Source organism: Nostoc foliaceum FACHB-393, from assembly GCF_014698505.1.
Lineage (GTDB): Bacteria > Cyanobacteriota > Cyanobacteriia > Cyanobacteriales > Nostocaceae > Nostoc > Nostoc foliaceum_A.
Genome location: NZ_JACJTD010000002.1, coordinates 57,672 through 115,342, shown reverse-complemented (window position 1 = coordinate 115,342; position 57,671 = coordinate 57,672). Strand labels below are relative to the sequence as shown.

Annotated in this window: 46 protein-coding genes (1 of these 46 only partly in view); 25 read left to right on the top strand and 21 right to left on the bottom strand. The window is 41.4% G+C overall.

Annotated elements, in window-relative coordinates:
• Positions 1-204, bottom strand: the 5' portion of a protein-coding gene (smc, locus tag H6G92_RS02255; RefSeq protein ID WP_190890289.1) for a chromosome segregation protein SMC. The gene continues 3,447 nt to the left of window position 1, outside the view; only the first 204 of its 3,651 coding nucleotides appear in the window; it begins with the start codon at positions 202-204; its stop codon lies beyond the left edge, outside the window.
• 204 nt (positions 205-408) lie between these two features.
• Between smc and H6G92_RS41305 the strand changes: the two genes are divergently transcribed.
• On the top strand, positions 409-2,472 hold the full coding sequence (locus H6G92_RS41305; RefSeq protein ID WP_199344656.1) for an NACHT domain-containing protein: 2,064 nt from the start codon (positions 409-411) through the stop codon (positions 2,470-2,472).
• A gap of 370 nt (positions 2,473-2,842) precedes the next feature.
• On the opposite strand, the gene H6G92_RS02245 is transcribed toward H6G92_RS41305, so the two are convergent.
• Positions 2,843-3,316, bottom strand: a complete 474-nt coding sequence (locus H6G92_RS02245; protein ID WP_190890288.1) for a BON domain-containing protein — start codon at positions 3,314-3,316, stop codon at positions 2,843-2,845.
• A 472-nt stretch (positions 3,317-3,788) separates the two neighbouring features.
• On the opposite strand from H6G92_RS02245, the gene H6G92_RS02240 reads away from it, so the two are divergent.
• Both H6G92_RS02240 and H6G92_RS02235 read left to right on the top strand, forming a co-directional pair.
• Positions 3,789-4,709: a ribonuclease D gene (locus H6G92_RS02240; RefSeq protein WP_190890287.1), complete on the top strand. Its 921-nt coding sequence runs from the start codon at positions 3,789-3,791 to the stop codon at positions 4,707-4,709.
• Positions 4,710-5,073: 364 nt separating this feature from the next.
• A complete protein-coding gene (locus H6G92_RS02235; protein ID WP_190890286.1) occupies positions 5,074-5,916 on the top strand; it encodes a tetratricopeptide repeat protein in 843 nt (280 codons plus the stop codon).
• 108 nt (positions 5,917-6,024) lie between these two features.
• On the opposite strand, the gene H6G92_RS02230 is transcribed toward H6G92_RS02235, so the two are convergent.
• Both H6G92_RS02230 and H6G92_RS02225 read right to left on the bottom strand, forming a co-directional pair.
• Positions 6,025-7,680, bottom strand: a complete 1,656-nt coding sequence (locus H6G92_RS02230) for a sodium:solute symporter family protein (protein ID WP_190890285.1) — start codon at positions 7,678-7,680, stop codon at positions 6,025-6,027.
• 9 nt (positions 7,681-7,689) lie between these two features.
• The gene (locus tag H6G92_RS02225) at positions 7,690-7,971 is read right to left on the bottom strand and encodes a DUF4212 domain-containing protein (protein WP_190890283.1); all 282 of its coding nucleotides are present in this window, start codon (positions 7,969-7,971) and stop codon (positions 7,690-7,692) included.
• Positions 7,972-8,730: 759 nt separating this feature from the next.
• Between H6G92_RS02225 and H6G92_RS02220 the strand changes: the two genes are divergently transcribed.
• Positions 8,731-9,354, top strand: a complete 624-nt coding sequence (locus H6G92_RS02220; RefSeq protein ID WP_190890281.1) for a site-2 protease family protein — start codon at positions 8,731-8,733, stop codon at positions 9,352-9,354.
• A gap of 236 nt (positions 9,355-9,590) precedes the next feature.
• On the opposite strand, the gene H6G92_RS02215 is transcribed toward H6G92_RS02220, so the two are convergent.
• Entirely contained in the window at positions 9,591-10,982 is a 1,392-nt protein-coding gene (locus H6G92_RS02215) for a hypothetical protein (protein WP_190890279.1), read from the bottom strand.
• Positions 10,983-11,707: 725 nt separating this feature from the next.
• Between H6G92_RS02215 and H6G92_RS02210 the strand changes: the two genes are divergently transcribed.
• Positions 11,708-12,097, top strand: a complete 390-nt coding sequence (locus H6G92_RS02210; RefSeq protein ID WP_190890277.1) for an agenet domain-containing protein — start codon at positions 11,708-11,710, stop codon at positions 12,095-12,097.
• Positions 12,098-12,186: 89 nt separating this feature from the next.
• Here the strand turns inward: H6G92_RS02210 and pbpC are convergent, their stop codons facing one another.
• Positions 12,187-14,547, bottom strand: coding sequence for a penicillin-binding protein 1C (gene pbpC / locus H6G92_RS02205; protein ID WP_190890275.1), 2,361 nt, complete (start codon positions 14,545-14,547; stop codon positions 12,187-12,189).
• A 507-nt stretch (positions 14,548-15,054) separates the two neighbouring features.
• Here pbpC and H6G92_RS02200 point away from each other — a divergent pair.
• A complete protein-coding gene (locus tag H6G92_RS02200) occupies positions 15,055-20,733 on the top strand; it encodes an alpha-2-macroglobulin family protein (RefSeq protein ID WP_190890740.1) in 5,679 nt (1,892 codons plus the stop codon).
• Between the two features lie 83 nt (positions 20,734-20,816).
• Here H6G92_RS02200 and H6G92_RS02195 read toward each other — a convergent pair whose 3' ends face one another.
• Positions 20,817-21,506, bottom strand: a complete 690-nt coding sequence (locus tag H6G92_RS02195) for a 5'-methylthioadenosine/S-adenosylhomocysteine nucleosidase family protein (protein WP_190890274.1) — start codon at positions 21,504-21,506, stop codon at positions 20,817-20,819.
• Between the two features lie 311 nt (positions 21,507-21,817).
• Between H6G92_RS02195 and H6G92_RS02190 the strand changes: the two genes are divergently transcribed.
• From H6G92_RS02190 to H6G92_RS02145, 10 genes are all read left to right on the top strand, one after another.
• Positions 21,818-24,532: an efflux RND transporter permease subunit gene (locus H6G92_RS02190; RefSeq protein ID WP_190890273.1), complete on the top strand. Its 2,715-nt coding sequence runs from the start codon at positions 21,818-21,820 to the stop codon at positions 24,530-24,532.
• Positions 24,532-25,515, top strand: a complete 984-nt coding sequence (gene hpnA / locus H6G92_RS02185) for a hopanoid-associated sugar epimerase (RefSeq protein WP_190890272.1) — start codon at positions 24,532-24,534, stop codon at positions 25,513-25,515. The genes H6G92_RS02190 and hpnA overlap by 1 nt, the downstream gene beginning before the upstream one ends.
• Before the next feature lie 99 nt (positions 25,516-25,614).
• Positions 25,615-26,634, top strand: a complete 1,020-nt coding sequence (hpnH, locus tag H6G92_RS02180) for an adenosyl-hopene transferase HpnH (protein WP_190890271.1) — start codon at positions 25,615-25,617, stop codon at positions 26,632-26,634.
• 770 nt (positions 26,635-27,404) lie between these two features.
• Positions 27,405-27,926 carry a phycocyanin subunit beta gene (locus H6G92_RS02175; protein WP_190890270.1) on the top strand — a complete coding sequence of 174 codons (522 nt, stop codon included), beginning with the start codon at positions 27,405-27,407 and terminating at the stop codon, positions 27,924-27,926.
• Positions 27,927-28,009: 83 nt separating this feature from the next.
• Entirely contained in the window at positions 28,010-28,498 is a 489-nt protein-coding gene (gene cpcA, locus H6G92_RS02170) for a phycocyanin subunit alpha (protein WP_190890269.1), read from the top strand.
• Between the two features lie 163 nt (positions 28,499-28,661).
• A complete protein-coding gene (locus tag H6G92_RS02165) occupies positions 28,662-29,474 on the top strand; it encodes a phycobilisome linker polypeptide (RefSeq protein WP_190890268.1) in 813 nt (270 codons plus the stop codon).
• 165 nt (positions 29,475-29,639) lie between these two features.
• Entirely contained in the window at positions 29,640-30,509 is an 870-nt protein-coding gene (locus tag H6G92_RS02160) for a phycobilisome linker polypeptide (protein WP_190890267.1), read from the top strand.
• 96 nt (positions 30,510-30,605) lie between these two features.
• The gene (locus tag H6G92_RS02155; protein WP_190890266.1) at positions 30,606-30,884 is read left to right on the top strand and encodes a phycobilisome linker polypeptide; all 279 of its coding nucleotides are present in this window, start codon (positions 30,606-30,608) and stop codon (positions 30,882-30,884) included.
• The gene (locus tag H6G92_RS02150; protein WP_190890265.1) at positions 30,859-31,704 is read left to right on the top strand and encodes a HEAT repeat domain-containing protein; all 846 of its coding nucleotides are present in this window, start codon (positions 30,859-30,861) and stop codon (positions 31,702-31,704) included. The genes H6G92_RS02155 and H6G92_RS02150 overlap by 26 nt, the downstream gene beginning before the upstream one ends.
• 170 nt (positions 31,705-31,874) lie before the next feature.
• A complete protein-coding gene (locus tag H6G92_RS02145) occupies positions 31,875-32,594 on the top strand; it encodes a HEAT repeat domain-containing protein (protein ID WP_190890264.1) in 720 nt (239 codons plus the stop codon).
• A gap of 122 nt (positions 32,595-32,716) precedes the next feature.
• On the opposite strand, the gene H6G92_RS02140 is transcribed toward H6G92_RS02145, so the two are convergent.
• Together H6G92_RS02140 and H6G92_RS02135 are read right to left on the bottom strand one after the other, a co-directional pair.
• Entirely contained in the window at positions 32,717-33,439 is a 723-nt protein-coding gene (locus H6G92_RS02140; RefSeq protein WP_190890263.1) for a nuclease-related domain-containing protein, read from the bottom strand.
• Between the two features lie 116 nt (positions 33,440-33,555).
• Positions 33,556-34,206, bottom strand: coding sequence for an HD domain-containing protein (locus tag H6G92_RS02135; RefSeq protein ID WP_190890262.1), 651 nt, complete (start codon positions 34,204-34,206; stop codon positions 33,556-33,558).
• A 287-nt stretch (positions 34,207-34,493) separates the two neighbouring features.
• On the opposite strand from H6G92_RS02135, the gene pruA reads away from it, so the two are divergent.
• Both pruA and H6G92_RS02125 read left to right on the top strand, forming a co-directional pair.
• Entirely contained in the window at positions 34,494-37,505 is a 3,012-nt protein-coding gene (gene pruA / locus H6G92_RS02130; RefSeq protein ID WP_190890260.1) for an L-glutamate gamma-semialdehyde dehydrogenase, read from the top strand.
• 63 nt (positions 37,506-37,568) lie between these two features.
• Positions 37,569-38,030, top strand: a complete 462-nt coding sequence (locus H6G92_RS02125) for a GNAT family N-acetyltransferase (RefSeq protein ID WP_190890258.1) — start codon at positions 37,569-37,571, stop codon at positions 38,028-38,030.
• A gap of 79 nt (positions 38,031-38,109) precedes the next feature.
• Here H6G92_RS02125 and H6G92_RS02120 read toward each other — a convergent pair whose 3' ends face one another.
• Positions 38,110-40,326 carry an ATP-binding protein gene (locus tag H6G92_RS02120; RefSeq protein WP_190890255.1) on the bottom strand — a complete coding sequence of 739 codons (2,217 nt, stop codon included), beginning with the start codon at positions 40,324-40,326 and terminating at the stop codon, positions 38,110-38,112.
• 547 nt (positions 40,327-40,873) lie between these two features.
• Between H6G92_RS02120 and H6G92_RS02115 the strand changes: the two genes are divergently transcribed.
• Positions 40,874-41,800, top strand: coding sequence for a cobalamin-binding protein (locus H6G92_RS02115; RefSeq protein ID WP_190890253.1), 927 nt, complete (start codon positions 40,874-40,876; stop codon positions 41,798-41,800).
• Between the two features lie 140 nt (positions 41,801-41,940).
• On the opposite strand, the gene H6G92_RS02110 is transcribed toward H6G92_RS02115, so the two are convergent.
• The 3 genes from H6G92_RS02110 to H6G92_RS02100 form a co-directional block, all read right to left on the bottom strand.
• Positions 41,941-42,243 carry a TMEM165/GDT1 family protein gene (locus H6G92_RS02110; protein WP_190890251.1) on the bottom strand — a complete coding sequence of 101 codons (303 nt, stop codon included), beginning with the start codon at positions 42,241-42,243 and terminating at the stop codon, positions 41,941-41,943.
• Positions 42,244-42,283: 40 nt separating this feature from the next.
• On the bottom strand, positions 42,284-42,715 hold the full coding sequence (locus H6G92_RS02105) for a TMEM165/GDT1 family protein (protein ID WP_190890249.1): 432 nt from the start codon (positions 42,713-42,715) through the stop codon (positions 42,284-42,286).
• A gap of 138 nt (positions 42,716-42,853) precedes the next feature.
• Positions 42,854-43,204, bottom strand: coding sequence for a YkgJ family cysteine cluster protein (locus H6G92_RS02100; RefSeq protein ID WP_190890247.1), 351 nt, complete (start codon positions 43,202-43,204; stop codon positions 42,854-42,856).
• A 205-nt stretch (positions 43,205-43,409) separates the two neighbouring features.
• Here H6G92_RS02100 and psb30 point away from each other — a divergent pair, with 205 nt between their 5' ends.
• The gene (gene psb30, locus H6G92_RS02095) at positions 43,410-43,541 is read left to right on the top strand and encodes a photosystem II reaction center protein Ycf12/Psb30 (protein WP_196510408.1); all 132 of its coding nucleotides are present in this window, start codon (positions 43,410-43,412) and stop codon (positions 43,539-43,541) included.
• Between the two features lie 78 nt (positions 43,542-43,619).
• Here psb30 and H6G92_RS02090 read toward each other — a convergent pair whose 3' ends face one another.
• From H6G92_RS02090 to H6G92_RS02060, 7 genes are all read right to left on the bottom strand, one after another.
• Positions 43,620-45,743, bottom strand: a complete 2,124-nt coding sequence (locus H6G92_RS02090) for a single-stranded-DNA-specific exonuclease RecJ (RefSeq protein ID WP_190890245.1) — start codon at positions 45,741-45,743, stop codon at positions 43,620-43,622.
• A gap of 114 nt (positions 45,744-45,857) precedes the next feature.
• Complete coding sequence (locus H6G92_RS02085; RefSeq protein ID WP_190890243.1) at positions 45,858-46,283, bottom strand: hypothetical protein; 426 nt, start codon at positions 46,281-46,283, stop codon at positions 45,858-45,860.
• A 93-nt stretch (positions 46,284-46,376) separates the two neighbouring features.
• Complete coding sequence (pstB, locus tag H6G92_RS02080) at positions 46,377-47,204, bottom strand: phosphate ABC transporter ATP-binding protein PstB (RefSeq protein WP_190890241.1); 828 nt, start codon at positions 47,202-47,204, stop codon at positions 46,377-46,379.
• 51 nt (positions 47,205-47,255) lie between these two features.
• Positions 47,256-48,155 carry a phosphate ABC transporter permease PstA gene (gene pstA, locus H6G92_RS02075; RefSeq protein WP_190890239.1) on the bottom strand — a complete coding sequence of 300 codons (900 nt, stop codon included), beginning with the start codon at positions 48,153-48,155 and terminating at the stop codon, positions 47,256-47,258.
• Between the two features lie 5 nt (positions 48,156-48,160).
• On the bottom strand, positions 48,161-49,102 hold the full coding sequence (gene pstC / locus H6G92_RS02070; RefSeq protein WP_190890237.1) for a phosphate ABC transporter permease subunit PstC: 942 nt from the start codon (positions 49,100-49,102) through the stop codon (positions 48,161-48,163).
• A 49-nt stretch (positions 49,103-49,151) separates the two neighbouring features.
• Positions 49,152-50,153, bottom strand: a complete 1,002-nt coding sequence (locus H6G92_RS02065) for a PstS family phosphate ABC transporter substrate-binding protein (protein WP_190890234.1) — start codon at positions 50,151-50,153, stop codon at positions 49,152-49,154.
• Between the two features lie 71 nt (positions 50,154-50,224).
• On the bottom strand, positions 50,225-51,382 hold the full coding sequence (locus tag H6G92_RS02060; protein WP_190890232.1) for a sulfate ABC transporter substrate-binding protein: 1,158 nt from the start codon (positions 51,380-51,382) through the stop codon (positions 50,225-50,227).
• Between the two features lie 592 nt (positions 51,383-51,974).
• Between H6G92_RS02060 and H6G92_RS02055 the strand changes: the two genes are divergently transcribed.
• The 5 genes from H6G92_RS02055 to H6G92_RS02035 all read left to right on the top strand — a co-directional run bounded on the left by H6G92_RS02055 (position 51,975) and on the right by H6G92_RS02035 (position 56,679).
• Complete coding sequence (locus tag H6G92_RS02055) at positions 51,975-52,190, top strand: antitoxin family protein (RefSeq protein WP_190890230.1); 216 nt, start codon at positions 51,975-51,977, stop codon at positions 52,188-52,190.
• Between the two features lie 7 nt (positions 52,191-52,197).
• Positions 52,198-52,623, top strand: coding sequence for a type II toxin-antitoxin system VapC family toxin (locus H6G92_RS02050; protein WP_163936993.1), 426 nt, complete (start codon positions 52,198-52,200; stop codon positions 52,621-52,623).
• A gap of 106 nt (positions 52,624-52,729) precedes the next feature.
• Positions 52,730-54,298: a metallophosphoesterase gene (locus H6G92_RS02045; RefSeq protein ID WP_190890228.1), complete on the top strand. Its 1,569-nt coding sequence runs from the start codon at positions 52,730-52,732 to the stop codon at positions 54,296-54,298.
• Positions 54,299-54,371: 73 nt separating this feature from the next.
• A complete protein-coding gene (locus tag H6G92_RS02040) occupies positions 54,372-55,130 on the top strand; it encodes a YebC/PmpR family DNA-binding transcriptional regulator (protein WP_190890225.1) in 759 nt (252 codons plus the stop codon).
• 241 nt (positions 55,131-55,371) lie between these two features.
• Positions 55,372-56,679, top strand: a complete 1,308-nt coding sequence (locus H6G92_RS02035; RefSeq protein ID WP_190890223.1) for an FAD-dependent hydroxylase — start codon at positions 55,372-55,374, stop codon at positions 56,677-56,679.
• On the opposite strand, the gene H6G92_RS02030 is transcribed toward H6G92_RS02035, so the two are convergent.
• Positions 56,642-57,262, bottom strand: coding sequence for a Uma2 family endonuclease (locus H6G92_RS02030; RefSeq protein WP_190890220.1), 621 nt, complete (start codon positions 57,260-57,262; stop codon positions 56,642-56,644). The genes H6G92_RS02035 and H6G92_RS02030 overlap by 38 nt on opposite strands.
• Positions 57,263-57,671 lie beyond the last annotated feature (409 nt).

Sequence of the window (57,671 nt, the reverse complement as noted above, 5' to 3'; positions counted from 1 at the left end):
GTTATTTACCAAATCTGGCAGGCGATCGGCTCGCATTCCCTTAGAACTAGAAAGTCCTAGACAAAACAGAAGTGCATCTAAAATATTAGATTTACCCGAACCATTTGGCCCAGATATGACGGTACACCCCGGCAGCAAAGGGACTGAGGTAGTACCGCCGAAGGATTTGAAGTTGGTAAGTTCCACGCGCTTGATATGAACCATAGGCGCTGGTTAACTGGGCTAATGAAGAACAAGTGTATCAACTAATTAAAAATTCGCAAGAGGGTAGGGGGGAAATTAGGGATTATCGTAGGTACGTAGCGGCTTGAGGCAAGCTACCACACGAGGCAACAGAGACGCAGAGGAGGGAGGAAAATGGACTGAATTAGTAATGTATAGTAATTAACTAGTACCTATGTCGTAAATATGCAGCCACGTAACCCGCAGCTAATCTGGTTATTTATCATTGCTCTTCTGACTGTACTTGTTAATAATTGTCTGAGTTTTCTCCTCAATCAATTATCAGACATCTATAAATGGAAAGATGTAATTCCAAATTATGTAATCTGGCTGCTAGCTTTGATTATGTCAGTGCTGTTTGCTTATTTTAGCTGGCTAGCTATTCATATTCAGAATAATAGCAACAGTGGGACACAAAGACCTACTAACAGAGTTGATCCCAAATTGCTTAAAGATTCACGAAGCAAGTTTTTAAAGGTTTTGAAAGTCGATATTGAGGAGCGGCTGGAAAAATCGTTGTACAACAACACAGTTTTTATTCCCCTTGATATAGAACAACAGGGTAATCAGTCACCATCTCCCCAGGCAAGGAATCAAAGCATACAAGTCAATCCCCTATTAACCGCACAAAAAAAAATCATTGAACCAATTTGGTCTTGGATAAGAAATGGACAAAATACTCCTCTACCTCCAGAAAGCAAAATTGTTGATATTTTTAATCAAGAAGACGGTAAATTATTGATTTTGGGTACACCAGGTTCAGGTAAAACGACATTGCTGCTGAAACTAGCAAAAGAATTAATAATGGGTGCTGAAGTAGATGAAAATAAACCTATTCCGGTGGTTTTTGAACTAACTAACTGGCAAAAAAAGCAAAAAATTACTGATTGGCTAGTAGAGCAACTAAAATATCAGTATAGCATCTCTGAAGATATTGCTAAAGAATGGCTCAATACGAATCAAATCTTGCCTTTTTTTGATGGTTTAGATGAATTGAAAGAAGACCTAGTAGAGTGTATTCATGCTATTAATAGTTTTATCAATCAAAACCCTCAACCGCTCCATTTAGTTGTTTGCTGCCGCTCCCAAGAATACAATAGTGGTAATACACTGCTGCGAGGGCTAAATTCAGTATTTGTCCAACCGCTAAATCAATCTCAAATTGAAGCATATTTTAGTCTTGCAAATCGTTCAGATTTGTGGAATGGAATTAAAATAAACCCTGATTTATTGGAGTTGGCACAGTCGCCTCTGCTGTTGAAGTTTATGGTAGAGGCTTATAAACAAGCTCCAGCTAGAAAATCGCAAAATTTCAGTTCTCCTGAAGTCTGTCGTCAGTCTTATCTTGATGATCTATTCGATACTTACATCAAAGTTAAGCTAGATGAAACCCAACAAAGCAAGTCATATAAACCAGGAAAAGAGCCAAGTAAGAAAGATACTAAGCTTTGGTTAGCTTGGTTGGCTAATAAGCTGAAAGATAACAAGCAGACAGAGTTTTTAATTGAAAAAATGCAGCCGTATTTGTTAGATAATTTTTTATCAAAATTGCTATATAGTCTGATTATCGGGCTGATTTTTGGGCTGATTTATGGGCTGATTTTTGGGCTGATTTTTGGGCTGGTTATTGGGCTGATTATGGGGCTGATTATGGGGCTGACTTTTGGACTTGATAAAAGTATAAAACCTGAAGAAGCCTTCCAAATATCTTGGTTAAAAATGCAAGATAATTGGAAAGAAATAATGGGATGGCTGATTTTTATTCTGATGATTGTTATTGGGCTGAGTTTTTGGCTGAGTTTTGGGTTGATTTATGGACTGATTATTGGGCTGATTAGTGGGCTGATTATTGGGCTGATTAGTGGGCTGCAAAGTGAGATAAAAAATAGAAAAGTCCCCAATCAGGGTGTTTGGAAATCTGCCAAAAATGGTTTAATTATTGCTATAATTAATTTTCCTATTTGGACAATGATTGCTATGCAGATTTGGCTAATTAGAGGAATAACGATTGAGCCAATCCAAGTGCTGATTTCTGGCCTTGGTTCAAGTTTGGTATTTGGATTTACTTTCGGAGGTAGTGCTGTCATCGAACATTGTGTTCTGCGCTTAATTCTCTGGCAGAATGGCTCTATTCCCTGGAACTATGCTCAATTCCTTGGCTATGCAACTGAAAGAGGGTTTATCATCCAATTAGGTGGGCGCTATCGCTTCAAGCACGACTTGCTACGGGAGCATTTCGCCAAACTTTGATAGTGGGTATTCCATATAGTGCAATTTTATTCTCTTTTCTCAGACGTAGGACGATCATATTTGTTTGTTTAAGATAATCGTTATTACAGTTAGTATAAGCTGTCACATCATTACTTTTATTTAACGTGAGTTTGATGGCTCATATAGTTTCTGCCTAATTATCTTCATCAAAAGACCTCTAAGAGATTTTACTACACAAATCTGTTTTTCTGAATTGGAGAGGGACAGACTTTAACTTTAGTTCAAGGCAGGGAAAGGTTTGTAGAACTCACATCACGTTTATTTAAGGAAATCAAAAACAGGACTTACATCTGCGTAAGCCCCTGTTTAGTTTTCATGCCGATATTAACTGAGAGCTTCAGTTATTCTTTTATGGCTTTTTCACAGCTTCAACTTTTGCCTCCACTTTCACCATCTTCACACCTTGAACTTCTTTAGCCAAGGTTTCAGCTTTCTGGAGTTCTTCAGCAGAAGCCGCTGTGCCTTTGAGGATAATTTCACCCTCTTTATTTTCAACTTGTAACTTGTTGTCTGGCAAGCCTTTATTCAACTTTTCACTAACTTCAGTTTTTAAATCGCTCTTAGCTTTTGTTGCTGCCGTTTTTTCAGAATCGGTTTTAACTTTAGTGCCTGTACTAGCTGCTAAAGGAGTCGTTTCTTTTGCTGGAATTTTAGCAGTAGTTTTATCAGCAGTTTGATTTATCTGAGAAGCTGGTGTTGCTGGTGCTTGAGCGGCTTGATTAGTAGTGCTAGGAGTTTCCAAACTAGCTTGAGGAGTTTCTTGGCAGCCAAAAGTACCAACTACCAAAATGCCACTAACAAGCAATAGAATTAGCTTTTTCATTATCTATCTCCGAATTGAGTAATTGAAGCGATTAATTGATGTGTGTGTCATGGTGAGGAGCAGATGTTAAAAAGCAATTAAAGGTGGAGTAACAAAAGTGCCCAAGCAATAGCTCATGCTACTGAAAATCGAAACTTGGACGATTTCTTGCAGCTAAGATTTTACTGCCAGTTTTAAGAAATGCCAATTCAATTTTTCTGACGGCTGCTAACTAGGATGCCTTTGTATACAGCCTGTAGCTCTCTATTAATTTTATGTAGATGCCCAGTAGCTCTCTCAATGGTAGACTATGCCACCCCATTATGGTGACTCGATGTTATCAGATTTAAGTTAGTTTGGCGATGTCTATAACCTACGCAACTCAAAAACTCAGCGTTTTTGCAATACTGTGCCAGCAAAATTACCAACAAAATGTTACTTTAGAAAACTATGGCTTACTTACAACGCCCTAAATATCAGGAAAGATTAGCCAATGCCCTACCTTACTTCTGCTAGCGAAATTAGTGACATTGTTGCTGAATATACCAACACTAAAACTCTGTGGATAGATACAGAAGTGGCTGACTATAAAAGTCGTAATCCCCGACTATCACTGATTCAGGTATTAGATAATCCTCAAGATATGAGTGGCGATCGCGTCTACCTTTTAGATGTCCTAGATCAGCCTGATATTATAGCTGAATTTATTGAAGAAATTATGATAAATTCTGCTATTGAAAAAGTTTTTCACAACGCCAGTTATGATCTAAAGTTTCTCGGTAACAAGAAAGCCAAAAATATTACTTGCACCTTGGAAATGGCAAAAAAAATCCCTTACTATCTTTTGCCATTACCCAACTACCAACTCAAAACTATAGCTACAGCACTTTGTAGCTTTAACAATATCGATAAACAAGAACAACAAAGCGATTGGGGAAAACGTCCCTTGACTGAAGAACAGATAGAGTATGCTTACTTAGATTGTATTTATCTTGCACAAATCCACTCAATTTTGTTAGGATTACAAGCCCAAGCTAGCCCCAACCCCGCAACGGAAGACTTAATATCACTAAGTACCAGATACTCGCAACTTGAGCAGCGATGGAAGTTGTTGAATTCAGAATTTGAGCATTTACAAGAACGCATGAAAAAAGCCATGCAGGCTCAGAATATATCTGAAACTTCTTATTACAAACTGACTAGCTATGAGCGTACTACAGTCAAAGCTACTTTTACAGAATTGGCCAGGCTAGCACAAAGTGAAGGTATTAATTTAGATTTTCCCATTACACTAACTCAAAAACTCCAAAAAGATTTAGGGCAAAATTTGGAACAACTTTCTGTAGACATTGACAAAACTACTTCTTGGCGACTAACTCCCAAAACTCAAGAGAGTGAAACAGAAGATGAGTAAATTGTTCATCAGGCTACAAATGTCAGAATTTATGGAGTTATTATTTAGAATAAATCTTAATATTTTAAATATATTTTTTCAATAAGTATTCTAAAAAACATGAACGACAGTAGTTTTATGTTCAGAAATCCCCGTCAAGAAGCTTAGAGATGACAATAGGAAAAAGCGAAATTGGCATTTTTTATACTTCATATTTTATCATCTATCCTATACATAATGATTAAATAAGTTAGTGAATATCAAGTAAAATCGTCATTTGATTTTACACTTCTATCAAAAGTTAGAATAATTATTGAGTTCAAGAATTAAAATCTAGATTTTGCTACTAATTTCGTTCAGGCGTTATGACGGTTTATATTAAATTATGAGACGGCGTTTATTTGGGCAAAAGCGAACAAGGGTAAATAAAATATTTACCATAGCTATTTTTACTACATTGACTACAATTAGCAGTATTTCTTGTAGTAAGAATGACAATGTGTTGGTGACAGAAATAGGAGTCAGCCAACCTAGCCGTCGTTCAGCTACAGCTTCCATTGGTGGGGAATTCTATCTTCAGGGAAAGAATCAGCATTTAAACGGTGATTTACAAGCTGCGATCGCTTCATATAGTAAGGCAATTGATCAAAATTCTCAATATGGCGCTGCTTACAACGGGCGGGGATTAGCCTACTTTGATTTGGGAGACAAGGAAAAAGCGATCGCAGATTACAATCAAGCCCTTCGTATCAATTCTAACGACGCGGAAGCCTATAATAACCTGGGGAATGCCCGCGCCTCACTAGGAGGTAACAGAGAAGCAGTTAAAGATTACAGTGAAGCGATTCGCCTCAATCCCAACTATGCCGAAGCCTACAATAACCGGGGGAATGCCCGCGCTACCAATGGGGACAAAAAAGGCGCACTAGATGATCTTGACCAAGCAATTCTCCTCAACCCCAAATATGCGATCGCCTACAATAACCGAGGAAATGCCCGTGCTGCCAATGGAGATCCACAGGGTGCGATCGCAGATTACAATCAAGCCATTCGCCTTAACCCTAACTTTGCCCCTGCCTACAATAACCGAGGAAATGCCCGCGCTACCAATGGAGACAAACAGGGGGCACTCAAGGACTTAGAACAAGCAGCAAGTATTTTTCAAAATCAAGGTAACAACGACTTGTACCAACAAGTGATGAAAAATATCAAAGAACTTGGACAGTAGGGAGCAGGGGGACAAGGAGGACAAGGGGGACAAGGGAGAATTATTGAACAAGTCTCTTCCTTGTCTTCCTTGTCTTTTCCCAATGCCCAATCCCCAATCCCCAATCCCCTATTCTTCAATAATCGGGCTGCGGAGGTCTTCTACCATCGCTTGAATTTCTGCTGGAGGAGGTGGTGTTAAGCGCGAAACCACTAAGGTAACAGCAAAGTTAATTAGCATACCCAAAGTACCAATTCCTTCAGGAGAAACCCCAAAAAACCAGGGTTGCATACCTCCAAACTTGACGCCAACAATGTAAATGATCGTAAAAATTAAACCCGTCAACATGCCGGCGATCGCACCTTCAGAATTGGTGCGTTTGTCGAAAATTCCCAGGAAAATCACCGGGAAGAAACTAGCAGCAGCTAAACCAAAGGCAAAAGCCACCACCTGACTAACAAATCCTGGCGGATTCACCCCAAAATAGCCGGCGAGGACGAGGGAAAAACCTACCATGATCCGCCCGACAAACACCCGTTTTTGTTCTGAGGCTGATGAATCTACGATGCGGTAGTAGATATCGTGGGCGATGGAACTGGAAATTACCAACAATAAACCTGATGCTGTAGACAAAGCAGCAGCTAAACCGCCAGCCGCTACCAAGCCAATCACCCACGGAGGGAGGTTAGCTACCTCTGGGGTGGAAAGCACGATGATATCTGGGTCAATCTTTATTTCATTAGTATCTTTATTTGGAGTTAACTGGAGACGGCCATCCTTATTTATGTCCTCAAAACCCAAAAGTTTAGTTTTTTCCCACTTCGCCGCCCAGTCTAGCTGCTGCACTTCTGCAACTGTATGATTGTGCAGGGAATCGATCAGGTTGTAGCGGGCAAACATCGACAGGGCTGGAGCCGTTGTATAAAGAATGGCAATAAATAGTAGTGCCCAACCAGCAGAAAAGCGGGCTGCACGCACACTTTTCACTGTGTAAAAACGGACAATGATATGGGGTAAGCCAGCAGTACCTACCATCAAAGCAATGGTGGTGAACAGCACATCTAGCATCGACTTGTTCACAAATGGCTCAGTATATTGCTTAAAACCCAGGTCAACCTGAATTTGATTAAGTTTTTCTCCAATATCACTGAAGGTAAATGCTAGTTGGGGAACAGGATTACCAGTGAGAAACCAGGCGATCGCGATCGCTGGAATCAGGTAAGCAAAAATCAACACACAGTACTGTGCTACTTGTGTCCAGGTAATGCCTTTCATCCCCCCCAACACAGAGAAAAAGCCGACGATCACCATACCGATGATCACACCTGTATTGATATCTACTTGTAGGAAGCGGCTAAAAACAATGCCCACGCCCCGCATTTGTCCAGCAACGTAGGTGAGGGAGATGAAAATGGCTGCCACTACCGCCACCAGACGAGCGATATTAGAGTAGTAGCGATCGCCTACGAAATCTGGCACTGTATACTTACCAAATTTCCGTAGGTAAGGAGCCAGTAATAATGCCAGCAGCACATAGCCGCCAGTCCAGCCCATTAAATAAATAGAACCGTCGTAGCCCAAAAAAGAAATCAGCCCCGCCATTGAAATAAACGAGGCTGCGGACATCCAGTCGGCGGCGGTGGCCGCACCATTAGCAATTGAAGGTATCCCTTGACCTGCTATAAAGAAGTCTTTACTATTTTCGACTCGTGATTGCCAACCTATATAAATGTAGGCAAGGAAGGAAAGTCCAACTAATACAATAGTCCAAATTTCAACTGACACGGTTTTTCCTCACTTCTTGAGATTGTATTTGTTGTCTTGCTTGCTGAGATTGTATTTGCGGTCTAGCTTATCCATTTGAAAGGCATAAATGAAAATCAAGGCCACAAATACCAGGATTGATCCTTGTTGCGCCATCCAAAAGCCAAAAGGAACGCCAAAAAACCGTATCGCATTCAAAGGTTGAACCAACAAAATACTGAAAACTAGGGAAACCAATGCCCAGACAATTAAAAGATTACGAATTAAAGCAGTATTAGCACGCCAATAAGAACGGCGCTGATCTTCATCCATTGTTGTTCATCATCATTGCGTTGGTGCATCAAAATAATACCAATAAGCCGTTAATATCCTGTCTAGTGACTGTATTAATTTTTAAATTATTTAGTAAATAATATTTAAAGTTGAGGTATCAAATATAACTAGCTAATAATTAGCTGAGAATTTGTCTATGGTCAGTTATGAACAAATGTTGGTTGATGAAGCTGAAATATCCAATAAATCATTGATACACAATAATTTTATATACAAAACTTTTAAAATATATTACGTGTTATTTACTAGAAATTTTGCAACTATAAATGCTATGAATTGACTTTTTAAAGCTATACAAGCAATTTACGCTATAAAATTGAGTAAAGTTAATTAAAAAAGATACGAATAATTACTATAGATTATTACTTAGTTATATTAGTAACATTTATGTAATGATCTTGTTATTACACACATGGCCCATTACAAAAAGATAGTAAATTATTATACTAATACTGTCTTACACAGCTTTCTGATGCATTGCAGCCGTTATAGATGAGAACTTCGATCATTATGGTGAGAAAAAGCTGATTTCAAGCAACTGATTTGCTTCATTCTCAGCAACCAACGTCTCCATAGATTTTTTAACTAGTTTTGGAAGCCTCGCAAAAATAACTTACCTAATTTATTGGTGAGCAACCTTGATTCTCAAGGTTTGCAGTTCTTAAATTGGGTAACTTTTTCGTGCGTGTCTTTGGAAAGTGCGGATTTCAGTTTTAACCATACCACAAGCCAGAATATATGTTTATCCAAACACTCATCACAGAGCCGATTCATTTTTTCAGAATCGTTGTAATTGTCATATTCTCCATCACTTTGCATGAACTTGCTCACGGCTGGGCTGCGATGAGTCAGGGAGATAACACTCCACAAAAAACTGGTCATCTCACACTTAATCCTGTAGTTCACATGGGTAAGGAATCAATCATCTTTCTCTGTCTCATGGGTATAGCTTGGGGACAAATGCCCGTCAACCCATCTAAGTTTCGCTCTCCCAAGCTAGGCAATATTTTGGTATCCGTAGCTGGGCCATTATCAAATCTGGCTTTAGGCATTCTATTTATTTTGATGCTTAAATTTCTCTCTAATCCGAGTCTCTCAGGACTTTTGAGTGGAGAATTTCTTTACTTAGCGGCTCGGATAAATTTGACCTTATTTCTGTTTAATCTGCTACCAATTCCACCACTGGATGGTTTTCATGTTTTCAGTGAAATTTTTCCTCAGCTAAAGCCACTGCAATATAACCAATTCGGAATTTTTGCAATGATGCTTCTATTTATAATTCCAGAATTTGGGACGGGACTTAGTGAGATTGCTCATTTAGTTATCCAATCGGCGCTTGGGGGAGAATCAGCAGCTTCTTAAACAAAAATAGATTATTTATATAGTAATCCTATTTTATTTATTTGTGAAAATTGAAAGCCATGCAATACTGTTCGGTTAAGGCAAGAGGCGCGATGAATTGCCGTCTCTACGAAACGACTGATTATTGTAGAGACGGCGATTTATCGCGTCTTTGTGATGATTTATCGCGTCTGTCTTTGTGAACTCAAATTTTCATCAAAAAACCTTAACCGAGCAGTATTGGGGGGTCTTGTCGATCACGAATGATTTAGGATAGCCACCTTTTTGCTATAATATTCAGTCTTGGCATAAATGCTGATAATACTATCACCAACTACAAAAAAAGTACCTTCTTGCTCATCTTTAGAAAATTGTAAATTTGGGTATTTAGCAGCAGCTTCTTCAGCAGTCATGGCTTTTGCTCCCATTTGTTGTGGCAATACTCCAGTACAACCAATGTAAAATACCAAAGGAGAAATCTTATCTTGGTAAATATTTTCTACATATTGTTCTAACTTGGTATTCGCTGCCGTTAAAGCTGCAACCATTTCCTCTTTACTGATCTGCTTACCAGCTTGTTTATCTTGCAATAACTGCGCCAAACTATCAGCACCAACTTTCTTAAGAATACTTACGACTATACCATTTTGCTCAAGCCCAAGAAAATCATCAAAAATTGGTTTCATAAACTCGTCAACTTTCGTAATTTTGGTGCGTGATGATAGCCGCCTGTGCCTAAAAGCGAGATTCTCATTCACTGCGATCGCAAAACTCGGCTTAATGATAATTTCTCCAGTCTCTTTGTCATAAAAGCGATACATTCTATTCAAAAACTTGTTAGCAGAATGAAACTTACTCAGGTTAAGAATATCTTGACTACCGATATCAATTTTATAGCTCAATCTTGAGTCAAGGGTACCATTAACTAGAGCTTCATGGATGTCTGTGTATTCATTAGTTGTAGGGAAGTTGATGTAAACATTTTTGGACAGATAGTGCTTTTTAAACTCCTCTAACTGTCCTGCTACAAATACATCTGACTCCTTTTTCAAATGAGCAGAAATAATACTAGTAAGTACTTTAATTTCTGCGAGTTCATTGAATAGTCCATCAATGCTGCTGTAACGACTATTAGTAGCTACAAGAGGCAAGTTATCTAACTGAATTGTATGTTCAGCACGGAAGTCAAATTCTTCTGCATCTAACACACCTTTTTCTTTGAGTGATTCAAAGGCTTTTTTACTACTGATTTTGATTTGTAAGGACTTGACGTTTATTTTGCCGTCACTGACAATCGTGTAATTATTAAAGCTATTAAGGTCATTTACTAGCAAACCTGCTACCTCAATAGTGGGGGTTTGGTCTTCAAATTTGGCAAGTTTGACTTTACGTTTGATAAGCATATTGATAGTAGCAGTATTCCGATTAAACTGAAACTCGCCCATACCAACATACTCAGCATTATCTATATTTTCTGTCCGCAACCAAGGCTGAAGCAGTTCTCCATTTTCGTTTCTAACACCTTGGATGCGCTTGATCCCTGTCCTTTGATAATGTTCTTGTAGGTGTTTGATATTGACGATAATATTTTTGCGGTATTGTGCAAAAATTTGGATTAGTTCTACCAGAGAAATTTTATTATTCGTCATATTGCTACCTTCCATACAAAGATCAAGAATCTTTTAAATCCACGGTTACTGAGGTTTATTACTCTTTCAAAATAAGCTATTACAACCGTGCAAAATTGAAAGAAAAACACACAATAAATTGATGCCAAAATGTTAAATTTGGCTTATATCACACAAATATTGTGTGTTCATGATTGCATTCACTAACTAGCTACTATGGCGTTCATTTACTACAAAGTTTGGGCATCGCCTGGTAAACTTCGCGTTGCATACTCACCGGATATTATTTTATAGTACAAGTGTATCACAAAAATACCAAGTTGTGTAGGCATCCCTTAATATCTCTATTTCTCAAAGAGGTGATTCAAAGTTCTTGTATAAATTTTATCGAAAGTTGCATTTAAGAAGTAATTCCTTTACTGATCTCTTTTTTTGCGTATTTTGCGGTAATCTGCGGCAAGCTGCTGCCTCCATACATCTACATTTCATAAATATTAAATGCATCTTCATTGAGAATTTATATTACCCTTTCAATTAAGTAAAGTCGATAACTACTGTTAATTTGAAATGCGTTATCTTTCGGCAGTATCTTCATAATTAGCGGTAAAAATTCATAATTTATGCTGAGGCGATCGCTAATTTAATTCCATAAAAATAGTAACAGCTAATTACAAATTTTGAATTAGATTTTCAGAAATCATAATCAAAATTCGGTTTTACTGTTTGAGGATAGAAAAGAAAAAACGATGAAAAACAAAGTATTGTTTGGTACCATCTTTATGGCAACCTGGATAGGAACATTAATCCCCAGTGCTTTTGCTGCCTCATCCTGTTCTGTGGGACAAAAGGCTGAGGTTCTTTGGAAGGAAGCATGGTATCCGGCAACGGTACTTAAGGTTAATGATGATAATTGCTATATTACTTACGATGGTTATGATAGTTCCTGGAATGAATGGGTTGATGCTGCACGCTTCCGGGTATCATTTCAAGTTGGAGATTCAGTTAGAATCTTGTGGAAAGGAAAATGGTATCAAGGGCAGGTTTTAGAAGTTAGTAACAATCTTTATAAAATTACTTATGATGGCTACGATAGCTCTTGGGATGAGTGGGTTGAACCTTCCAGAGTAAGCAGATAGGAAATATCTCACTTTTATAAATTGGGAGGGACGACTTCACCTGTAAGAGTCGTCCCTTAAATTTTTTATAATTTAATCTGGCTGCCTCCCTAAGAATTACTAATAGAAAAACCTCGACGTGTGGGTTTAATAGTAGCTAACTCTACCTGAAAACTTACTTTGTCGCTCATTTCACCGCTTCTCGCTTCCAAAGTCCACTTACCAGGACGCAGATACCAAAATAAAGAATTAGCTGACTGTGTATTTAGCTTTTCACCATTTAGCCACCACTCTACAGGCGCAGATTTATTTCCCGCTAGCTTAAATTCGAGTTTTTGCTTCGCTTCTTCACCTGGATATAGTAAGAATAAATCGCCATGATGCGGAGATAAAATTCTCAAATTGGTAGAAACAAGACTCGATTGCTGTTGTTTTGCTAACCACTCATCATACTCTGGTGGCAAAGTGAATTGATTTTGACTTTGGTAGGCAATCTTATCTTCTGGATAGAAATATTCCTGCACCACTGAGGTACATTCTGATGTTGGGCGTAACCCCGAAATAGCACAAATAGGTAATTGCACTAAACCTTCTGGAGGTGGAAAACCTGCTGGTTCTTGATGTTCGTGCAGATGTAACATAATCCGATTCCACAAGGGAGCAGCCCCTGTAACGCCTGAAACTTGGCGCATCGGTTCGCCGTTGAAATTGCCTACCCAGGTAGCGACGGTGTAATCTGTGGTGAAGCCCACCGTCCAAGTATCCCGAAAATTGGAAGAAGTGCCAGTTTTAACAGCAACCGGGAAAGGTAAATTTAGCACTGAGTCTACACCAAATGCTGTTGCACGAGCATGGCTGTCACTGAGCATATTAGTTATTAATTGCCATATTGTCGTCGAATTTGGAATTTTAGATTTAGGACTTTGGTATGAGCGCTCAGTCAAAGGATTTTGGATTGGGGAATCGGAAAATGTGCTTACTAGCGGCGTAGCTTCTCCGAGCTGCGCCATAGTAACATAAGCTCTAGCTAATTCCCATAAACTAACTTCGCCACTACCGAGAGTTAACCCTAAACCGTAATGTTCTGGGGTTTGATTAAGGTGTTCAAAGCCCAATTGATGCAGACGTTCGAGGAAAGTCTGCACACCTACCTTTTCTAACACCCGCACTGCTGGTACATTTAAAGAATTTGCTAAAGCGATTCGCACCCGCACAGGGCCAAGGAAGCTTTCGGTATAATCTGTTGGGCTATAAAGTTTTGCGCCGGGAATGGCGTAATGGGCGGGTACATCTGCCAAAATAGTATTTGGGCGAATTAAACCTTTCTCTAAAGCTAATTCATATACAAAAGGCTTAAGAGTAGATCCTGGTTGACGTAGCGCCTGTACTCCATCATTGCGTCCCAGTTTGGCTTCATTAAAATAATTAGGTGAACCGACATAAGCCAAAACTTCGCCGGTGCGGTTGTCAATCACCAATGCAGATGCATCATGGACATTATTGGCGGCCAGAGAAGAAATTACCTGCTGCACCTGTGCTTCGACAAACTGCTGTAAAGGAAGATTTATAGTCGTGCGGATAACGGATTGATCCCCCCTAACCCCCCTTAAAAAGGGGGGGATTAAGCCCCCCTTATCAAGGGGGGTTGGGGGGATCTGATTGGCTAACCAAAATAAAAAGTGTGGCGCGGCGATAATTCCCCGTTGGCTAGACTGAAACACAACCTTTTCAGCGGATGTTCGGGCTGCGTTCGCACCACTAATATACTTTTCCTGTACCATCCGATTGAGGACATATTTTTGCCGCTGCTTCAGCCGTTCCCAATGCTGATAAGGGTTAAAGTATGTGGGATTATTGGGAATAGCAGCTAACAAACTAGCTTGAGCAAGATTCAATTCACTAGCTGGGATGGAAAAATAAGTCTGCGCGGCTGCTTCCACACCATATATATTGCCTCCCATTGGCAACCGATTGATGTATGCAGAGAGGATTTCATCTTTATTCATCCCTGCTACTAACCGCCAAGATAGCCAAATCTCTTGCATTTTACCTGACAGAGTACGCGGGACGGGATCTAACATCCGCGCCAACTGCATAGTAATTGTGGAAGCACCGGAAACAATTCTTTTGGCGTGGATGGCTTCTTTGCTGGCGCGGATAACAGCCTTCATATCCAACGCCCCGTGATGGTAAAAGCTAGCATCTTCGGCGGCTAAAATAGCATGGATAAACTGGGGCGAAACCTGATTTAGTGGTACTACTGATGTGTGCTCTTGGTCACGGGTGAGCAATGTTCCTAATGGTAAACCATTGCGATCGCTAAATTGCATTGCTAACTGATTTTGGGCAATGTCTGCGGCCCGAATGGGAGCAAAATAGGGTAGCAAGCGTACCACTAGGCATATTAGCAGCCCAGCTAGGATAACTTTACTATGCTTAATTTTGGTTAGCGATCGTGAAATTATTTTCATCAGGAAATCCCTGCCCAATAAAACCTATCTTAATTTTGACCATGCTATTACATCTACATCAGTAAATATGTCATATCCTTAATAATTCATTTGTCATAACCTAGCAGATATAAATTAATATTTGCAGAAGTTAAATACTTCTTCATCGTTAAGAATTGTAGTCATTTTTGGAACAATAACACTGGATTAGTTATCTATGTAAATAAACATACGAGACATCCAAACATTGGATATAAATCACTAGTGATAGCGTGCCCTCAACAAGAGTTGCAGACTTTTGTTTGCGATATTTTTTTATTTTAAATTAATAAAAATATGATTATCAAAATTTTAATCCGTTTCCACCATAAAATTATCAATTTCTTCCTTGGCGTAGTTGGTGTATTTTGTGGTAGCCTGCGGCAAGCCGTTCGCGTAGCGTCTCGTAGAGAAGCGTCTACGTTAAAAAAAATTAGTCATTCTTCGAGCCGGAAGAGAATAATCCAGTATTTTCTCATCTTTACATTTATGCTAGGGATGGCAGGATGTAATTTTTTTGGTATCAACTCAAGTAAAGAACAACTACCAGCAGTTTCCCCACTCACACCGCCAAAATTACCAGACTGGATTGAACAAATTAGTCCTATTGGGGATGCGAAACCTCTTAACCAAATCCGCATTCGCTTTAAAGAAGCTTTAATACCAGTTGAAAGCCTAGACAGTCCAGAACAGCAAAAAATATTGCAAAAATTTGTACTTTGGCCGCCTTTACCCGGCCAATTTCGCTTTTTGACACCGCGCATGGTGGGTTTTCAAGCAGAGAAAGCCTTGCCAATAGCGACAAGATTTCAAGTCACTCTCAAAGCAGGTTTAGCCGATTTAAAAAATCATCGCCTAGACAAAGATTTACCTTGGACTTTCAATACAGCATCTATCAAACTGACTAATTTACCCGGTGTGAATCCCATTGAAAAGGCTGATGTTGAACCAATTGATTTAAAACAAAAGTTACAGTTTACTTCCAATGTAGAATTAGATTTAGCTTCTATTCAAGAGCATTTACAGTTAATTCCTGAAGGTAAAAATAAGGGTATAGGTTTTAAAGTTGAATTAAATAAAGAAGAAAAACCATTAGAAGAGAATGAAGATCCTTTAGAAAAAATTGATCCTTCAGCACGCAATTGGATTTATAACCTCATCCCACAGCAAAATCTCGAAAAAGCAACCCCTTATCGCCTAGTATTTTCTCCCGGAATCCTTCCTGCTTATGGCAATCTCCCTACAGAGAAAGAATTTACCAGTAAGTTAGCAACTTATTCGCCTTTAGCATTTCAGAAAATTAACTTTTACGGACAGCCAGATGCAGGTGGAACTTTTGGAAGATTTCTTAAAGGCAGCCCTCAGTTAGAATTTAATAACGTCTTAGTGGCAGATTCTGCTAAAGAAAATATTAAAATTAATCCGGCACCAAAAGACATTTCGAGAATTCTGCAAGTAAACGATGAAGATAAAATTGTTGGCATCAATCCTTATGCGCTAGAACCTGCCAAGACTTATACAATTATTATCGGTGCTAATCTCAAAGATAAGTTTGGGCAAACTTTGGGTAAACCTATCACGCTTAAATATGATACTGGAGATTTAGCTGGGGATATCTGGGTACCATCAGATTTGAATATTTTCCCCACAGGTAAAGATTTACAGTTAAATATTAGTACGGTAAACCTACCAGAATCAAAATACAAAGCAGCTTATCGAGTAGTCCAACCAACAGATTTGGTTTATTTTAATTATGGTAATGATTTATTACCAAAACCTTCTAATTGGCAAAGTTTTAACGTATCAGGTAAGAAAAATCAATCTGTTGACGTTGCTGTTCCCCTGCGGGAAAAAATAAGTGCAGCTACGGGAATGTTAGCTTACGGAGTGCAAGCCCGCACTAATAAATATCAGGAGAATGGTAAGGAACTATGGCGAGAACCTACGACTTATGGCATGGTTGAATTGACAAATTTAGGCGTATTTACTCAGTGGTTTCCTGAGTCAGGGTTAATTCGCGTCAATCATCTTACAGATGGTTCGCCAGTTAAAAATAGCGCTATTGAAATTTATCAATCAAAATTACAGGCAAAATCTCGCCCGGAACCTGTACCTTGTGCAACGGGTAAAACTGATGAAAATGGTACTTTTAAAATTAATAGTGAAGAATTACAGCAATGTTATTCTGGGAATGAAAGTTATAGTAAATCACCACAATTATTAGTAATTGCCCGTGAAAATCAAGACTGGGCATTTACCAGAACTGAGGAATATAGCGGCGTATATGGATATGGGATTGATGCAGGTTGGCAAGATGGTAAGCCAGAATCACGCGGGGTAATTTTTTCAGATAGACAGTTGTATCAACCAGGCGAAAAAGCTTGGTTTACTGGTTTTGTTGACTTCTTACAAAATGGCACAATCCAGCAAGATAAAAATGCTGTTTACCAATTAACTCTGGTAAATCCTGATGGACAAAAAACTAACTTAGGTACGCAAACTACAAATGAATTTGGTACGTTTTCTCTGGAAGTGCCAATCAAAACTACTCAGCGCTTAGGCTATTATACAATCCAGGCTAAGGGGAAGAATGGGCAAGAAATTTCTGGAGAATTTCGGGTAGCTGAGTTTAAGCCACCCAACTTTAAAGTCGAACTTAACTTAGATAAAGAATTTGCTCTTATTGACGAGAAAGTTGATATTAATGCCACAAGCAATTATTTGTTTGGTGCGCCTGTAGAAGGTGGAGAAGCAAAATATTTTGTCACTCGCCAACAATCTAATTTTATCCCTAAAGGTTGGGAGGAATTTGCTTTTGGTCGGCAATGGTTATGGCCGGAGGAAACTCCCACCATATCTAGCGATGTATTGCAAACTAATGCCCAGTTGGATACTAATGGTAAAAGTAGCCAAACGGTAACTGTGGCAAATGATTTACCATATCCGATGACTTACCGGGTAGATGTACAAGTTGCAGATGTTTCTAATTTATCTGTAGCGAATTCCAAAACTTTTACAGCCCTACCAAGTAATCGCCTTATCGGGTTAAAAAGTAATTTTATCGCTGATGCTGGGAAGGCTTTTCCCATTGAAGTGATTGTTACTGACCCTACAGGAAAAACGATCACAGGTCAACGGGTGCGCCTGGAATTACAACAGATAAAATACAGCAGCGTTACGCAGTTGGTGGAAGGTAGCCGAACCGCAAAAAATCAAGTTGAATATAAAACAGTGGGACAAGCAGAAATTACATCTGCTAGCAATTTGCAATCGGTAAACTTAACAGCGCCTGAATCTGGTTCATACAGGATTAGAGTTAATTTTAGCGATGCTAAAAGCGAATTAAGTGCCACAGATTTACAAATTTGGGCAACTGGAGGAAATTCAGTATTTTGGGGTTCTAGAGAACAAAATGTCTTAGAAGTTAAATTAGATAAAAAAGAGTTCAAACCGGGTGAAACTGCTACTGCACTAATTCAATCTCCCTATGCAGATGCAGAATTGTACTTTGCTGTAATTAAAGACAAACCCCTTTATCAACAGATTACCAAAGTTCAGGGAGGCGCACCACAAATTCAGTTTCAAGTTACGCCAGAAATGCTGCCAAATGCAGCCATTGAAGCTGTATTAGTCAGACAAGGTAAACCCATAAGCCAAGTGGAACCAGGAAGTTTAGATAACTTGGTCAAAATTGGTTTTACACCTTTTAAAGTTAACTTGGAGGAGAAGTATTTAAAACTGCAAGTTAAGCCAGTGCAAGCATCATTAGAACCTGGTGCAGAAGAAACAGTACAGCTAGAACTAAAGGACAATCAAGGAAATCCCACCCAAGGACAGTTTACAGTCATGGTGGTAAATGAGGCTGTGTTACAACTTTCTGGCTATCGTCCGCCAGATTTGGTGGATACAGTTTATGCAGAACAGCCAATATCTACCCGCTTTAGCGATAATCGACCAGATGTAATTTTACAACCACAAGATGTAGCTAAACCCAAAGGTTGGGGTTATGGCGGTGGTTTCTCAACTGGTGCAGCAAATACTCGCACTCGCACAGATTTTCAAGCCTTAGCTTACTACAACGGTTCTGTTCTTACTGATGTTAACGGTAATGCACAGATAACCTTTAAACTCCCGGATAACTTAACTACATGGCGGGTGATGGCTGTCGCCACTGATGGAAATCTGCGTTTTGGGAATGGAGACGCGACGTTTATCACCACAAAACCACTGCTAACTAATGCCATCTTGCCACAGTTTGCCCGTCCTGGCGATCGCATCCTCGCTGGCTTATCCGTAACTAACAATACTGGGAATACAGGAAATCTCTCAATTAATGGCGAACTTAGCGGTACTGTGAAGTTTGCCGAGAAAAACCCCACAACTACTGCTTTGCAAACCAAAGCTGAATCTGCTACTCATGCTTATCGCTTTCCAATGGTGGCAGATAATGTGGGAGTTGGTAAAGTTCGCTTTACGACTCAGCTAAATGGTACAGCCGCAGATGCTTTTGAAGTACCTTTGGAAATTAAGTCACTGGAAATTACCGAACAAGTCGTTGAAACTGGTGTCACTGAAAAACAGGTGAAGATTCCCCTGAATGTTGACAAAAATACCTTCCCTGATGCGGGAGGTTTAGATATTCAGCTGGCGAGTACTTTGATACCGGAGATTCAAGCACCAGCAAAGCAGGTTTTGGAAGATGATGATTTACCTTTCACAGAACCTGCTGCAAGTCAGTTAATCATTGCTGCCAATCTGCAAACTATTGCCCAAAAATATGGTCAGACATTTGCAGAATTTAATCCTAGCCAACAGGCGAAACAAGCCCTTGAAACATTACAAAAACTCCAAATAGCTGATGGTGGTTTTGCTGCTTTTCCCGGACAACAAAAATCCGACCCTTGGGTTTCTTCCTATGCAGGTGAATCTTTGGTAAAAGCCAGTCAGGCGTTCCCTAATTTAGTCGATTCTGCAATACTGTCTCGCCTCAAAACTTATCTGCAAAAAGTTCTGGCGAACCCTGGAGAATACGAGTTTTGCAAACAACTACTATGTAAAAGGCAACTGCAACTTAATGCTTTAATTGCTTTATCAGAACTGGGTGAAAAACGCAATACTTTCCTAGCAGATATTTATGAACAGCGCAATAATTTTGATATAGTAACTCAAATTAAATTGGCGCGATACTTATCTCAATTCCCAGAATGGCAAGACGAATCTCAACAATTAGTGAACAAGCTGCAACAGAATATATATGAAACTGGTCGCACAGCAGTTGTAAGTTTACCCCGTAGTTGGGGATGGATGAGTTCATCGACTACCGCGCAAGCGCAAGCTTTACGATTATTTATTGCTAAACAAAGTAAATCTGAAGTGATAGATAAGTTATTCCAAAGTCTTATCGCACTGCGACGGAATGGCACATGGCAAACTAACTATAACAATGCCCAAGCATTAACAGCTTTGGTAGAATATAGCCAACTGCAACCCACACCACCTAATTTTGTTGCCACAGTGCAATTAGCTGGTAATAAGTTAGGAGAAAATAGGTTTAATGGCTATCAAAATCCTAGCTTAAAGCTAAATGTGCCAATGAATAAATTACCTCGTGGTCGTCATGATTTAATGCTGCAAAAATCAGGTAATGGCACTTTACACTATCTGGTTGCTTATAATTATCGCTTGCAGGGAAATCAACCAGGTAGGTTTAACGGTTTACGGGTAATACGAGAAATTAGCAAATTAAATGAAGCGAAATTTCTGCAAAAAACAGGACTTTACGCTTTTGATAAACCCTTGACTTTAGCTTCTGGACAAGTGTTTGATATTGGTTTAGAAATCATCGCCGATCATCCTGTGGATCATGTGGTGATTAAAGATCCGCTACCATCAGGTTTTGAGGCGGTGGATGCAAGTTTTCAAACTACCACAGCTGCATTACAAGCAAAAGCCGATAGCTGGGAACTTGGCTTTAGGAATATCTACCGCGATCGCATTATCGCCTACGCCGACCACCTGGAACCAGGAGTTTATAGCCTCCATTACTTAGTCCGTTCTGTCACCCCTGGTACATTTTCTTGGCCTGGTGCTGAAGTTCACCTGCAATATGCACCAGAAGAATTTGGGCGTACAGCTGAGTCTACATTAATCCTGGAAGAGGGGAAATGAAAGCTATTTTAGAGCCTTTAGCCTCCAGTAACGTTTTGTTTTAGCTGTTAATTTATTCAGCCAGGGGAATGTCAATTCAACCTCTAGCCAGAAAAGAGCGTATTTGTAACTTCTTCTAACACCTTTAATGCTGTTAATGAACCTCGAATCAACCGAGTAGCAGCAAGGGGTTGTCGAAGCATTCCCATCGCTAAAGGAAAAGGGTTTAGGGAACCATCAGAGTTAATTGCTGCTGTGAGATCGGGGATATCGTGCTGACAATCGTCACAAACTACTCGCAGCATTGCCACGTCCACCCCGGCTGTATTGAAAAACTCTAGGGCGGTAAATCCTTCCATATCAACAACATCAGCCGCCAAAGTCTCACCTAAACGGTGTTTTTCGGCAGCAGACCAAATCACGCGATCGCTTGTCAGTGACTTGACAAATGATATATTTCCTGGTATAGAAGAGTGCAATTGATCTGTGAAAGTGCGATCGCATTCTTGCTGCTTCCCCTGATAAACACAATCTTGATACAGCACAATATCACCAACTGCATAGCGATCGCTCAAGCTGCCACATACACCCATAATCAGCACTCTGGATTTTGGAGCCAGAAATTGTCCATTTCCTTGGGATTGTTGGAGGTATTTGAGTAAAGGCTTCATCCCAACAGGTATAGCTACTACTGTTGGGATGGAACCACTAACGCCGCTTAATCCGCGACACACAGCTTTATGTTCTGCTCCCTGAGGCACCAGAATTGTGTTGATGGGCAAAAAATTAGACACTAGCCCTCTCGACAGTTTCAAGTTTGCGTTTGGGTATAAATAGGCGAGCGTGGCTTAATTCTTCTGTACCTTGGAGAGTGATGTCTACGACGGGCTACGCCTACGCAGTTTGTAAAGCTCCGACAGAATAATTCCTTATGCTCGACAGAACCAAGTTTCATTTCTAAAGTTCAATTCTGTATTAAAAATTTTGCCACATCTGAGTAACAATAAGTAATATTGCCGTTTTCTGGTGCTTAAAACTCGCAAACCGAAGGTGATTGCTGTAGCATGACTAAATAATTGTGTCACCCACACGATAATTTTCCAAGATGGTAAAGCTTCATCGCTCAAAATCCGCACGAGAACTCTTCAATATTTCCAAATTGGCGATTCAATTTTCGTGGCTGACGGTGAGTTTTTGGATTGCCGTAACGGTAGCTGGTATTCTGGCTTTCAGTTCTCTCAAGTATGCTTTGTTTCCAGATATTACATTTCCAGTAGTGGTTGTAAATGCTACAGCCCCTCTGAAAACTGCTCTGGATACAGAGGCAAAACTCACCGAACCCTTGGAAGAACGCCTCCGCTCCCTAGAAGGACTGGAGAATATGCGCTCATCCACTTATCCAAGTCAAACAGCCGTTGCCCTTTCTTTTGCCGTTGGGACGAATTTAGAAACATCGACCAAAGAAGTTGAAGCTGCCCTCAAGCAGTTGACTTTGCCTCAGGGAGCGACTTCTAAAATTATTCCCCTGAATTTAAATGAGTCAGCCGCCATTAGCTATGCCATTGAGAGTCCCACCCGGAATCTCACAGATTTGACAAAGTTGGCGCAAGACGAGATTGTAAGTGCGATCGCTAAATTACCAGGAGTCCTGAAAGTCTCACTGTTGGGTGGTGCTACTGCAACTCCTCCCCTAAATCCAGCTAATGCCAGTGCATCTGTCCCCCAATCAGGGGCAACATTAGTCAGGTTTAACGGGCAAGATGCACTAGCATTTCAGGTAATCAAACGCGGTAGCGCTAACACCTTAGAAGTAGTCAGTCGGGTTGAGAAAGAAGTCCAAAGGCTACGCTCTACCCTCAAGAATGTCAACCTCACTTTAGCTGCTACCCAAGCAGAATATATCCGCCAAGCTACCCAGTCAACAATCGATGCGCTGATGGAAGCAGTCTTGTTGTCTATCGTAGTAATTTTTCCTTTTTTATGGAATTGGCGGGCAACTTTCATCTCTGCCTTGGCGATTCCAACATCTTTGTTGGCGACGTTTATTGTCATGGCAATTTTTGGTTTCAACCTAGAAACGATTACGTTGCTGGCTTTGGCCTTAGTGATTGGCAGTGTAATCGATGATGCGATCATCGATGTCGAAAACATCATGCGGCACATCGAAGAAGGGGAAACTCCTCGCCAAGCCGCCTTTTCAGCAACAGATGAAATTGGCTTAACAGTCATCGCCACCACTGCTACAGCAGTAGCGGTTTTTTTACCCATTGGTTTGATGGGTGGAGTAATCGGGCAGTTCTTCAAGCCGTTCGGAATTACGGTTTCAGCAGCCATGATTGCTTCGACGCTGGTCGCCCGTACATTGTCACCAGCCTTAGCCACTTTCTGGCTAAAACCTGCTACTTCAACTCCGCGCCGCCAGGAAGCAAACACCTGGCTGAATTTTACCCAATATTACAGAAATTTACTCCACTGGTCTTTAAACCACCGCAAAACAGTTATCGCATTAGCCATACTTAGCTTTGTTGCAGGTATGGCACTGAGTCTACTCATTCCCAAAGGGTTTATTCCTAAATTAGATCGCGGCGAGTTCAATATTACTTACACCGCACCCTTGCCAAAAATCCCTGAGCAATTTTTGCAGGGGCAAGGAGGACAAGGGGGACAAGGAGGACAAGGGGGACAAGGGGGAATTTCTTCCTTATCTGCCGCATCCCAATTCCCTATCCCCAATCCTTTGAATGATTCTCTAGAGGTTGCCAAGAAACTAGAAGATGTGGTGAGAAAATCTCCAGTAGTAGAAACGGTGTTTACTACTGTTGGTTCTCGTGAAGGTGAGCCAAACAAAGGTACGCTTTATGTGAAGCTGAAGGAAGACCGTAACATCAAGACTGCGGAAATACAAGACCAATTACGCTCGTCTTTGCCTAATCTTCCTGGTGTGAGTACCAGCGTAGAAGATATTCAATTTGTTGATACTGGTGGACAAAAACCTTTACAGGCATCACTACGAGGCGATAACCTCCAAAGCCTCAGCAAAGCTGCCAAGGCAATTAAAGAGCGCATCGAAAAACTACCGGGATTTGCTGATGTCACTGTGACAAGTGAAACAAACCCGCAGGGCACAGTTTTTCAAATTGAGCGGCTCAACAATCAAAGAGTTGCCTATATTAGTGCCAATCTGGGCAAGGATTTGTCCTTGGGTAGTGCCACCGACCAATTAGTAGCAGAAGCAAAAGCAGTGTTACCTGCTGGTGTAACTTTAGACTTGGGAGGAGATTCTGCCCGCCAAGGTGAAGTATTTAGTAGTTTTGGTACTACTTTACTTTTATCAGCATTGTGCATTGTCGTAGTACTGATTTTGCTGTTCAAAAGCTGGATAGACCCAGTAGTAATAGGTGTTTCTTTGCCCTTGTCAATTGTCGGTGCCATGTTGGCTTTACTCTTCACCAAGAGTGACTTTGGCATGATCTCGCTGATTGGCTTTGTGTTTTTGTTGGGACTAGCAAACAAAAATGCCATCTTACTGGTAGATTACATCAACCAACTCCGCAAATCTGGCTTAGACCGCACAGAGGCGATTCTCAAAGCTGGCCCAGTGCGCCTCAGACCAATTATGATGACTACTGCCTCTACACTCTTAGGGATGCTACCGATCGCATTGGGCTTTGGTGCTGGTTCCGAATTGCGATCGCCTATGGCTGTAGCGATCGCAGGTGGACTCATAACTTCAACTATCCTCAGCTTGATTGTTGTGCCGGTAGTCTACGCCATTTTGGATGATTGGTTTCCCCGATTTCAGACGAGGGAGAGAAGTTGATGCAAGTCTTTGTCACGGGGGGTACGGGCTTTATTGGTGCTCACTTAGTACGGTTGTTACTCCAACAGAGATATGATGTCAAAGCACTGGTACGCTCAAGCAGCAATTTGGAGAATCTACGCGGTTTGGAGGTGGAAATTGTCAAAGGCGATTTGAATGATTCAAATCTCTGGCAACAAATGGAAGGTTGTCAATACCTATTTCATGTGGCAGCCCATTATTCCCTCTGGCAAACAGACCGGGAGTTACTCCACCATAACAATGTCTTGGGTACGCGCAATGTGTTGGCAGCAGCTCGCAAAGCTGGGATTGAGCGCACCGTTTATACTAGTTCAGTAGCGGCAATTGGAGTAGGATCATCTGGTCAAGTCGTCGATGAAACACATCAGAGTCCTTTAGAAAAGTTGGTGGGTGACTACAAAAAGTCCAAGTTTCTCGCTGAACAAGAAGCCATGCAAGCCGTTGCTACAGGTCAGGAAGTAGTTATTGTCAATCCCAGCAGCCCAATTGGCTCGTTGGATATCAAACCTACCCCGACAGGTGATATAATCCTGCGGTTTTTGCGACGGCAAATGCCCTTTTACTTAGATACTGGTTTGAATTTTATCGATGTGCGGGATGCGGCATGGGGACATTTACTGGCTTTGCAACGGGGTAAATCAGGCGACCGCTATATCTTAGGTCATCAAAACCTAAGTCTCAAGGAACTACTCGAACAACTTGCCGATATCACCGGTCTAAGCGCCCCTCAACGAACAGTACCCGCTTGGTTGCCCCTTAGTGTTGCTTGGGTTGATGAAAAGATTCTCGCACCCTTGGGAAAATTGCCTTCAGTGCCATTAGATGGCGTGCGGATGGCGAAACAACCTATGTATTACGATGCCGCCAAGGCTGTACGAGAGTTGGGTTTACCCCAATCTCCGCTGAAAGCGGCACTCAAAGATGCTGTGGATTGGTTTGTTGCTCAGGGTTACGTTCAATGAAAAATATAGCGATTCACGTGTGGATGCAATATGTAGGGGTGCATAGATGTGCGCCCCTAAAGTGGTGTTTTTATATTTAAAAGAGGAGCGATCGCAACAATGGCAGTTAATCTACAACAAGCTATGGATATTGGGAAGTATCTTGTTACTCAGCGTTTGAAAGGACGTAAACGCTTCCCTTTAGTATTAATGTTGGAACCTCTTTTTCGGTGTAATCTCGCTTGTACTGGTTGTGGTAAAATACAACATCCAAAGGAAATTTTAAAGCAAAATCTCACCCCAGAACAGTGCTTTACCGCAGTGGAAGAGTGCGGCGCACCAGTTGTCTCAATTCCTGGGGGAGAACCTCTGCTACATCCCCAAATTGATGAGATTGTCCGGGGCTTAATTGAGCGCAAGAAATATATTTACTTGTGTACCAATGGTTTGTTGTTAGAAAAGAACCTGGATAAGTTTGAACCTTCTCCTTACCTGACTTTTAGTGTGCATTTAGATGGGATGCGGGAGTTGCATGATCAGTGTGTCGATCGCAAAGGTGTTTTTGATATTGCTGTCAAAGCCATTCGCGCCGCTAAAGCTAAAGGCTTTCGTGTCACCACTAACACCACTATCTTTGAAGGTACTGAACCCAAAGATATGCAAGAGTTCTTCGACTTTTTAGAAACACTAAATACTGACGGGATGATGATTTCTCCCGGCTACAGTTACGAATGGGCACCAGATCAAGATCATTTTCTCCACCGTGAACAAACACGCGCCCTCTTTCGGGAAATTCTGGCTCCATACAAAGCTGGTGAAAAAAACTGGAACTTCAATCACAATCCTCTGTTCTTAGATTTTCTCACTGGTGAAAAGGACTATGAATGCACGCCTTGGGGTAGCCCTAGTTATAGTGTTCTTGGTTGGCAAAAACCTTGCTATCTGCTGAACGAAGGTTATTACTCCACTTTCAAGGAATTACTGGCACAAACTGACTGGAGTCAATACGGCCAGAAGAGTGGTAATCCCAAATGTGCCGATTGTATGGTTCACTGCGGTTACGAACCCACCGCCGCAATGGATGCAATGCAACCGCAAAATATGGCGCGTGCCCTTGGCAGTGTGTTTGGTAGAAGCTAAAAAGTAGCAAATACTACATATTGAGAGGGTGCGATGCCTGCGGGGGGCTACGCCTACGCACCCTCTAAATATTATTATCTGGTTCATTGCGATTTATGAAAGTCATTATTGGCTAATAGATTTTGGTACTAGCCTATTCACCTGGCTTGAATATGATTGAGCGATGTTGGGTCTTAGCTGAAGAGCATGATTTGAAAGCAGTTAGACCGATTTGAAATTTTGCCAGAGGCTATAGAGCATATTCTTCACTACCGCTATGAACCCACGGCTGCAATGGATGCAATGCAACCGCACATATAGGGCATGCCCTTGGCAGGAGCTAAAAAGTAGCAAATACTACACAACTTAAGGGTGCGATGCCTGAGGTGGGCTACGCCTACGCACTCTTAAAGGGATTTCCAGAAATAAATTCTCCCATCTTTTGGGCTGGAGAAAAGTCAAAAGAGCAAAGAGAGGAAAATGTAAACTTATGTAAATGAAATTAACAAACATAACAATAATTTGTAATAAATAATGACGCGGCAGCATTGTATAAAGAGAACTTGGAAGTAAAAAACAACATCTTAATCAGGTTTTCCAGTCGTTCATAGAAGTTTGAAGTTTTTTAACAAAAGTTTTAATCTGAAAGCCTGGAGATCGTAAACTTATTCCGTGGATGTCTGTTTTAAACCTTTCGTAACTCGTCAGGCAGTGCTGACATCAAAAAAGCTGAACCATTCAGTTTTGAGTCCAATTATTCTTACAGCAAGCAAATTAGGAGATTTAAGGCAATGGTTTTAGATGCATTTGCAAAAGTAATCACCCAAGCTGATGCCCGCGGTGAATATCTCAGCGCTGCTCAGTTGGATGCCCTAGCTGCCCTAGTTAAAGATGGCAACAAGCGTGCAGATACCGTAAACCGGATTACCAGCAACTCCTCAGCAATTGTTGCCAATGCAGCTCGCGCTCTGTTCGCAGAACAGCCTCAGTTGATTGCTCCTGGTGGTAACGCTTACACCAACCGTCGGAATGCTGCTTGCTTGCGTGACATGGAAATCATCTTACGCTATGTAACCTATGCAATCTTTGCTGGTGATGCAAGTGTGTTAGATGATCGTTGTCTAAACGGTCTCCGCGAAACCTACTTGGCTCTAGGAACTCCTGGTGCTTCTGTAGCAGTTGGCGTGCAAAAGATGAAGGAAGCAGCTTTGGCTCTTGTTAACGACCCCAATGGTATCACTAGAGGCGATTGCAGCGCTATATCATCTGAAGTTGCTAGCTACTTTGATCGTGCAGCCGCAGCAGTAGGCTAAACCCGTTCGAGACTATTGACTGACAACTGTCAGTTAGACAAAACAAATTTCAACAAAATTGTAAATAGGGAGATACTAAACCCATGAAGACACCTCTTACCGAAGCAGTTGCAGCAGCAGATTCTCAAGGTCGCTTTCTCTCCAGCACAGAAATTCAAACCGCTTTTGGTCGTTTCCGTCAAGCTCCAGCTAGCTTAGAAGCAGCAAAAAGCTTGTCTGCTAATGCTCAACGTTTGACAGAAGGCGCTGCTCAAGCGGTGTACAACAAGTTCCCCTACACAACTCAACAACAAGGTCCTAACTTCGCTTCTACCAGCACTGGTAAAGCAAAGTGTGCGCGTGACATCGGCTACTACCTGCGGATCGTTACCTATTCCTTAGTTGTCGGTGGTACGGGCCCCTTGGATGACTTCTTGATTTCTGGCTTGGCTGAAATCAACCGCACTTTCGATCTATCTCCCAGCTGGTACGTTGAAGCTCTCAAGTACATCAAGGCTAACCACGGTCTAAGTGGTGACCCTGCTGTAGAAGCTAATTCCTACATCGACTACGCAATTAACGCTCTAAGCTAATAGAGTGTATTTAGCCCGGAAAGGAAAACAAGCTCTGTTGGCAGATAGCTAGGAGTTGGTTTACCTTTCTGGGCAGTTTTATTTTCAAAAGACTGTTAAAAGACTAGAAAAAATTTTTCTAAAAAGTTTTCAGTTTTGCAGTTAAAACTGAGGAGGTTTAAAAATGGCAGCTTTGGGACAAGCCACAAGGCTAGGAATTGGAGCCTTTGAAAACTCAGGACTGGCAGAACTACGTCCCGATAGAACAGAAGCGGATGTGCAAGTGATCATCCGAGCAGCTTACCGTCAAGTTTTGGGAAATTCATACCTGCTGGAAGGAGAGCGTCTTGTCAGTGCAGAATCACTGTTGCAGCAAGGTGTGATTTCAGTTCGGGGGTTTGTGCTAGCCATTGCTCAGTCGGAACTATATCGGGAGAAGTTTTTCCATTCAAACTCGCAAATTCGATTTATCGAGTTGAATTATAAGCATTTATTGGGTCGTGCCCCCGAAGATGAGTCAGAAATTTCGTACCACGTTGAGCTTTACAACTCACAAGGTTACGAAGCTGAGATTAACTCATACATAGACTCGCAAGAATATCAAGAAAGCTTTGGCGAAAATATTGTCCCATACTATCGTGGCTTTCAAAGCCAAGTAGGGCAGAAAAATGTTGGCTATAGCCGACTATTCCAACTGTATCGGGGTTATGCCAATAGCGATCGCGCTCAAGGGCAAAAACAAGGACGGCTAACTTGGGAAGTAGCTAAGAATCTGGCTTCACCTATCTACCCAGTCTCTACAGGAGCCTTAACAGGTCTCTCAACAGGTGGTCGAGGAGAAACATACCGGATTAGAGTACTACAAGCAGCTTCTCCAAACTCAGCTGTAGTGCGGCGCGGTACTGCGGAGTTACTCGTTCCCTACGAGCAACTTTCTAGTAAATTGCAGCAGCTTAATCGTAAGGGCAGTAAGGTTATTAGCATTACTGCCGTATAAATAGGGAATCGGGAATTAAGTGAGGAGTTAGGAGTTCGGTGAGGAGTGAGGAGTTAGAAGTTAGAAGTTATGAGTTTTGAATTCCTAACTATACCCCAACTCTCAGCTGTTAACACCTAACTCCTCACTTTTACCAATTACTAAATTACAAAAGGAAAATTACCAATGGCTATTACAACAGCAGCTTCCCGTCTGGGAACAGAAGCTTTTAGTGATAACTCTCCTGTAGAATTGCGTCCAAATGCAACTAAAGAAGATATAGAGAGAGTAATTACTGCCGTCTATCGTCAATTGTTGGGCAACGATTACTTAATGAAATCTGAGCGCCTCACAAGTGCTGAATCTATTCTGCGCGATGGAAAAATTACAGTCCAAGAGTTTGTACGTCAAGTAGCTAAATCAGAACTGTACAAAACCAAATTTTTCTACAACAGTTTTCAAACTCGCGTCATTGAACTGAACTATAAACATTTGTTGGGTCGTGCTCCCTATGATGAGTCTGAGGTAGTCTATCACTTAGACTTGTATCAAACCAAGGGATATGAAGCCGACATTGATTCCTATATTGATTCGCCAGAGTATCAAAGTAGCTTTGGTGAAAATATTGTGCCTTTCTATCGCGGCTTTGCAACTCAAACAGGTCAAAAAACTGTTGGATTTAGCCGGATATTCCAACTTTATCGCGGCTATGCTAGTAGCGATACCTCCCAACTCAAAGGCAATTCCTCTCGCCTTGCTGCCGAACTAGGTCGTAATAGTGCATCTGTTGTTGTTCCTCCATCTGGTGGCCCTTCAGGTTTTTCCTACGTTGCTCCTGGAAAAGGCGTTACCCCCAACAGTACCTTTGGTGGTGCAGGAACTTTTGGCAAAGAAGGCAGACTCTACCGCGTTGAAGTAGCAGGCGTTTTTGGAGCTGGCTATCCTAGCACCCGCCGTGTCAATCAAGCTGTAGTTATACCTTATGAAGAACTATCTAGTTACTTCCAGAGAGTGGTAAAACAAGGTGGTAAAATCGCCAGTGTGAAGCCGCTTTAGTGTCAATGGTCATTAGTCATTGGTCATTAGTCATTGGTAATTGGCAAAAGACAAAAGACTAATGACAACTTCGATTTATAAATTTGGAGTTGGTTTATGCTTGGACAAATTAGTGGTAGAAATAGTAATCGCTCCTTCCGCTATGAAGTAGTTGGTCTGCGCCAAAGCGAAGAAACGGAAAAAGTCGGCTATCCCATTCGTTCTAGTGGCAGCGTGTTTATCACGGTGCCTGAAAATCGGATGAATCAAGAAATGCAGCGAATTACTCGCTTGGGTGGCAGAATAGTCAGTATTCAGCCATTGAATGCTGAGGCTAAAACAGATAGCGAACAGAGCGATCATTCTTCTCATGAATCCCAGTCCGCAGAAAATTGAAGATTTATCACCAATAGGTGACAATGCCGACGGTGAATCTTTAACAGTAGAGCAAGCGATCGCTAATCTTGAAAGTGCAGATTTAGGTCTGCGGTTTTATGCTGCTTGGTGGTTGGGCCGATTTCGCATAGGTGAAGCAGCTGCGATTACAGCACTGATCAAAGCGTTAGAGGATGAAGCCGACAGAACACCAGAAGGCGGATATCCTCTGCGACGGAACGCAGCTAGGGCCTTAGGGAAACTAGGCGATCGCCAAGCAGTGTTACCTTTAATTGTGTGTTTAGACTGCTCAGATTTTTATGTGCGCGAAGCAGCGGTTCAATCCTTAGAAATGCTAGGCGATCCGGTTTGCATTCCTGCCCTGATCAATCTATTAAGACTAGGTTTACAGGGAGAGCAGCTTGTATCAGAGCAGCCTGATTTATCTCAACCCTACGATGCCCTCTTAGAAGCCTTGGGAACTTTGAGGGCAACTGAGTTCATCCCTTTAGTAAAGCCATTTTTAGAGCATCCAATCGAATTGGTGCAATATGCTGCTGCACGAGCGATGTATCAATTAACCCAAGAACCAGTTTATGGAGAACGGTTGGTACAAGCTTTAGCGGGTGAGAAATTGCAATTGCGTCGGGCAGTGTTGGCAGATTTGGGAGCGATTGGGTATCTACCCGCAGCAGATGCGATCGCACAGACTCTTGCGGAAAATAGCCTAAAGCTAATTTCTCTGAAAGGATTACTAGAACATCAAGTCAATCACATAACACCAAGCATTTTGTCAGAAGGTGCGATTAAAGTGATGCATTTGATGGACTCGCTGTTGTAGTCATAAATTCTAGATGATGAGTTGTCATTAATACCTTTAAACCAAATGTTCACCACACATAAACCCCCAACCCTACTGCAAAATCAGGGCTAGGGGGTTTATGTATGATGTCAAATACTGATAACTTAAGCTACAATTGGCTGACGACTAATTACACATGAAAAATTATTATGAATAACAGTGAACTTGCCCAAATATTGATCCGTGCTGTAGAAGAAGCAGATTCCTCGGATCGCTTATTAGACGCAGTTCAGGAGTTAGCAGCAGCTGGTATAGAGGAAGCTGTTCCTACTCTCATTGCAGCTTTGGGCTACAACAATCCAGGGGCGGCGGTGGCGGCGGTAGATGGACTGATTGCGATCGGGGAAGTTGCAGTACCGCCACTATTGCAACTCATTGATGACTACAACTACGGCGCTAGAGCCTGGGCTATTCGTGCCTTAGCGGGAATTGGCGATGTCCGGGCGCTGGATACATTGTTAGAGGCAGCAAAAACCGATTTTTCCCTGAGTGTGCGGCGGGCCGCTGCCAGGGGATTAGGCACTTTGCGCTGGCATCAAGTAGCGCCTGAAAAACTAGAATCTATTCAGACTCAGGTATTAGAGGCGCTATTACTCATTTCTCAAGATCCAGAGTGGGTAGTGCGCTATGCAGTAGTGACGAGTTTAGAAACACTAGCCATTGCCATAGTAGTCACCTTACCCGATCAAGCGTCGCGCATTACAAATCAACTTCAGCAAATTTTCGATACAGATGTTGATCTCGGAGTTCGTACCCGTGTCAAGTTTGCACAGGAAAAAATTCAGCAGCAGCAATATCAAGAAGTCTTTGCACCTAAAAGAAAGCTACACGAGACTGAAGTGCCTCATCGTGGCGGTGGCAGACGTTAACTAAGGGATTTCCAACAAATTTATAAGTGATACCAGAGGGAGAAGGCAGCGACTATTGGCATATTGCCGCCGTACACATCAATGGCCAAGCCTTCTGCCTAACCCTCACGCACTTAATAAACTCAAATTATAGGATTCTGGCGCTTAACAGGTTTAGGCTTAGGAATCGGTTTAGTGTTTGTAGTCAGTATCAAGTTTTCAACGGCTTGGGTAATTGCCTGTACTTGTATTGGTGCTAAACAATCAGGAGAACTATTTATCATCTGTAGCAGTGCAGGGATACCTTGTAAAACTGGAACTGAGCAATCATTTGCTCCTATCCATTTAGCAATTGGGAAAACTACTGGAGCCGCAACAAACCCATTAGGAAGGTTAGGCATTAATGAAGTAATCCACTGACTAAACATTTTTTGATGATAAATACTTTGAGAAGTGGGACTATTGTCAACTGCTACCCAATTGTTACCTTCACGCCGTTTCCATTTATCTTTATAAGCGCTAAATGAACCTTTCCAGGTTTTGACCTCTACTAAAAAAACACCACTTTCACCGATAATTAAATGGTCTATTTCCGTTAGAGAGCCTGAGCTAGTGGGGATTAAAGCATTATTAAATATCACCCATGTATCGGGGAAAGATTGCAAAAGTAGTGATACTCCCCATTCCCCCATATTGCCTTTGAATTTATTTCTTGCTTGGTTAAATTCAAACATGAATGAACCCAACCCACCTAAAAAGCCATCACCTAATCTTTCATGAATTTCTTGGTGTTTGGTAGATTTTTTGGTGTCGATTTTTTGTTGGAATACTGCCCTAAGTGAGGGTGATTGTTGAAGAGTTCTCATCAAAATTGTAGTAATGTTTGTCAGTAACCGCCATTTTTAGAGTTCCCAGAATTGGAGGGAAATCGCTCTCCCCTAATTCATATAGAAAAAATTTCATGCTACTAACAGTGATAAAGCTAACGAGACAACAAAGAGTGAATTTCTCCCTGGATATTGCCACGAGCAGATGGTTCGGCGAACTCTAACATTAAAGGCGTAAAGTAGATACGCGATCGCTTTAAAAATCGTTCTAAAACCTGCTGACGACCTGTGATATACTCTGCCTCTGACACCCAGCTATATTCCTGGCGAATGGCATGAGTGTATTCTCCATACTGCACTTGGTTAGTAGCCAAAATCGCTAAATCTGCATCAAGTAAAACTTGGCTATCACAATCATCTACCGCAGCTTGGTGATCTTTAGTGTTCAGAATAAGACGGGTGACAGTAGCTATGGTACTTTCTGGAATACCCAAATTACTCAGCAATTCCAAAGCATAGTCTGCACTTCGTTCTTCATTATCTTGAGCTTCAGTGTTATATACTACATCGTGGAACCAGGCAGCTAGTTGAACAGCAGCTAGGTTGTTGGTGTAGCCTTGTAAAATCTGAATTGTGCTGAGGACGTGATCAATGTGTTTCAGTGTATGGTAGTAGCGATTAGGGGTAGAGTAAGCTGCAACCAAAGGATTAAAGGCTTTATCAGCCGCTATCTGGTCAACGCCAAAGAGTTGGAGTGTGTGTTTCCAGTTAGAAAATAAAATATGCGTGAGGTTTTCTGTAGGCATAAATGTAGTATTCACACTCTTAGTATGACTGAGCTAATCTCTTGTGTTGCAACATCTGTCAATCAAGTTAGAAATAGATCAACAAAAGGATAACATTTGTTATTCAATTGGGCATTGTGATTAGGGGAGAGGAGACAGGTGAGAGGTTATAGGGAATAATCTGTACCCTGTAACCTATTCCCTTCTTTACTCCCCACTAAATATGGTGACAGCTAAATGAAAGCGTCAAAATAGAAGACACAGGCTTTGTACAAAAAGCCTTGCCTTAATTAAGGAGTTTACTATCAGTGGTATTACAAGTACAAACAAGCGCCTACGAAGCTAAAACCCAAGAAATTGCTAAACAACTTCTCGCAGCAACGCAGGAAAATCGTTCGTTTTTTTCTTCCCTGCGGGATCAAATGCGCTGGGATGATAAATTACTAGCTTGGGCGATGAGTAATCCTGGGTTGCGGGTGCAACTATTTCGCTTTATAGATACGCTACCTGCTTTGCACAGTAAATCAGAAATTGCCTCACATTTACAAGAATATTTAGGAGATGAATCTGTAGAATTACCGGCAGCTTTGAAGGGAATGCTAAACTTTGCTAACCCCGACTCGATGCCAGGACAAGTTGCTGCTACAACTGTTGGTACAGCGGTTGAAACTCTTGCCCATAAATATATTTCTGGGGAAAATATTAAACAAGTCATCAAAACAGTTGAACGACTGCGAAAAGAAAAAATGGCTTTCACCATCGACTTACTTGGTGAAGCAGTAATTACCGAAGCCGAAGCGCAATCTTATCTAGAACGCTATCTAGAATTAATGCAACAGTTGGTGGAAGCATCGAAGAATTGGACAGCTATACCGGCTATTGATGAGGCTGATGGCGAACCAATACCAAAAGTTCAGGTTTCTGTTAAATTAACGGCGTTTTATTCTCAATTTGACCCATTAGATGCTAAAGGTAGTGAGGAGCGAGTTAGCGATCGCATTCGGATTCTCTTACGTCGTGCTAAAGAGTTGGGCGCAGCTGTGCATTTTGATATGGAACAGTATGCCTATAAAGACATAACTCTCAGCATCTTGAAAAAACTCTTACTAGAAGAAGAGTTTCGGCAACGCACAGATATTGGCATGACAATCCAAGCATATCTGCGTGATAGTGAACAAGATACCAATGACCTAATTTCTTGGTTGAAAGAACGTGGTTATCCCCTGACAATCCGTTTGGTAAAAGGCGCGTATTGGGATCAAGAAACCATCAAAGCAGCGCAGAAGCATTGGCCGCAGCCAGTTTACAACGATAAAGCGGCAACTGATGTTAACTTTGAAACCATCACTCAGTTGTTGTTAGAAAATCATCAATATGTGTATTCTGCCATTGGTAGCCATAATGTGCGATCGCACTCTCGCGCCATTGCCATAGCTGAAAGTTTAAATGTCCCTCGCCGTCGCTTTGAATTGCAAGTCCTCTACGGTATGGGTGATAAAGTTGCAAAGGCGTTGGTTGACAGGGGTTATCGAGTCAGAGTTTACTGTCCCTACGGTGAATTATTACCTGGAATGGCGTATTTAATTCGGCGGTTGTTGGAAAATACAGCTAATAGTTCTTTCTTACGGCAAAATCTCGAAAATCGACCGATTGAGGAATTATTAGCGCCGCCGATTGTCAAAGAAGAAAAAAACTCTTTAACTCCTAACGTACAGACGCGATTAATCGCGTCTCTCCAAACTGCTCACTCTCATTTCCTCGGTGCGGCTGATACCGATTACGCTGAGGAAGAGGTGAGAAGGAAGATGGCGCAAGCTTTCCAAAGCGTTCGTCAACAGTTGGGGAAAACTTATTTACCCCTAATTAATGGCGAATATGTTAATACGCCGGAATTTGTTGATTCTCTCAATCCTTCTAATTTCAGTGAAGTAATCGGTAAAGTTGGGTTGATTAGTGTTGAACAAGCTGAACAGGCGATGCAAGCTGCTAAAGCGGCGTTTCCTGGATGGAGGAAAACACCAGCTAAACAACGCGCTGATATTTTGCGGAAAGCGGGTGATTTGATGGAACTCCGCCGCGCCGAACTTTCAGCTTGGATAGTTTTGGAAGTTGGGAAACCAGTTAAGGAAGCCGATGGAGAGGTTTCGGAAGCGATAGACTTTTGTCGTTACTACGCTGATGAGATTGAACGGCTAGAAGAAGGTGTGAATTACGACATTCCTGGTGAAACTAATCGTTATATTTACCAGCCACGAGGGATTGCTGTAGTTATTTCACCCTGGAATTTTCCGCTAGCGATCGCTTGTGGAATGACTGTCGCAGCTTTAGTTTCAGGCAATTGTACTCTCCTCAAACCTGCGGAAACATCTTCTGTAATTACGGCAAAACTTACAGAAATCTTAATCGAGGCTGGCTTTCCAAAAGGTGTATTTCAATACGTACCTGGGAAGGGTTCGCAAGTCGGCGCTTATTTGGTAAATCATCCAGATACTCATGTAATTGCTTTTACTGGTTCTCAGGAAGTTGGCTGTAGAATTTACGCGGAAGCGGCAACTTTAAAACCCGGACAAAAGCACATGAAACGGGTGATTGCTGAAATGGGTGGTAAGAATGCCATTATTGTCGATGAAAGTGCTGATTTAGACCAAGCTGTTGTGGGGGTAGTGCAGTCGGCATTTGGTTACAGCGGCCAAAAATGTTCTGCTGCTTCCAGGGTGATTGTGCTGCAACCGATTTATGATGCTTTTGTGCAGCGGTTGGTGGAAGCGACAAAATCCTTGAACATTGGGGAAGCAGAGTTACCGAGTACACAAGTTGGGCCGGTGATTGATGCTAATGCCCGCGATCGCATCCGCGAGTATATTGAGAAGGGTAAGGCAGAAGCACAACTAGCCTTAGAACTACCAGCACCCGAACAAGGATATTTTATCGGGCCTGTCATCTTTAGCGAAGTCTCGCCAAATGCAGTAATTTCCCAGCAAGAAATTTTTGGCCCTGTGCTGGCGGTAATTCGGGTGAAAGATTTCCAGGAAGCACTAACAGTTGCCAATGGTACAAACTACGCTTTGACTGGAGGACTTTATTCTAGAACACCTTCGCACATTCAGCAGGCGCAGGTAGAATTTGAAGTCGGTAATTTGTATATCAACCGTAATATTACCGGAGCGATCGTTGGACGGCAACCCTTTGGCGGATTCAAACTTTCTGGAGTAGGTTCTAAAGCAGGTGGCCCTGATTACCTCCTACAATTCCTGGAACCACGCGCGGTGACAGAAAATATTCAGCGCCAAGGTTTTGCACCAATTGAAGGGGCAGATTAAACTACAAGAATAAGTAGGGCATATGCCCTACTTATTTGATGATTGAACCGCAGAAAGAGTTTGATGAGTAATTTAGTTATAAAAGTTGCTGAATTACCTGAAGAATTTCCCGCAATTCAAGCAATTAGGCGAGCAGTTTTTCAGGAAGAACAAAAGGTAGCTCCGGCTTTAGAATTTGACGGTAAAGATCAAATATCTGAGCATTTGATTGCTTATTTAGATAAGGAAGCTATTGGTACTGCCAGAATTAGATATTTGGATGATAAAACTGCCAAGATAGAAAGGCTTGCTGTGTTATCTACAGCTAGAGGGCAGGGTATTGGTACAAAAATTATGGAACATGCATTACAGGTAATAGCTAACAAAAATATTCCAGAAGTTGTGATTCACGCCCAAGAATATGTAAAAAATTTGTACAAAAAATTGGATTTTGTAGAAGAAGGAGAAATATTTGAAGAAGCTAGTATTCACCATGTGACAATGAGAAAAAAACTCACAGTCCGAATAAATAAAATATTTTTTTAATCAGTCATAATTAAAGAGGTTTTCAATGAATTTAACTACATTACTCCTCAATCCAAAAACCTCGCTTTTCCTATTATAATTAGCTCAAGTATCGCATCAATAATGATTCTAGCTGGACTGTCCGAATTGGCTTAACTAGATAGTCATTAGCACTACCTTGCATCATAGTCATTTCCTCTTCTAAAGGTTCGCTAAAGGTCATCATTACAATCGGCGTATTTTCCCACGCGGGATCTTGTCTAATGATATTTAACAAATTTAAGATACTAACATCACTGATTAACTGGAAATCAAAAAAAACTAAATCTGGTTGGAAATTTTGCACTTGGTTCAAAAATTCTTTTTCATTATCTATCCACTTAACTTTGTAGCCAATTGTGTGGAGATAATCTTGCAACACAGTGGCAGTTTTTTCTTCTTTCTCCACAAGCAAAATAGTTTTATTTTTGGGGATGGCTGGGGAGGAGGACAAGGAGGATAAAGTAAAATTTTCTCCCTTGTCTTCCTCAACTCCTTCATCCTCTTCTGTTGGGGAAAACACTGGATTTGGTAAAAACAGAGTGAACTGACTCCCTTCTCCCAAAGTCGATGTAACCGTCACATCTCCACCATGCAAACGCGCTAATTTGCGCGTTAAAGCCAAACCCAAACCTGTGCCTTCATACTGCCGATTTAACTGACTGTCAAGCTGTTTAAACGGTTCAAATAAAAATTGAAACTGACTTGAGTCTATACCAATTCCAGTATCTGAAACTGTAAACGTAGTTCCTTGCGGTACTTTTTTCACTACCAGCGATACCTGACCGGCCGGGGTGAATTTAATAGCATTAGTGAGCAGGTTGAGTAGCATTTGCTTAATGCGCCGCTCATCAGCAATACAAATATCCTCTTCTAGATCAATTTTACAGGTGAGTTCCAATCCTTTTTCTAAGGCGCGATCGCGCACTGTCCACATGGCATAATTACATAAATCTGATACTGGTAAAGGTGAGAGTAACAGTTCCTCTTTGCCTGCTTCTACCTTAGATAAGTCAAGGATATCGTTAATCAGTGCCAGCAGATGTTCACCACTACTATATATACAACTTACATATTCGTTCTGTTTTTCATTCAGAGAACCGACTATTTCTTGTTGCAACAACTCTGACAAGCCCATAATCGCATTGAGAGGCGTTCGCAACTCATGGCTCATGGTTGCTAAAAATTCACTTTTTGCCCGACTAGCAGCTTCTGCTGCTTCTTGAGAAGCACGCAGTTTCAATTCTGTTTCCTTGCGTTCAGTAATATCCTCAATCATTGCTAGAAAAAACTCAGGTTCACCATTGGTGTCTGGTATAACAGAAACAGAAATATGAGTCCAAACTAAGCTACCATTTTGATGCAGGCAGCGTCTTTCCATCTCAATGCGATGTTTATCGCCAAGCTGCTTTTGAAGTTCAGAGGGTTGGAAGCCAAAGCTTAAAGTTTTCCCTGAGTTTGTGCGAATTCCTGACACCAGTTGTTTGTAAAGTTTTGAATCCCCCTTTTGTGTGGAAATATAATCTGTAAAGCGCTTGCCGGATAGATATTCTCGGCTATATCCTAAAATCTCACACAGTGCCGGATTGGTATCGACTATCTGCGCTTTCATATCTATAAGTCCAATGCCAATAGAAGAACGCTCAAAAATCGCTCGGAATTGCGCCTCACTGTGTCGCAGTGCTTCCTGTACAACGTTTCGCTCGCTCGCTTCTATAGCCAGGGTCACGAAATCTGCAATCGAGCCAGCAAAAGTTTCTTCTTCCAAAGTCCATTGGCGACCTTCGCCTATATGTTCGTGACAGACTACACCTACTAAACGACCCTCTAACCAAATCGGTGCATCTAGCAGGGATGTGATGCCCAAAACAGAAAGATAAGACTCGGATAATTCTTGGGTTCTTGTATCGTTTCTGGCATCATCTGCGGCAATGGTACGTTCCTCTTCTAAAGCCTGGAAATAAGCTGGATAATTTTTTTGTGAAAGCGAGTTACCAAAGCTATGCTCCTTGGTGTTTACATCATATAAATCGATGCATTCAATTTTTGAACGCCCTTCATTATATAGCCACACCCCTACTCGCTTCACTAAAAGTGTCCGAGCAGCAGTTTCTGTAATTTCTCTTAATACTGCATTAAGATTACCTAGCTGAAATGTTTTACTCCTTGCCAGCTGTACGAGCGTCTGGCTTTGCTTTCGCCGACTATTTTCTCTGATTTGTAAAGCCTCTTGGGCCTGCTTGTGCTCTGTAATATTTCTAGCTGACACCACCTGCATTAGTTGCCCTCAAGAAGAAATAATTTTGTCTTGCAGTTCTACAAAAAAATTAGAACCGTCTTTGTATAACTACAGTTACTTAATAGGGTTTTTCATAACCGGAAAGTATATTTTTTCTCACCAAATCTTATGATTCTGGATAACGAGTTCTAAACTAGATTTTGCTCATTACTTCTGTTACATCATGCCAGTGATTTTTGCCAGGGTATAATTAGCATTTTGAATAATTTCACCATTAAGTAATTCCACCAAGAACTACAAGTAGTATAGTATTTTGAATTTGGGTCTGGCGAGTAGGGAGTGATGTAGTTCAATTACCTAAAAGTCGCTGTAAGTTAATTTGTTGCTTAGTACTGATAACAATTCTTTGTGAAACTGCACAAAATCATGGATGGTTAGACTTGAGGCTTAAGTCTCAAGTTTTAGAGCAACCTCACAGCTAATCAGGATGACTACCAAAACACCCTTGATTCTCCTAGAGAAAGATACCTAATGACTAAAATTTTGCGAGAATTAAGGTAATGCCAGCTTTTGTGGAGGTGGAGCAATGACGGATAGTAATGTAAGAATTGTTTCTCTGATTCCCGGTGGAACAGAGATTTTAGCGACACTAGGGTTGGTTAATGCCATTGTAGGGCGATCGCACGAATGCGATTACCCTCCAGAAATCCAAGATCGCCCCATTTGTACCGAAGCACGCTTAAACTCCAATGCCTCCAGCAGCCAAATTCATGATGAAGTGAACAATTTATTGCAATCTGCTCTCAGTATTTATCAAATCAAAACAGATGTTTTAGAGCAATTGCAGCCTACTCACATTCTCACTCAAGACCAGTGTGATGTTTGTGCTGTCAGCTTACACGATGTTGAAAAGGCAGTTGCCACACTCATTAACAGTAAACCCCAGATTATTTCTTTACAACCCAATATTCTCCAGGATATTTGGGCTGACATTGAGCGAGTCGGCAACACCTTTGGCGTAGACTCGGTAAAAGTCATAGAAAATTTAGAAGCTCGCGTCAAAATTTGTCAGCAAAGAATCCAGGGGCTTTCTTTAAATGAACAGCCTACTGTCGCCTGTATTGAGTGGACTGATCCTATGATGGTAGCCGCCAATTGGATTCCTGAATTAGTCAATTTAGCAGGAGGACAGTCCTTATTTTGCGCTACAGGTCAGCCTTCTCCCATCTTGCCGTGGGAAACACTATTAACAACCGATCCAGATGTAATTGTTTTTATGCCCTGTGGCTTTGATTTAAATCGCACTCGCCAAGAAGCCAATTTGTTAACTCAACGTTCAGAGTGGGAAAAACTGCACGCTACCCAAGCTGGTAGGGTTTACATCACTGATGGCAATTCTTTCTTCAATCGCCCAGGGCCTCGACTGGTAGATTCTTTAGAAATTTTGGCAGAAATTTTGCATCCAGAAATTTTTCAGTATGGCTACAAAGGAACAGGTTGGGAACCCTTGTAAAGAAGAATTCCGAACTCAGGAGCCAGAGTTCAGTATGAATTCGAGTCTAATGTTTATGATATTGGTTTAAAACCTTGGCAGGTTCCAATCCCACACGAAGAGTAATTCTGATTCCTGGATTCTGAATTGTGAATTCTTCTTTAAGGTGTTTGTTCAGAATCCGTCGATGGTTCATTGTTAAATAACAGCAGGCGTGCAGCGAGGATGGCAAATCCTATAGCAGCGATCGCTTTTAACAAGCGTGTAGGTAATAATTCGGCTACTGCCCCCCCTGCTAATGATCCCAATAGGCTTGTCAACAGCAATGCGCCTGCTGCACCAAAAAATACTGCACGCGGAGAATTACAACGCCCTGAGAGTGCGATCGCTGCTAGCTGACTTTTGTCACCTAATTCTGATAAAAAAACTGTAATAAAGCTCAGTCCTAAGAGATGCCAATCCATATGTTTAAGGGGAGCGGGAAATGGGGAGTTTTTCTAATGACTAATGACCAATAAATACATCCCAAAACAGCATTAGGGAAATCATTAACAACATCACACCTGCTGATTTTTCTACAGTTTTTGGGCTGAGTCGGGTGGCTATCCAACTACCTAAAAGCACGCCTAATAAGCTGGTGGTTATTAGCGCAGCCGCAGATCCGATAAATACCACCCACGGCGAATGAGATTCTGCACTCATTAATAGGGTGGATAGCTGAGTTTTATCTCCAATTTCTGCTAGAAAAACGGTTACAAAAGTTGTACCAAAAACTACTAACGCTGATTGCTGCTTTTGAGGACTATCGGCAACTACAGGCTGAACTGGCAAGGCGATCGCACGAGTTAAGTTCAAATCATTGCTATCTTTCAGTTCTAGCTCGATCTCAGTTTGAGATATGCCAGAAATCTCCAAAGGTGCAGAGTCAAGTTTCACAGGCAGTAGTTTTGTTAGTAAGTTGCTTTCATATTTCTATCATATTCTCAGATTGTTGTAATAAATTGCAACTACATAAATAGAGATATAAATAGAGATAAAAAAATTATGGAGTGTCTTTGCGTTCTTGCATACTCCTCACAGCCCAACAGCTTTATTGAAGCGTAGTATTTCCAGACTGCGATCGCCATATACTCCCTCTATTTGCTGGCGACAGCAGTCAATAGCAAAATCGTTAATTTCTTCTGGTTCAACCCCATACATATCTTGAAACACTTCTGATTCCACACGGCAGAAGCGAGGACGATCTGAGTAGATACGGCATTCTCGCGTGGTATGGTCGAAGTTAACGCACCATCCCGCTTCGCCTACCATGCTGAGATAGAGTTCTAGTTCTGGTGGAGAGAGATACTCATCTAAATCTGGACGCTCTGCTGGATCAAGATTACAGCAGGCTCCACATTGCTTTACACATTGCCAAGTTGCCATTTTGAATTAGGGATTAGGGACAATGGAGCAAGGGCAGAATAATTAATAATCAATGCCCAATGCCCTTATTTTACGTTTTTATGTCTTTTCTTATAATTTTGTTAAGTAAATTAAATCTAACAGACCATAGCCAGATATGATCGATTTCGGGTTTCCTAATTAAGTTATTGAATTTTTTAAGACAATTGGGAGGAGAAAAGAAAAAATGGACGCTTTGTTTAACGCTTTTACCAGTATCAATTGGGAAGTTATTTTCCAATTGCTGTCCGTGGCGCTAATTGTGATTGCTGGACCAGTGGTAATCTTTTTGCTGGCATTTCGCAACGGCAACCTATAAGAGTGCTGAGTGCTGACTAAGGAGTTAACAGTTAAGAGTTAGGAGTGAGAAGTTAATTAAGAATTCATAACTCATAACTCATAACTCAGCACTCAGTACTGATAATGCCTGAAGGGCAGCTTGGATAATAGTGTCATACTGTGGTTGAGAGATATCAACTTCTTTGGCGTTTTGGCGATTAGTGCCTAGTAAACCGGTTATGTGTCCTGGCTGCATGGCTAAAACTTTGCCTTCAGAATTTTTAATTCTTAATTCTGCTTCAATACCGTTTTTATAGAAACCACAAGTATACTGTCGCTGGTTGTATTCAAACGTGGTGCTTGAGGGGGTAGGTGGTGCAGCAAAAAATTGTTGAAGCTGAATTGGCAGTCTGACTCCTATTAACTCTAACTCGATAGTAGTGTTACCGTTAAAGTAATTTTCTCGTAGTTTATAAGCGACATCCACTCGCGGCGGTAAGCGGAAATAGTCGCCCCAACGCCAAGCGATCGCTTTAATTTTGTATTCTTGATTATCAATAGTTTGAGCAATTGTCAGTTTAATGTGACCCTTCCCAACGATTTTTTGCTCAACCACTTGAACATTAGGTGTCCAGAAAACTGGATCGGGGTTGTCCATACCGCAGGGATGTAGAGCATTAAGCTGTTGATAAAGCTGCTGATTGATGTGATTGAGGTTAACTTCGGCATCAATTTTGAGCAGAGGCTTGAGATGCTGCGGTTCAAGACACTGGTTAGCAAACTCAATCAAACGCGATCGCACCATCTTTAAATTCTCTGCTGGTAGAGAGAATCCCCCGGCTGCTTTGTGTCCGCCATATTTGCCGAGTAAATCGTGAGAATATTCCAAAGCTTCAAACACATTAAACTCTGGAATTGATCGTGCAGAACCGCGTATATGTCCCTCATCCTCAAAAGTACCGATGAACACGGGAACGCCGTAACGTTCAACCAAGCGGGAGGCGACAATCCCAATAACACCATGATGCCAATTGGGTTGAACAACAACTAATACACGGTCTTGCTGTAGAGATGCAACAAATTCTGCTTCTACATAAGCGATCGCTTCTTGTTCAATTTGCTGACACATCTCCTGGCGACTGGCATTTATTTGTTCGCACTGCATTGCTCTTTCCAGCGCCACCCCCATATCATCTGTAGTCAGCAGTTCAATCACAGTCTGGGGATTACCAATTCGACCAATAGCATTAATTCGTGGCCCTAGGCGAAAACCGATATCTTCAGGCTTTAGCGATTTTGGATTTTGGATTTTGGATTTTGGATTGGGGATTTTCTCCTCTGCCCCCCTGCTCCCCTGCTCCCCTGCTCCCTCATCTCCCCTCGCCTGGACGCCGCCTACCTGAATCAACGCCTGCACTCCAGCTAAGTTGGATTTGGGTAAATGCTGTAAACCGCGTTTCACCCAACGGCGATTCACGCCTGTTAAGGGGGCTAAATCTGCGATCGTTCCCAGTGTAAATAGTGCTAGCATCGGCTGAATCAAGCCCTTAGTTTCGCCTAGCTGTTGTGCTAGAGAGACTGCCAAAATATAGGCGACACCAACACCAGCAACACCCCGATAAGGTGAGGATTCAGCTATCAGTTTAGGGTTGAGGATAGCGTTAGCTGGCGGTAATTTTTGGGGGATATCGTGATGATCGGTGATAATAACTGCAAGACCAAGTTCTCTAGCTCTAGCAACTGGTTCAAACGCAGAGATGCCATTATCTACAGTCAGAATTAGCCCTACACCTTCGCTGTGGAATTCTTCAACTATGCGTTTATTAATACCGTAACCTTCGTGCATCCGGCTGGGAATAGCATAATCTACCTGTGCGCCTAAAGTGCGGAGACTACGCAAAAGTAGAGCAGTGCTGGTCATTCCATCAGCATCGTAGTCACCACAAATAGCGATTTTTGTTTGAGAAGCGATCGCATTTTGCAACAACTCCAAACTAATCGCCAAATCCGGGAAATCTTCTAACGGCGAAGGCAAAACTAAAGACTCTGGATTTAAAAATGCTTGTACCTGTTCTGGTGTTTCCATACCCCGATTAATCAACAACTGGCTGATAATCGGTGAAATATTTGTCAAAACAGCCAGATTTTGGGAAATTTCTGGCTTTTGTGGATAAATTTGCCAGCGCTGATCGGGTAAGCGCCTGCGAGGCTTTGATAATTCAGATACAGGTCGGTCTAGCACAATATAAAGTTAGGAGTTAGGAGTAGAGACGCGATTAATCGCGTCTGTACAAGAGTTATGAGTGTTGAATTGAGAGTTGTTTCTTAACCCATAACTAATAACACTATTTGCTATCTAAAACACGTTGATTTTACCATCATCCATAATATATAACGAGCGATCGCCTGGAGAGCGCCAAGTCGGACGGAGTTCAAGCCGCAATGTGCCAAAGTTAGGTTTCGAGACAATTGCTTGTAGTGATAAACCCGTTTCGCTCCAAAATATCAGAGATGTATTTGGTTCTGTACCCTCTATTTGTTCTAAATTTAATTTCTGCCCTGGACTCAAGGATATTGCACCAGTCCCAGAGGGTTTTTGGATTTTGATCAGGTTGGGTGTGCTATTTACGACTTCAACCCGGATGCTTTGCCCAGGCGTAAACTGAATTGGGCGAGAACCACACTTAGAAGCACAAGTTCCAGCTAAAGTATTGCTGGGATTATTGATTGATGCAACTAAAATGGTAGCTGCAACTAAAGCAAATGACAGAGGCTTAAACATAATACACAGTATAAGTACTAAGTTAAAATGTTACTTCAATTTAGTATTATCAAGCCTCAGCATATTTTCCAGAATTAGAACTGTAATCTGTTTTTAACCAAAGCGTCCACTGATATAATCCTCAGCTTCTTTGGTTTGAGGAGAACTGAACATTTGGGCTGTAGGATTAAACTCAACTAATTTTCCGCGACGTTTGCCATGCTCGTCAATTTCTGTATTGAAGAAAGCCGTGAAATCTGCGACTCTAGAAGCTTGCTGCATATTGTGTGTCACCATGATGATGGTGTATTGCTGCTTGAGTTCTAAACAGAGTTCTTCTACTTGGCGGCTAGAAATTGGGTCGAGAGCAGAACATGGTTCATCCATTAATAATACATCTGGCTTCATGGCGATCGCACGAGCAATACAAAGTCGTTGCTGTTGTCCGCCAGATAATGCAGTTCCCTTTTCTTTGAGTTTGTCTTTGACTTCATCCCAGATAGCAGCGCGTCTGAGGGAATTTTCTACCAATTCATCAACGTTACCTTTATAACCGTTAGCACGCGGACCAAAGGCAATATTTTCGTATATTGACTTGGGGAAAGGGTTCGGTCTTTGAAAAACCATTCCGACTTGCCGTCGTAATTTTACAGAATTTATCTTAGGATCGTAAATATTGCGATCGCGGTAATTTAACTTACCCTCTACCTTCGCTCCAGGGATTAAATCATTCATCCGATTAAAGCAACGCAGTAAGGTACTTTTACCACATCCTGAAGGGCCAATAAAAGCAATGATTTGTTTTTCAGGAATTTTTAGGTAAACATCTAAAAGTGCCAGAAACCCCCCATAAAAAACCTTTACACCTTCAACATTGAACACACCATTATCTTGGTCGATTGTGGCGCTATCTGATTTACTTCTACTATTGCTATAAGTCATTTTGCGTATTTCCTAATATCTGTGAATGTAATCAATTAGATATTTCATTACCTAATGTATTGAGAAGCGTTGCCGGATATAAATTGCTACACCATTTAAAACTAAAATCAAGAGCAACAACGCAATAATGGTCGCTGCGGCTGCATCTGCAAAACCCGGTTCAGGACGAGTAATGTAACTATAAATTTGAATGGGTAATGCCATAAATCTCTGGAACAAACCAGGGTTAAAGGTGAGAAAACCCACAGCACCTACAACAATTAGAGAGGCTGCATCACCAATAGCGCGGGATACAGAGATAATCACCCCAGTCAAAATACCGGGAATAGCATAGGGTATGACATGACTACTAATAGTTTTCCATTTGGTGACACCTAAGCCGTAGGAAGCATTTCTTAAGGAATCCGGGACAGCACGAATTGCTTCTCTAGCTGTCACAATAATTACTGGCAAAGACAACAAAGATAAAGTCAATGCACCAGAAATCAAAGCGGGGCCGAACCCAAGCAAATAATTGAAAACTCCTAAACCCAGCAATCCATAGACAATAGAAGGCACACCCGCCAGATTGCTGATATTAATCTCAATAATCGCTGTCCACCAAGCTTTAGGTGCATACTCTTCTAGATATAAAGCTGCTCCGACACCAATGGGGACAGTGACTCCAATCACAATAATTCCTAAAAGGATACTGCTGACAATAGCAGGACGAATGCCACCTTGGTCAGGAAAACGAGAAGGGGTTTCTGTTAGAAAACCGGGGGTTAAAAATCTAGCTAATCCATCTCGAAAAATATCAAAAAGTAGCAAAGCCAGAATAAATATACCAATCAGCAATCCTAACAAAAAAACTATTTCAAATATTTTTCCTAACGTCTCTCTACTCTCAACATTATCAGTAAACTCTGCCCCAGAATCTAGAGAATCATCTTGTTGATAACTTGTAGCCATACTTCTTAATCGTATTTTTCTTTAAAGCGATTTGCAATCCAGTAACTAACAATATTCAAAGCTAGGGTTATTAGAAATAAAAGAGCGCCCACAGCATATAAAGTCTTGAAACTGAGGCTACCACGCGGACTATCTCCACCAGAAATTTGTGCCATGTAAGCTGTCATTGTTTCTACTGATTCCGCAAAGTTAATAGTCAGCTTTGGCTGTTGACCTGCGGCGATAAGGACAGTCATCGTTTCACCCACAGCGCGAGAAATACCCAAAATAATCGAGGCTATAATTCCAGAAAGCGCTGCTGGGAGAACTATTTTAAAAATGCTTTCCAGCTTAGTGATACCTAAAGCGTAAGCTCCTTCACGCAAAGAATGTGGGACTGCTCGAATAGCATCTAAGCTGATGGAACCAACAGTAGGAGTAATCATTATCCCCATCATTAACCCTGCACTCAAGGCATTAAATATTTCTAGAGGGATAATATTCCGCAGCAAAGGTGTGAGGAACAACAGCGCAAAGTAACCATATACTACAGTTGGTATCCCTGCTAAAAGTTCCACTGCTGGACGTAAAATTGCTGCTACTTTGGGTTGAGCATACTCACTTAAATAAATGGCAGAAAATAAACCCAAGGGGATAGCAACTGCCATAGCTATAACTGTAGTTAAGAAAGTACCAGCTATCAAGGGCCAAACACCAAAATGTCTATCTGCAAATAGAGGTGTCCACTTAGTATCAAGAAAGAATTGAGCAAAGGTAACTTCTTGGAAAAAACCAAATGCCTCCTGAAAAATAATTAAGACAATACCAAAGGTAGTTAAAACCGAAACTAAAGCACAAGCAAATAAAATCGCCGCAATAATCTTTTCTAAGATATCTTCAGATGCATTTTTCTCTAGTGACTGTCTGAACAGTTGATAAGAATCTTCTTCAGAATTGCTATTTTGCATAAACAGTTCAATTTTGAATACAATGACACTACAAAGACTGGTACTTTATTTAAATAAAGTTTGTGATTGGCTCACCTGGTTTTGCTTTTTTAAATTTTGTACCAGTTTCACCAGTAGCCAATTTTCGTTTTACCTTGACATAAGCTTCATCAGGTAATGCTACATACCCCACGCTATCTACCCACTTCCAAGAATTTTCTAGATAAAATTCCACAAATTCTTTGACTGCTGGCTTACTATCTAAAGATTTTTTACTGACATAGATGAATAGAGGACGAGACAAAGGTGTATAGATATTTTTGATCACATTATCTACCGGAACTGGTTTTTCACATTTTCCTGTAGGGCTTTCGACAGCAACTAAATTGAGTTTATCTTGGTTTTGAATATAGTAAGATATGCCTACATAACCTAAAGCTGATACGTCACCTGAAACTCCTTGCACGAGCAAATTTTGATTGTGACTGGGAGTATAATCTGTACGACCATTCTTGGCTTTGCCAGTCACAGCTTGAGTCATATAATCAAACGTTCCAGTATCAGAAGCCGGAGCATAAAGCTTCAGCTGTTGGTTAGGAAATTTGGGATTAACTTGATTCCAATTCAGGATTTTACCGTCTGATTTAGCGCTCCAAATCGTACTCAGTTCCTTTATAGTTAGACATTTGGCAAAATTATTTTGACGGTTGGCAATCACAGCGATGCCGTCTAAAGCTATGGGGAACTCAACAAATTCAATATTCTTACTTTTACATTTTTTTATTTCTTCATCCCTAATAGTACGAGAAGCACCAACAATATCAATATCGCCAGCACAAAACTTACTAATACCACCACCAGTACCACTTGAGGCAACGCTAACTTTAGCTTCAGGTTTAACCTTACCGTATTCTTCTGCAACTGCTAAAGAAACAGGAAAACCTACGGCTGCACCATCAATACTCACCTGGCTTTTCAGTTCTTGTCCGCCGTTACAAGCAGTGATACTGCTGCCAATAAACATTAAACATGTGAGAAAAAAGCCATCCTTAAATCTGCTATTAAATCTCATAAATTATCAATTCAGATGGAGTAACTTGGCTAACTGCAAAGTGTAGGTAACGCTGCATGAAAAAAGGGATATTATGCTTTGTTCGCAGCTTGGACTTTATCAAAAATTGCCCCATCTCCAAAAAACTTCTTCTGGATAATATCCCAACCACCTAAATCTTGAGATGTGAATAAAGTTTTAATTGAGGGATATTTTGATGCTACTTCTTGGGTAACGGTGGGGTTAACAGGACGATATTGTAATTTGGCAAATTCCCGTTGAGCTTCTGTAGAGTAAAGAAAATCAACAAACCCTTGTGCAACTTCTCTTGTACCGTGTTTATCGACGTTTTTATCGACTACCGCTACAGGATTATCAATAGAAATATTGACTTGTGGTACAACATAAGGCAATTTCGTCCCCTTTTTTTCCGCCAAAATCACCTCATTTTCGTAGTTAATTAAGACATCTCCCTCACCTTTTTGGAAGAATAAATCGCTAGCCTCACGGGCATCTTTCGTTAAAATAGAGGTATTTTTATAAACTTTGGTAACATAATCTAGCGCTGTCGCCTCATCACCGCCTGTTAGAGTTATCGAACCCCAAAAAGCCAAAAATTCCCAAATAGCAATACCAGAAGTTTTTGGGTTAGCTGCAATCACTTTCACGCCATCTTTTGCCAAGTCTGCCCAAGTATTGATGCCTTTGGGATTGCCTTCGCGCGTAACGATCGCAGCAACCGATCTACTAACGATACCACTTCTCGGAGCTTTGATTTCCCAGCCTGATTTAATCAAACCCGCTTGCTGAATTTTGTTGACATCTAGGGGAAGTGCCAAATGTACTATGTCTGCTTCTTGCGAACCGGAAATCACAGCAGCAGTTTGAGCGCCAGAACCCCCATAACTTTGCTCAAAAGTGACGTTTTGGTTATGTTCTTGCTTCCACTTTTGGACAAATTTGGGGATTATCTGGTCATGAGCTGCTTTGGTAACAGAGAAAGAAACTAGTTTGAGATTAACATCATTTTTGCTAGCTGAACTCCTTCCAGAGCAGGAGGCAACTGCTATACTCAAAAAAGCACCTATGAGAAACAGACTCACGAAGCTTTGCACAGTGTGTCTATTGAACAAACTCTTAATTGTGTATTGATAGGAGAGTTGTATAGCCTGCACAGCTTTTATGACATAAGCCTGCATACCTTCACTTAGTAATTTACTTAATTGTGTCAGCTGTTGCGACTTGCTCATCAGAATCACCCTTAAATCTACGGTATTTCTAGGCGAATACCGTAATTAAGAGAAGTATAGGACATATAAAACAATATTTCTCATCTAGCTTTAACTATTTTTACTAAGTCAGCAGTTACTCATCAAAGTAGCAAAAATAGTGTTTAAGCTCTGCGCTTTACGCAACTCTAAAAGCTTGATTTATTTCCAGCCTACATACGTATTTATGTATAGAATAGCTACAAAAATTTGTTGCTAAGGATTGAGAAAAAACAAAAATTTTTCCCTTTTGTCTGTAAAATATCTAACCCTGGTTTTACTACGTCAAACCTATCTGTCTCCTTACTAAGGAGACAGATGTCCGATTGGACAAGATGAGGTTTTTCTTTTATTTTGGGTAATTCGATAACTTGGTGTACACGCTAGCCGAGTCTGAGAGGGAAAGGTTTGTCGAACTTACTTAACATTAGTTCGGTCAGTGGCTTAGGCAATTGTGAAAAATCGATATAATTCGTAAGACAGGTATAAGTATCTTCACTAGTTATTGCGTCGTCTACTCTACCCGTATTGCTACAACCAGCTTAGGATAGACTAAAAGCGTTTTTTGCAAACAATGGTAGAAAAAATCACAGCTGTGTTTAATGGCAAAGTGTTCTATCCGGCTGAACCGATCGCACTGCCAATCAATACCCGTGTGCGAATCAGTATTGAAATTTTACCGCCAAGTGAACACGAAACGGTATCATTTCTGCAAACAGCGCGATCGCTCAACCTAGATGGGCCAGCTGACTGGTCTACCAATATAGATAAATATTTGTACAGTAAGTAAACTTTCCATGCATTCTGAAGTCTTTCTTGATACATCATTTGCCATTGCCTTATCTGCACCGAGCGATCGCTTGCATGACCGAGCCTTACATCTGGCTAAAATGTTACAAGCGGCAGAAACTCGCTTGGTGACAACACAGGCGGTGATGTTGGAAATTGGCAATGCCTTATCCCAACAACCTTATCGTCAAGCGGCAATTATATTATTAAATTCTCTAGTAGCAGACTCCAAAGTGGAAATTGTCCCCCTCTCCCAGGAACTCTACGAACGTGCTTTCGAGCTATATCGGGAACGAACTGAGAAAGAATGGGGATTTGTGGATTGCGTATCTTTTATAGTTATGCAATATAGTGGAATCACTGAAGCGCTGACTGCTGATGAGCATTTTCAACAAGCAGGCTTTCGAGCATTACTACGAGAAAATTTGCCTTAAAGATTGGGAATTAGGGATTGAGGATTGGTTATTCACAAATGACTAATGACAATTAAATATTTCGTTACAATCGGTGTGTGCATTAGGCATTCAAGAGTTATCAGCCATGAAATTGATTTCCGATCCACCGATTCCTGTAAAAATTCAAAAGATGAAGGAACGGGTGCGGTGGATGCATCCAAGTTTTGTGCAACGGGGAATTGATCAAACCTGCATGGTTATAGATGATGGCAGGCATAATAGTCCAGAATTTTCCTTTATGGTTATCGGTGATTCTGGCACCCAATCCCATTATCGGCACCACCCCCAACGGAAAGTTGCTGAACTAATGCTTCCTCACCGCGATGATTGCAGTTTTGTGTTGCACACAGGCGATGTAATTTATGTGGTGGGTTCCCAAGAGTATTATTCGACAAACTTTATTGAGCCTTACCAGGAATTTCTTGTAAATGGCGACAACTCGAAAGATATTCCCTACGATCGCATGGTGTTTAATCTGCCATTCTTGCCAGTACTTGGTAATCATGATTACTACGATGTACCGTTGATGTACCGTTTGTTTACTGGAACAACATCTTCATTACGTCGCCTGTTGCGCTACAAAGATATTGAGATTGGCTGGCATGGATCATATCAAGGTAATGCCTATGCACGGGCATTTATGGACTATACAGGGGCGATGTCCTCTTCAGAATTAGAACGTCATCTAGATCAACACTATACTGCTAAGACCGACACAGGGCGCTGTTTGCGTTACGAACCTGGACAGTTTACCCGCTTACCCAATCGCTATTACACCTTTCGTTACGGCGGGATTGACTTTTTCGCTTTGGATTCCAACACCTTTAATACACCATCACCTTTACCTGCAACTCAAGAGGGAGAAATTTACCGCCGGGAATTGCAAAAGCGTCGCCAGGAAATAGATCAAGAAGAATTGCAGATTTTGAAAATATCTGATCGCCTGAACCCCGATAAACCCATCGAAGCGGAACAACTTGATGAACTTAGTGCCAAATTAGAGCAAATAAACGAGATCAAAATCGATATTGAAAAACAATTGGCATCTCAGAGAATGCCTGCGATCGACTTTGAACAACTTGAATGGTTGCGAAGCAGACTAATCGAATCTTGGAACACCTCTGAAGTGCGAGGACGGATTATCTTTTTCCACCATCCACCATACGTCACAGAAGCTACCAAGTGGGATCAGGCGCAAACCTTAGCAGTTCGCCACCGCTTGCGCTGGGTATTTGAACAAGTGGCAGAAACTCTTGGTTCTTTAATTAAAGAACGTCCCATAGTGGATTTGATTTTAAATGGTCACGCTCACTGTTTGGAACATCTGTGCACAACTGATACCGGATTTGCTGACTCCCACATTAACTGCATTATCTCTGGTGGTAGTGGTCATCGTCCCCGTTATCAACGGCGAGAGGGGACTGAATTGATGGAAACTTTTACGGAAATTGCAGGTAAACCCACTCGGAAAGTTGCCGATTCAAAGCTTTTTGTGGGTCGTCATGATTACAAATTCCAAAAGCGCCTGCCTTACTCATGTGTGCGGATTGATGTTCTGGATGGTTGCCCGCCCAAGTTTATCATCAGACCGCTTATTACTGAACGGGTTGAACAAGAGTGGCATAACCGCGAGCTTGAACCTTTTGTGATTTAAATAAAAAACCTCACCCTGGTTATTGCAAGCGTTTATATCCTAATCTTGAATAGAGTTTTGATAATTTCAGATTATGGCAGGACATAGTAAATGGGCAAATATTAAGCGCCAAAAAGCCGTAGTAGATGCAAAAAAGGGAAAAACCTTCACTCAGTTATCGAGGGCGATTATCGTTGCGGCTAGAAGCGGTGTACCAGATCCAGCGCTGAATTTTCAACTTCGCACGGCAATTGATAAGGCAAAGGCAGCGAGTATCCCCAATGATAATATTGAACGAGCGATCGCTAAAGGTGCAGGCACTTTTGGCGGGGATAATACTATCTTTGAAGCGATTCGCTATGAAGGTTACGGCCCTGGTGGTGTAGCGATTTTAATTGAAGCCCTCACAGATAATCGCAATCGCACTGCTGCTGATTTGCGTGTAGCTTTCAGTAAAAATGGTGGCAATCTTGGTGAAATAGGTTGTGTTAGCTGGATGTTTGAGCAAAAAGGCGTTTGTGTAGTGCAGGGTGTGGTTGACGAAGAACAGCTTTTAGAAGCATCCCTTGAAGGTGGTGCTGAGTCTTATGAGATGGCTGAAGATGAGATGGCTGAGGTATTTACTGACATTGGCAATTTAGAAACCCTTAGCCAGACACTCAAAGTTCAAGGCTTTAAGGTAACTGATGCCGAATTTCGCTGGATTCCCAGTAATAGTGTAGAAGTTACCGATCCAGATCAGGCGCGATCGCTTTTCAAGTTAATTGATACTCTAGAAGGCTTGGATGATGTGCAAAATGTCACATCTAACTTTGAAATATCAGAAGAATTAATGGCTCTCAGCCTTTCTTAATCTGGATTCACACAGGTATTATAAGCAAATAGCAGTTATTTTTATAAAGTCAAGAATGTTACATAGAACTTTGAACTGCCAGCAACTCTGATGGTTGTGAGTATTTTTGAGCATTTAACCTCCGCTAGAATCCCTCTCTCTCAATTGGGAGCATCTCAATCAGTGGTTTTTTTAATCAACTTGCTCAAGAGGGCGCGATCGCGTCAAAATAAGAGTAAAGACGCTGTTACCTAACTTAACAATGGCCTTAACGCAGCTTGAGCAAACTCTTCCCCCTCAACCAACACCGCCAAATGAGCGGGGATATGAATATGATTTGGTAATTGTCGGCGGTGGGATTATTGGGTTAACTCTAGCCTCTGCTTTAAAAGATTCTGGCTTGAGTATCTTGCTGATTGAGGCAAAAGTGGCATCAGCGGCGGTGGCTAAGGGGCAAGCCTATGCAGTTCATCAGCTTTCAGCGTTAATTTACCAAGGAATTGGAGTTTGGGACAAAATATTGCCTCAAATCGCCAAATATTGCCGAGTTCGTCTTTCTGATGCCGACTATCCCAATGTGGTGGAATTTACCACAGATGATATAGATACAGCAGAGTTGGGTTATGTGGCGGAACACCAAGCGCTGTTACAGCCGTTGCAGGAGTTTGTCCAAAATTGTCCAAATGTGACTTATCTGTGTCCGGCTGAAGTGGTAAATACGCGGTACCAGCAAGATATAGTCGCGATAGATATTAAAGTTGCTGATCAGTTACGGACAGTTCGGAGCAAATTACTGATAGCAGCAGATGGGGCGCGATCGCCAATTCGTCAAGCTGCTGGTATCAAAACTTCTGGCTGGAAATATTGGCAGTCTTGCATCGTAGCATTTGTAAAACCAGAAAAACCGCACAACAACACCGCTTACGAAAGATTTTGGTCTAGCGGGCCCTTTGCGATTTTACCTTTACCGGGGAACCGTTGCCGCATTGTGTGGACAGCCCCTCACGAAGAAGCAAAAGCTTTATGTGCTTTAGATGATGAGCAATTTTTGGCAGAACTCACCCGTCGCTATGGCGATCAAATGGGGAAATTGGAATTACTAGGCGATCGCTTTGTATTCCAGGTACAACTCATGCAAAGCGATCGCTATGTTCTTCCCCGGCTGGCATTAATTGGTGATGCGGCGCACAATTGCCATCCTGTCGGCGGACAAGGTTTAAATCTGGGCATTCGGGATGCAGCAGCTTTGGCGCAAATAATCCAAACAGCGCACCAAGCGGGTAAAGATATTGGCGATATTCAGATTCTTAAAGGTTATGAACGCTGGCGCAAGCTGGAAAACCTGACGATTTTAGGTTTCACCGATTTGTTAGATCGGATGTTTTCTAATAATTTCTTACCTGTGGTATTGGTGCGTCGCCTGGGTTTATGGTTTTTGCAGCGAGTACCCGTTTTAAAGGTCTTTATGCTGAAGTTGATGATTGGCTTGAAGGGACGAACTCCAGAATTAGCAAAACTATCAGGCTTAAACGCTATACCACAGCAGCTTGAAAAATCTGGTTTGGGGTGAGATTCAATTCAGGAAAAGTTTGGGAGACAATGCGATCGTTATCTCGAAACTTACTTATTTGATATTCTTCATCAACCAAGTTACACACGGTGATTGTCGGTTGTTTGGGATTGCCGATAAAATTACGTCCACCCAAGGCAGCATAATCGACAATCCAGTATTCTGGGATACCCATCTCTTCATAGTCAGCATACTTCAAGTAATAATCGTCTCGCCAGTTAGTTGATACAACCTCAATTGCCAAAGGTATTGATGCACCCAAACTAACAGTAGATTCTTTTTTCCATAATTTCTCGTTTTCCATATTTGCACGGTTTAGCACCAACACATCTGGTAAGTAACCAGAATCTTTTTCAGGAGGTCTAACTATAACTTGGTTAGGTATGAAGTAGGGCAATCCTAGACGCTTGATTTCAAAAGGAATTTCGATACCTAGAAATCCTTTAACTTCTTCGTGTTCCCCTACTGGTTGTGCCATCTCAACAATTTTTCCTTTATGTAATTCGTAGCGGACTCGTCGATTTTCGGGTAGCCAATCGACGAATTCCTCAAAGGTTACTAGCTTGGGTATGGCTTGAGTCATAGATGATAGAGAATTACTGAATCATAGAAATATTATCTCTAATTCAGCGATCGCATTGCTTGCAAATTAGCCTAACCTTTTACAGTCCGATCGCTATAGCTCAAAATAAACGCTTACGAATTGGCTGCCCAAAGAATGGAGAAATTGCTATGGCAAGTTTTAGGTGATGCGTTACGCTGCTGCTAACGCATCCTACAAGATCGGGCGATCGCACTATACAGGATCTTTAGCCGATGGCAATGCAATTATTATGTTTTCAGTGATGGTGCTGCCCATAATTTAGCCGAAAAGAATAAGATGCACCAATTTCACCAATACTGGGATGAGAAGGGTGGACTAAAAGCATTTCAGAAGCAATTAGACAATCTTCTTACAGAAATATCTTCTACTTTATAGAGCGATCGCTAAT

Bases quoted from the DNA above. Each gene is read 5' to 3' on its own strand.
- H6G92_RS41305 (WP_199344656.1), top strand. From the start codon at position 409: ATGCAGCCACGTAACCCGCAGCTAATCTGGTTATTTATCATTGCTCTT.
- H6G92_RS02245 (WP_190890288.1), bottom strand. From the start codon at position 3,316: ATGAAAAAGCTAATTCTATTGCTTGTTAGTGGCATTTTGGTAGTTGGT.
- H6G92_RS02240 (WP_190890287.1), top strand. From the start codon at position 3,789: ATGCCCTACCTTACTTCTGCTAGCGAAATTAGTGACATTGTTGCTGAA.
- H6G92_RS02235 (WP_190890286.1), top strand. From the start codon at position 5,074: ATGAGACGGCGTTTATTTGGGCAAAAGCGAACAAGGGTAAATAAAATA.
- H6G92_RS02225 (WP_190890283.1), bottom strand. From the start codon at position 7,971: ATGGATGAAGATCAGCGCCGTTCTTATTGGCGTGCTAATACTGCTTTA.
- H6G92_RS02220 (WP_190890281.1), top strand. From the start codon at position 8,731: ATGTTTATCCAAACACTCATCACAGAGCCGATTCATTTTTTCAGAATC.
- H6G92_RS02215 (WP_190890279.1), bottom strand. From the start codon at position 10,982: ATGACGAATAATAAAATTTCTCTGGTAGAACTAATCCAAATTTTTGCA.
- H6G92_RS02210 (WP_190890277.1), top strand. From the start codon at position 11,708: ATGAAAAACAAAGTATTGTTTGGTACCATCTTTATGGCAACCTGGATA.
- pbpC (WP_190890275.1), bottom strand. From the start codon at position 14,547: ATGAAAATAATTTCACGATCGCTAACCAAAATTAAGCATAGTAAAGTT.
- H6G92_RS02200 (WP_190890740.1), top strand. From the start codon at position 15,055: ATGCTAGGGATGGCAGGATGTAATTTTTTTGGTATCAACTCAAGTAAA.
- H6G92_RS02190 (WP_190890273.1), top strand. From the start codon at position 21,818: ATGGTAAAGCTTCATCGCTCAAAATCCGCACGAGAACTCTTCAATATT.
- hpnA (WP_190890272.1), top strand. From the start codon at position 24,532: ATGCAAGTCTTTGTCACGGGGGGTACGGGCTTTATTGGTGCTCACTTA.
- hpnH (WP_190890271.1), top strand. From the start codon at position 25,615: ATGGCAGTTAATCTACAACAAGCTATGGATATTGGGAAGTATCTTGTT.
- H6G92_RS02175 (WP_190890270.1), top strand. From the start codon at position 27,405: ATGGTTTTAGATGCATTTGCAAAAGTAATCACCCAAGCTGATGCCCGC.
- cpcA (WP_190890269.1), top strand. From the start codon at position 28,010: ATGAAGACACCTCTTACCGAAGCAGTTGCAGCAGCAGATTCTCAAGGT.
- H6G92_RS02165 (WP_190890268.1), top strand. From the start codon at position 28,662: ATGGCAGCTTTGGGACAAGCCACAAGGCTAGGAATTGGAGCCTTTGAA.
- H6G92_RS02160 (WP_190890267.1), top strand. From the start codon at position 29,640: ATGGCTATTACAACAGCAGCTTCCCGTCTGGGAACAGAAGCTTTTAGT.
- H6G92_RS02155 (WP_190890266.1), top strand. From the start codon at position 30,606: ATGCTTGGACAAATTAGTGGTAGAAATAGTAATCGCTCCTTCCGCTAT.
- H6G92_RS02150 (WP_190890265.1), top strand. From the start codon at position 30,859: ATGAATCCCAGTCCGCAGAAAATTGAAGATTTATCACCAATAGGTGAC.
- H6G92_RS02145 (WP_190890264.1), top strand. From the start codon at position 31,875: ATGAATAACAGTGAACTTGCCCAAATATTGATCCGTGCTGTAGAAGAA.
- H6G92_RS02140 (WP_190890263.1), bottom strand. From the start codon at position 33,439: ATGAGAACTCTTCAACAATCACCCTCACTTAGGGCAGTATTCCAACAA.
- H6G92_RS02135 (WP_190890262.1), bottom strand. From the start codon at position 34,206: ATGCCTACAGAAAACCTCACGCATATTTTATTTTCTAACTGGAAACAC.
- H6G92_RS02125 (WP_190890258.1), top strand. From the start codon at position 37,569: ATGAGTAATTTAGTTATAAAAGTTGCTGAATTACCTGAAGAATTTCCC.
- H6G92_RS02120 (WP_190890255.1), bottom strand. From the start codon at position 40,326: ATGCAGGTGGTGTCAGCTAGAAATATTACAGAGCACAAGCAGGCCCAA.
- H6G92_RS02115 (WP_190890253.1), top strand. From the start codon at position 40,874: ATGACGGATAGTAATGTAAGAATTGTTTCTCTGATTCCCGGTGGAACA.
- H6G92_RS02110 (WP_190890251.1), bottom strand. From the start codon at position 42,243: ATGGATTGGCATCTCTTAGGACTGAGCTTTATTACAGTTTTTTTATCA.
- H6G92_RS02100 (WP_190890247.1), bottom strand. From the start codon at position 43,204: ATGGCAACTTGGCAATGTGTAAAGCAATGTGGAGCCTGCTGTAATCTT.
- psb30 (WP_196510408.1), top strand. From the start codon at position 43,410: ATGGACGCTTTGTTTAACGCTTTTACCAGTATCAATTGGGAAGTTATT.
- H6G92_RS02085 (WP_190890243.1), bottom strand. From the start codon at position 46,283: ATGTTTAAGCCTCTGTCATTTGCTTTAGTTGCAGCTACCATTTTAGTT.
- pstB (WP_190890241.1), bottom strand. From the start codon at position 47,204: ATGACTTATAGCAATAGTAGAAGTAAATCAGATAGCGCCACAATCGAC.
- pstA (WP_190890239.1), bottom strand. From the start codon at position 48,155: ATGGCTACAAGTTATCAACAAGATGATTCTCTAGATTCTGGGGCAGAG.
- pstC (WP_190890237.1), bottom strand. From the start codon at position 49,102: ATGCAAAATAGCAATTCTGAAGAAGATTCTTATCAACTGTTCAGACAG.
- H6G92_RS02065 (WP_190890234.1), bottom strand. From the start codon at position 50,153: ATGAGATTTAATAGCAGATTTAAGGATGGCTTTTTTCTCACATGTTTA.
- H6G92_RS02060 (WP_190890232.1), bottom strand. From the start codon at position 51,382: ATGAGCAAGTCGCAACAGCTGACACAATTAAGTAAATTACTAAGTGAA.
- H6G92_RS02055 (WP_190890230.1), top strand. From the start codon at position 51,975: ATGGTAGAAAAAATCACAGCTGTGTTTAATGGCAAAGTGTTCTATCCG.
- H6G92_RS02050 (WP_163936993.1), top strand. From the start codon at position 52,198: ATGCATTCTGAAGTCTTTCTTGATACATCATTTGCCATTGCCTTATCT.
- H6G92_RS02045 (WP_190890228.1), top strand. From the start codon at position 52,730: ATGAAATTGATTTCCGATCCACCGATTCCTGTAAAAATTCAAAAGATG.
- H6G92_RS02040 (WP_190890225.1), top strand. From the start codon at position 54,372: ATGGCAGGACATAGTAAATGGGCAAATATTAAGCGCCAAAAAGCCGTA.
- H6G92_RS02035 (WP_190890223.1), top strand. From the start codon at position 55,372: ATGGCCTTAACGCAGCTTGAGCAAACTCTTCCCCCTCAACCAACACCG.
- H6G92_RS02030 (WP_190890220.1), bottom strand. From the start codon at position 57,262: ATGACTCAAGCCATACCCAAGCTAGTAACCTTTGAGGAATTCGTCGAT.